Raw genomic sequence first — 56,529 nt, 5'->3', positions numbered from 1 at the left:
CCCCGCTGCTGCACTACCGGGGTCGTTACCACGAGCTGCCGATCTGAACGGACGCCTCACCACGGGCGACCGATCACCGCAGTGACCTGAGTCACTTGGCGCAGCCAGCCAACCGCTCGGCGCACTCGCCGACCGGCGTCGATCTCAGCCTTCCCTGCCGGGGAGTGCGCTCTCTACGGTGCGCGAAACTCCTCTGACGCCTGTGAAGGTGGTGATCCACAGATGTCCACGGACACACCCGCTCCGGCCGCTTCCCAGTCGGACAAGTACCTGGCCGTACAACGGTCGGACGAGTTCGCCGGGCTGCGGCGTGCGCTGCGCGGCTTCGTCTTCCCGATGACCGTCGCGTTCTTCCTGTGGTATGCGCTCTACGTCATTCTCTCCGCGTACGCCCGGGACTTCATGGGCACGAAGCTGTTCGGCAGCAACATCAACGTCGCACTGGTCTTCGGCCTGCTCCAGTTCGTCTCCACGTTCGTGATCGCCTGGCTCTACTCCCGGTACGCGGACCGGAAGATCGACCCCATCGCGGACCGGATCCGCGCCGAGATCGGGGAGGTGACCCGTGAAGACGGTTCACGCGGTTGAGTCGTTCCTCGCGGCTGAGGCGGGCAATCACACCGCCCGCAACCTGACCATCACGCTCTTCCTGGTCTTCGTGGCGGTGACCCTGGGCATCACCATCTGGGCCAGCCGGCAGACCAAGACGGCTACCGACTTCTACGCGGGCGGCCGGTCCTTCTCCGGTTTCCAGAACGGCATGGCGATCGGCGGCGACTACATGTCGGCCGCTTCGTTCCTCGGCATCGCCGGCATCATCGCGTTGTACGGCTACGACGGCTTCCTCTACTCGATCGGCTTCCTGGTCGCCTGGCTGGTGGCCCTGCTGCTGGTCGCGGAGCTGCTGCGCAACTCGGGCCGGTACACGATGGCGGACGTGCTGGCCTTCCGGATGCGTCAGCGTCCGGTGCGTACCGCGGCTGCGGTCTCCACCATCACGGTGTCGATCTTCTACCTGCTCGCGCAGATGGTGGGCGCCGGCGCGCTGGTCGCGCTGCTGCTCGGCATCCGGCCGGGGACGACCTTCCTCGGCATGGACGCGGCCACCGCCAAGGTGGCCACCATCATCATGGTCGGCACCCTGATGATCATCTACGTGACCGTGGGTGGCATGAAGGGCACCACCTACGTACAGATCGTCAAGGCGTTCCTGCTCATGGGCGGCGCGCTGTTGATGACCATCCTGGTGCTGGCGAAGTTCAACTTCAACCTGTCGGAGCTGCTCGGCCAGGCGGCCGCCGCATCCGGCAAGGGCAGCGCGTTCCTCGAACCCGGGCTCCGGTACGGCGTCGAGGTCGCCGGCAACTCGACGCAGACGTTCTACAACAAGGTCGACCTGCTGTCCCTGGGCATCGCCCTGGTGCTCGGCACCGCCGGTCTGCCGCACATCCTGATCCGCTTCTACACGGTGCCGACCGCGAAGGCGGCCCGTAAGAGCGTGCTCTGGGCGATCGGCATCATCGGCACCTTCTACCTGCTCACCCTGGCCCTCGGCTTCGGTGCGGCGGCGCTGGTCGGCAGCCAGGCGATCACGGCACAGGACAAGGCCGGCAACACCGCCGCGCCACAGTTGGCCGAAGCGCTCGGCATCGACTTCTTCGGTGGCGAACTGGGCGGGGCAGCACTGCTGGCGATCATCGCAGCGGTCGCCTTCGCCACCATCCTCGCGGTGGTCGCCGGGTTGACGCTGGCCTCGTCGTCCAGCCTGGCGCACGACTTCTACGCGAACGTGCTGAAGAAGGGTGAGGCGTCGGAGCGGCAGGAGGTGCGGGTCGCCCGGATCTCCGCCCTGGGAATCGGCGCGGTGTCGATCGCCCTGTCGATCTACGCGCAGAACCTCAACGTGGCGTTCCTGGTGGCGCTGGCCTTCGCGGTCGCCGCCTCGGGCAACCTGCCGGCGATCCTCTACAGCCTGTTCTGGCGGCGGTTCAACACCTCCGGCGCGGTGTGGTCGATCTACGGCGGGCTGATCTCGGCCGTGCTGCTGGTGTTCTTCTCGCCGGTGGTCTCCGGTGCGGCGACCTCGATGTTCCCGGACCACGACTGGCAGTGGTTCCCGCTGTCCAACCCGGGCATCCTCTCCATCCCGTTCGGTTTCCTCTGCGGGTGGATCGGCACTGTCATCTCCAAGGAGCACGACGAGGACAAGTACGCGGAGCTGGAGGTGCGCGCCCTCACCGGCGCAGGCGCCCACTGATCACGGCATCTGTCGAGGGGTTCCCTGTTGACGTCCCACGTCAACAGGGGACCCCTTCGGCGAATTCGGCGGTCGGTAGGCTGAGCCGTATGAAGGTTGCTGAGCGCTTTGGTTCCGATCACCGCGTCCTCGTCACCGGCGGAGCTGGCTTCGTCCCGTCACACCTGGTGGACGCCCTGATCGCCCGAGGCTGCACGGTGGTGGCGCTGGACAACTTCGTGACCGGCTCCAAGGAGAACGTCGCCCACCTGCTGGACCGGCCGACCTTCACCCTCGTCGAAGCGGACATCTCCGACGGTCTGCCGACCCACCACCCGGCGCTGGCCGAGCGGTTCGACGCGATCCTGCACATGGCCTCTCCGGCCAGCCCCACCGACTTCGCTCAACTGCCGGTGGAGATCCTCCGGGTCGGCTCGGTCGGCACCCTGCACCTGCTGGAGCGCGCTGTCGCCGACGGCGCCCGGTTCCTGATGGCCTCCACCTCCGAGGCGTACGGAGACCCGAAGGAGCACCCGCAGCGGGAGACCTACTGGGGCAACGTCAACCCGATCGGGGTCCGCAGCGTCTACGACGAGGCCAAGCGCTTCTCCGAGGCCGCGACGATGGCGTACCACCGCTACCGCGGGCTCGACGCGGCGATCGTCCGGATCTTCAACACGTACGGCCCGCGGATGCGCCCGGACGACGGCCGCGCCATCCCCACCTTCATCTCCCAGGCGCTGCGCGGCGAGCCGATCACCGTGCACGGCACCGGCAACCAGACCCGGTCGATCTGCTTCGTCGAGGATCTGGTGCGCGGCATCCTGCTGCTGCTCGACTCGACCGAGACGGGCCCGGTCAACTGCGGCACCGAGCACGAGCTGACCATGCGGCAACTCGCCGAGTTGATCGTGTCGCTCTCCGACAGCACCTCGAAGGTGACCTATGTCACCCGCAGCTCGGATGACCCGGAGATGCGCCGCCCGGATCTGACGCTCGCTCGCGAGCTGCTCGGATACGAGCCGTCGGTCGCGCCCGAAGATGGCCTGCGACGCACGATCGAGTACTTCCGGTCGCGGCTAGGGTAACCGGATTTCCGCGTACCGCCTGCCGCTGAGTGTCGCCTGAAGGCGGCAGTGGCTCCCGCTACGTACCCTGATTTACATGTCCGCGACCTCGTCTGCCGGCGTCCCGCATCCGTACCTGCACCGCAGCGCCGGGCGCGCATCGGTGCCCGGCCCCGATCGGGGCGCCTCCGGGCGTGCCCGTCCGACCGAGGCGCGCTTCTACCCGTCGTACGACGAGGAACAGCCCCGGTCCGGCGGCCCGGCGGGGCCCACCGGGCCTGGCGGCCCGGGTGGCACCGGCGGGTCAGGACGGCGCGGCCCACGACCGCGTTGGGGCCGGATCGCCCTGGTGGCCGGGGCCGCGGTGCTGGTGCTGGCGCTGCTCGGCAGCGTCGGCGCCTGGTTGTACGCCCGCAACCTCAACAGTGACCTGGCCCGCACCGACCCGTTCGCGGAGATCACCGGTGGTCGGCCCGCCAAGACCGTCGATGGCGCGCTGAACATCCTGCTGGTCGGCAGCGACTCACGGGACCCGGACGCACCGGTCGACAGCAAGAGTCAGTGGCGCGCCGACACGATCATCGTCATGCACATCCCGGCCGACCACCAGGAGGCCTACCTGGTCTCCATCCCCCGGGACCTGTACGTGCCGATCCCGCAGAGCGCCGGCGCGGACTGCAGCTCCGGTTCGCGCGCGAAGATCAACGCAGCGTTCGCGTTCGGTGGGCTGCCGCTGGCGGTCCGCACCGTGGAGTGCTTCACCGACGTTCGGATCGACCACGTGATGGCGATCGACTTCGGCGGCTTCAAGGAGGTCACCGACGCTCTCGGCGGGGTGGACCTGAAGGTGGAGCGCACCATCACCTCGATCCACAAGCCGTACCGGACCTTCACCAAGGGCACCAACCACATGGACGGCGCGGAGGCCCTGGACTGGATCCGGCAGCGCAAGCAGTTCCCGGACGGTGACTTCGCCCGGATGCGGCACCAGCAGGAGTTCCTCAGGGCCCTGATGGACAAGGCGGCCAGCACCGGCACGCTGGCGAACCCGAAGAAGCTGAACGATTTCCTCAAATCGGTGACCGCGGCCGTAACCGTCGACCAGACTTTCTCGGTTACAGACATGGCGCTGCAGTTCCGTAACCTGCGCGGCCAGAACCTCACCTTTGTGACCAGCCCGAACTCGGGCAGCGACACGATCAACGGCGAGTCGGTGGTGGTGTCGGACCGGGAGAAGGCGCTCGCGATGTACCAGGCCATGTCCGCCGACACGATGGCCGACTGGGTCAAGGCGAACCCGCCGAAGAGCAACGACGGCGGCTGAGCGCGGCCCGGCTGGCACCAGCCGTTCGGGTCATCGAGCGGCGACGATCGACTGAGTCTGCAAAATTCGACGTCCGGATTGACCCGGGATGAACTCGCCAAGTCGATTTGATGTACGTACAGTGGTGCCGCCCCCTCCTGATCACGAGCTGGAGCACGAATGCCGGTTCAGGCCAGTCGTCGCCCTTCTTCCTCCGGGTCCGCCGCCCCCAGCGGCCGAGTCGCTGCGGCCATACCCGCGCAGGCGCGCCCCTCGGGAGGCGGGCCGGGCTCGCGTCCGCCGGGTAGCGGCGGTGGTGGCGGTGGCGGCGACCGCCTGGGTGGCGGTGGGTCGAAGAAGCGGACCAAGCGCAAGGACCCGCTCTGGGCCAGGCTGACCGTCGTCTTCGGTGCCGTGCTGATGCTGAGCAGCGGGGTGGCCATCGTCGGCAGCAAGGCGTTGATCGGGCAGGCGACCGGCGGCATCGCGAAGGGCAACCTGCTGGGTGATGCCGGCAAGTCCGACGCCGAGGGCGGTGCGAGCCTGGACGGCCCGATCGACATGCTGCTGCTCGGCGTGGACGCGCGGGAGCGCTGGGCCGCCGACGACGTGCGTTCGGACAGCATCATCGTCCTGCACATTCCGGCCACCCACGACCAGGCGTACCTGATCTCGATCCCCCGGGACACCGAGGCGCAGATCCCGGCGTTCAAGAAGAGCGGCTACGGCGGCGGTTCCGGCAAGATCAACGCCGCGTTCCAGGCCGGTGCCGCCAACGGTGGCGGCTGGGAGGGTGGCGCCCAGCTGATGGCCCAGACGATCAAGCGGCTCACCGGGATCAGCTTCGACGGCGCGGCGATCATCAACTTCGGTGGCTTCAAGAACGTCATCGACACCCTGGGCACGGTGCGGATCTGTGTCAGCCAGGAGGTCAAGTCGCTGCACATGTCGTACGTCGACGGCAAGCCGATGTGGAACGCGGACGCCAAGAAGACCGGCAAGCAGCGGACCCCGGTGGTGCACAAGAAGGGCTGCCAGGAGATGGAGGGTTGGGCCGCGCTCGACTACTCCCGCCAGCGCAAGTCCCTCAAGAACGGCGACTACGACCGGCAGGCCAACCAGCAGCAGCTGATCAAGGCGATGGCGAAGAAGGCCACCGAGGGCGGGATGCTGTCCAACCCGGCCAAGATGAACAACCTGATCAAGGCGGCGGGCAAGGCGTTCGTGCTGGACACCGGCGGCGTGCCGATCGAGGACTTCATCTTCACGATGCGCGGGGTCACCGGCAACGAGCTGACCATGCTCAAGACCAACAACGGCACCTTCAACGCCAACAACAACAACACCGAGGGTCTGAACGAAGAGACCCTGGCGATGTTCCAGGCGGTCAAGCAGGACAAACTCGCCGAGTTCGTCTTCACCCACCCCGAGGTGATCTCCACCCGCAAGTGAGGCCGGGAGTCGCGGAAAGCCAGCGACGACCTCCTCACCGCCCGTAGCCTGACGTGAACGGGTTTCACGTATCGGCTGCGGGGAGGCGGTCACGTCCAGGTGGGGACGGAACGCAGCGGGCCGGGCCGGAGCAGCCCCGTCCGCCCGGTCGCCCCGCGCCCGTTGGCCGCGGATCCTGCTCGGCATCGGCCTGGCCCTCGTCCTGCTGGCGGGGCTCGCCGTGGCCGGGCTCAAGACGCTCAGCCACCGCTACGACCGCACGGTGACCAAGGAGCAACTGCTCGACGCCGACGCCCGCACAGGGCGCACCGACCTGGACGGGCCGCTCAACTACCTCCTGGTCGGCTCCGACCGGCGCCCGGGCGAGAGCGGCCCCGACCAGCGCTCGGACACCATCCTCATCGTGCACGTCCCCGCCGGGCAGCGGGAGGCGTACCTGGTCTCCATCCCGCGTGACCTGCTGGTCGCCATCCCGCCCGCGAACGGCTTCGGCGGCGGTCAAGACAAGATCAATGCCGCGTACGAGCACGGCGGCGGCGGGCAGGCCGGCGCCCAACTGCTCTCCGCCACCCTGCACCGGCTCACCGGCATCCGGTTCGACGGTGCCGCGCTGATCGACTTCTCCGGCTTCCGGAAGGTCATCGACCTGCTCGGCGGGGTGGAGATGTGCGTGGACACCGAGGTCCGCTCGATCCACACCAACCGGGTCTTCCCCACCGGCTGCCAGCAGATGGACGGCGCGCAGGCGCTCGACTACGTCCGACAGCGCTACGACCTGCCCCGCGGTGACTACGACCGGCAGCACCACCAGCAGCAGCTGCTCAGGGCGATGTTGGACAGCGCCGGCAGGGCGGACCTGCGGAGCAACCCCGTCAAACTGGACCAGGTGCTCCGGGCGGTCGGCGGCTCATTGACCGTCGACACCAACGGCGTACCCCTGGAGGATCTGCTCCTCGCGCTGCGCGCGCTGCCGCCCGACGGGATGCGCGGCGTTCAGGTGCCCTCCTCGCCGCAGACCATCGACGAGGTCTCGTACGTGGTGCTGGACAACGGCGGCAACGGGCTGTTCGAGGCGCTGCGTGACACCCGGGTGCCGGCCTGGGCGCAGGCCAATCCCCGCTGGGTGACCCGGTTGTGACGGTGCCGACGGCCGGGTCGGTGTCGAACCGGGCCACGAGGATCTAGTGTTGCTTCCTGTGTTTGGACCCCAGGTTCCCACAGTGCCCGTGACCGAGATCGCCGACGAGACCTACCTGCTGGATGTGCGGGAGGACGACGAGTGGGCGGCCGGCCACGCGCCCACCGCTCACCACCTGCCGATGATGCAGCTGCCGGCCCGGCTGGCCGAGGTGCCCACCGACCGGGAGGTGGCGGTCGTCTGCCGTTCCGGCGGGCGTTCCGCCCAGGTCGTCGCCTACCTGATCAACAACGGTTGGGAGCAGGTGCGCAACGCCGACGGCGGGATGCGCCAGTGGGCTGCCGTCGGCCGACCGGTGGTCGACGCGAACGGGCAGCCCGGCCAGGTCATCTGAGGCCGGCGCAATGGGCGGGCCACTGGTCTTCGCGCACCGCGGCGCCTCGTTCGACCTACCCGAGCACACACTCGCCGCGTACCTGCGCGCCCTCGACGAGGGCGCCGACGGCCTGGAGTGCGACGTCCGGCTGACCCGGGACGGGCACCTGGTCTGTGTGCACGACCGACGACTGGACCGCACCAGCAACGGTCGCGGTCTGGTCAGCGCGCGTACGCTCGCCGAACTGGACGCCCTGGACTTCGGCTCGTGGCACCCGGGCGGCGCCCCGGACGGTGATCTGCCGCCTGACGAGTCACACACCCGGCTGCTGACCCTGGCCCGGCTCCTGGACGCGGTGCTCGCCGCCGGGCGGCCGGTCCGACTGCTGGTGGAGACGAAGCACCCCTCCCGCTACGGCTCGAACGTGGAACGGCGGCTGGTCAGCCTGCTGCGCCGGTACGGGCTCGCCGACCCCGCGCCGGACGACCCGGTGCAGGTGACAGTCATGTCGTTCTCCCCGCTGGCGGTCCGTCGGGTGCGCGAGCTGGCCCCGACGCTGCCCACCGTGCTGTTGCTGGAGGTGCTGCCGCGCTGGCTGCGGTTGGGTCGGCTGCCGTTCGGCACCCGGATCGCCGGGCCGGGCATCGGCCTGGTCCGGACCCGCCCGCAGTTGCTGCCCGCGCTACGCGCCGCTGGCAACCAGGTGTACGTCTGGACGATCAACGAGCCGACCGACCTGGAGCTGGTGCTGGCCGCCGGGGTGGACGGGATCATCACCGACCGGCCCGCGTACGCCCTCGCCCGGCTGGACCGCTGACCCATCGACCGGGCGGGGGTGCCCAAAACCGGGTCGGCGGGGCAGACTCGGCACATGCCGGAGCGTATCGATTTTCCCGCTCTCCTCGCCGGCCACACCGTCGTGATCGAGATGATCAACTCTGGGGACGCGGGCCTGCCGGTCCTCACCCAACTGCTCCGGGTGGCCCAGCCGGCGCTCGGCGCGACCGGGATGGCGTTCGTCGAGTTCGGTCCCACCGGCGGTCGCGTCATCGCCGCGACCGGCGCGGCGGAATGGGCCCTGGGCCGACCACTGGCGGTCGACGACCCGGACACCGTCTGCCTGCTCACCGGACCACGGGTACGACAGGCGCGGGTGAGTGACCTCAACGGCAAGCTGGCCGCCGAACTGGCCGGCAGCGGCCTGCGCCGGATGGTGGTCTCCCGGGCCGAGATCGGCGGTCACACCGTCGGCAGCCTGCACGCGCTCTACCCGGGCGACGACGAGCCGGGCGCCGAGCAGCAGGGGGTGATCGCCTATCTCGCCTCCTGCGTCGGGCACATGTACGGCGACCAGAGTGGCCTGCCGGTGCACGGCGACGGCCCGGTGGTGGCGGCCCTCGCCGACGGGCTGGCCGTCGTCGACCGGGACGGGCACGTCCGGCTCTGGAACCCGGCCGCCGCCCAGGTCACCGGCCGGACGGTCGAGCAGTCGCTGAGCCGCCCGTTGCCGTTCCCGCTGCCACCCTCCGGGCAGGTTCGGGACCACCGAATGCCGGACGGCCGCTGGCTGCGGATCACCTCCGGCGACCTGCCCGGCCCGGGAACGTTACGGGTGGTCACCTTCCGCGACATCACCGACCAGCAGCGCCGCGACCACGACCGCGAACTGTTCGTCGCGGTGACCAGCCACGAGCTGCGCACCCCGGTCACCGTCATCAAGGGGTACGCGGACACCCTCACCGACCACTGGGAGTCGCTGACCGACGTCGACCGACGGCAGGCGGCCCGGGTGATCGGGCAACGCGCCAACGAGCTGGCCCGGCTGGTCGACCGTCTGCTCAGCTCGGCGGCCGAGGTGGGGCCGGGCGACGACCCTCCCACCCCGTTCGACCTCGGTGAGGCGCTGCGCTCCGCCGTCGTCGACCTGCCGGCTGAGCTGCGCCGCCGGCTGGTGCTCCGCCTTCCGAGCGACCTGCCCAAGGCGCTCGGTCACCGGCCCAGCCTGGCCACGGTGCTGACCGAGTTGACGACGAACGCCGGTAAGTACTCGGCACCTGATTCTCCCATCGAGATCACCGCCTCGGGCGACGGTCATCTGGTGGCGTTCCGGGTCAGCGACCAGGGCATCGGCATCAGACCCGAGCACGTGGAACGGGCGTTCGACAGGTTCTGGCAGGGCGAGTCCGGCGACCGGCGCGGCTATCCCGGAGCCGGGCTCGGGCTCTATCTCGTCCGCCGAATCGTTGAACAACAGAATGGATGGGTATCCCTACGTCCGAGGGCCGGCGGCGGTACGGTCGCAGAGGTGCGGCTACCGCGCGGTTGACCAGGGGTGGCGCGACGTGGAGGCGACGGTGGCAGCGGCAACGAGGGATCGGGCCTGGTGCGTGGTGGTTCCTCACCACCCGGGCGGGGCACGGCTGGCCCGACACCGGCTCGCCGCCGAGCTGACGGATGTCGTACCCCCGACGATCCTCGCGGACCTGATCGCTGTGCTCGCGGAGCTGGTGGGCAACGCGGTGCGGCACGCCAGACCGCTGCCCGGCGACGTGATCAGGGTTGCCTGGCAACTGCGGCCCTCGACCGAGGGCACACTGATCCAGCTTCGGGTCACCGACGGCGGCAGCGCGAGCACCGGGCCACGGCTCCGGACGGCCAGCCCGGATGCGGCGGACGGGCGCGGCCTGCACATCGTGGCCGGCCTGGCGACCCGTTGGGGCGTCGAGCAGGATGGCATGGGCCAGCGCGTCTGGGCGGAGTTCGACAGGGTGCCGACACCCCGACCCGACCTGGTGCCGGCGGGCTGAGGACGACTCGGGCGGGTCCCGGTCACGGCGAGCCGCTCGAAGCTCTAGGCTGTGACGCCGTGAGTAAGCGTCGAAAGAGCCAGCGCGCCGCCGCCGACACCACCCCTCGTCGCGACAAGGTGCGGGACGTCTTCGTGCCGCGTCCGTTCGACGGGCTGGTCGACGAGTCCGAGTGGATCGCGCTGCGCGAGTTGGTGCCCGCCGCCTCCGCCCCGCTGCGGCTGGCGCCCGCCCTGGTCGAGGAATTCGGCGACCGGACGGCGACGCTCGCCACGGTGCTGCCCATGGCCGCCCCGGCGATCACCAAGCCGGACGGACGGGTGCTGATCGGCCTCCAGCGCCACCAGCAGTCCGGTGACGTGTCGCGGGATCTGGCCGACGCGTTGCTCAGCGCGCTGCGCGCCGAGCCGGGTGGCCAGGTGGCGGTGGCGCCACTGCCCGGCCCCGGGCCCCGGCTGCAGGACATCCTCGTGGACGGTCCGCTGGACATCACCATGCACGACGGTTTCGACTTCTGGCTCGACCCCGGAGCCGCCGACGACCCGACCGTCCAGGCGTCGCTGGAGCGGGCGAACGCGGCCATCTACCCAACGGTCCGGCTGACCGCGGCGAAGGCCGCGTACTGGTGTCAGGTCCCGGAGAAGGCCCACGTGCGCTGGGTGCTGCCGGACGACGAGGACGCCGCCCTGGACGCGCTGGCCCGACTCGGCGCGGCCGGCACGTTGACGCTCGGCGAGCAGACCAAGTTCGCCGGCATGTTCCGCGCGCACGGTCGACTCGTGCCGGTCTGGGACCTGCCGGAGGAGACCCCGGCCGCCGAGTGGGAGGAGCCGGTGGCGCAGTTCGCCAAGCGGTACGCCGAGGCGCTCACCGTCGCCGACCCACTCGACGCCGCCGGCCGCCGGGCCCGTCAGGGGCTGCTCGGCCGCCAACTCACCCTGCGCTGAGCCGGGGACGACAGCGCCCCGCGCGGCGGGCGCTGTCGTCCACTCAGCCGGTGCTGGTCGTCCCGCTCTGCCAGGCGGCGGCTGCGCCCGCCGCGTGCTCAGCCGGCGACGGGTAGCGGGTCCCGGGTGATCGGGCAGGACATGCAGCGCGGTCCGCCCCGACCGGAGCCCAACTCGGAGCCGGCGATCGGGATCACCTCGATGCCGGCCCGCTCCAGTTGGGCGTTGGTCGCCGTGTTGCGCTCGTAGCCGACGCAGAGCCGGGGGGCCAGCGCGAGGGTGTTGTTGCCGTCGTCCCACTGCTCGCGTTCCGCGGTGACCGGATCCAGGCCGGTGTCGATGACCCGGAGCAGGTCGAGGTCCATCGCGTCGGCGGCGGCCCGCAGGAACGGTGCCGGCCCGTCCACCCGCGGGTCCTCGCCGTCCCCGCCGGCGATCACCGTGTACGCGGACAGCGTGCTGGCGATGTTGGGGTACATCAGGACGGCGTCCACGTCGACCATCGTGCACACGGTGTCCAGGTGCATCGTGGCGCGCTTCTGGGCGATCGGCACCACCAGGATGGTGTGGGCCAGGCCGGCGGCGAAGACCTGCCGACCGAGGCGTTCCGCGCCGGCCGGTGTCGTCCGCTCGCCCACCCCGACCGCGAGTACGCCGGGCGCGAGCAGCAGCACGTCCCCGCCCTCCAGGTGCTCGAGGGTGGGGCGGTAGACGAACTCGGTGCCGGCGAACCGGGGGTGGTGGCGGTAGATGGCGTCGGTCAGGGTGGTCTCGCGGCGGCGGGCCGGCATGGCCAGGCTGGTGACGCCGACCCGGTCGCCGATCCACAGCGACGAGTCGCGGGTGAAGAGCAGGTTGGGCAACGGGTCGATGACGAAGTCGTGTCGGTCCATCAGCGTGTAGACCAGCCCACCGGGCCGCTCCGAGCTGATCCGCAACTCCTCGTGGGCCAGCCCGGCGGTGAGCACGTCGGCCAGCGCGGCCGGGTCCAGGTAGGAGAGGTGGTCGGCGACGCGGGCGCGCAGCGTGTCGCCGAGCCGCCGGGAGCGCAACACCTGCTCGGTGAGTTCGGCCCGGGCGTCCGCGACGGCCAGCGTCTCGGCCAGCAGGGTGGCCAGGTAGAGCACCTCGACGCCGCGTTCGCGCAGGGCGGCGGCGAACGCGTCGTGCTCCTCCTGGGCGCGCTCCACCCAGGGGATCGCGTCGAACAGGAGCGAGTCGTTGTTGCGCGGGGTGAGCCGGGCCAGTTCGGGGCCGGGCCGGTGCAGCAGTACGGTGCCGAGCCGGCCGACTTCACTGTCGACGTAGTGGGTCACTCCCGCAGCGTAGGGCAGGGTTTAGCGGCATCCGAGAAAAGAACTGTGGATGAATATGGCATTCATCCACAGTCACTCCGGCGCTCCGGCTTGCAGAACACCGGTAGTGGCAACGTAGGGTAGTGAGGACATAACTTCGAGGGACCTTTTGCCGGAGGTCGCGATGACTGTCTTTCCCGCACGACGAGCCGTACCGTCCGCTCGGGCACTGCCGCCCGTCGCGGTGCCACACCCCCGCGTCGAGGCGCCGGGGGTTCTCGAACCGGTCCGTCCGACACCGCTCGAATGGGCCCGCCGCCGTCGTGCTGAGCGGGGTGCACGCCGCCTGGAGGCGGCCGGGGCACGGGCGTTGGGCCAACTCGACCACCTCGGGCCGTCCTGGCACGTGATCGAGTGGCCGCGCACCGACGTGACAGACGTCCTCGACCACGGTCAGGACGATCGAGCCGGGTTCCTCGCCATCGGGCCGAGTGGCCTCTTCGCCGTGACCATCGCCGACCACGGCCGGGCCCGGGTGCTCGTCGCCGGAGACGTGGTGCAGATCAACGGCAAGCGACCTCCGTACGTGGCCGAGTCCCGCCGGGACGCCAAGCGGGCCAGCAAGGCCCTCTCCGAGGCGGTGGGGCTTCCCGTTCCGGTGACACCGGTGCTGACCTTCGTCGGTTCGGGCGTGATCAGCGTCTACGGCCTTCCGAAGGACTGTCTGATGGCCACCCACCGGGAACTGGACCGGCTGCTCGTGGCCGGCGGCAGCCGGATCAGCCCCGCCACCGCCGAGAAGCTTTCCCGGGTCGCGCAGCACCCAGGCACCTGGCTGAACGGCACGTACCGTCCAACCGCCGACTACCGGTGGTACGACGAGGGCCGAACGGCCGCTGACAAGCCGGCCCACCGCCGGTAACGTCACCGGCGACGCCACGCGGCTCCGGTCCCCCCGTTCACCTCACCGGTTTCCGCGCCGTCACCGGTCGCTACGGTTCACGCTGCGCGCCCCGGTGACCCGGTGCGCTCGGTGATTCCGTCGGCGACCCGCTAGCGTGGACAGTCGATCGGTGCACATAGGAGGCGCGGTGGCCCACGTCGAACTTTCGCTCTCGGAAGCGTTCGTGCCGGCGGTGCGGGCCTCGACAGAGCCGGAGTCCGACAATGTCGGCCAATGGTCGTCGACAGTCTCCCGGGCCGACGAGCCGTGCCTGCTGATCGACGCCGACACCCGGGTGGTGGCGATCTCCACGGCTGGTTGCGAGCTGCTCTGCCTCGGCGAGCCGGCCGGGCTGATCGGTCGACCGTTGCTCGATGGCGGGCTGCGCCTGCTCGACTTCACCGCCAACCGGGGCGAGCTGACCGAAGCCGAGATCGACAAGATTCCGCCCCTGCTGGCGCTCTCCTCCGGCCGACTCGCCCGGGGGCTACTCAGGGTGCAGGCCGCCTCCGCGAACAGCTCCGACGCGACAGTTGACGCGATCTCCACCCCGGTGCTCACCGACGGCACCGTCACTGGCTCACTCACCTTCTTCTCCGAGGTCTGACCTGCGGCGCAGTGTGTCCTTCGCCGCACGCGGCGTTGCCGGGGCGGGTTTGCACGAAGGCCGTAGGGTGCCCTCATGCTCGATATCGCTCTGCTGCCGGGGGAATACGCTGTGTGCCGGCTGGCTCCCGGCAACACAGTGCCGTACGCGCTGTCGAGCGGGCTGCGCGGCGCGGACGTGGTGACCGTGAGCTGGACCTCCGACGGGATCTCCGTGATCTGCCCGACCGAGCGGGCGCCGGCACAGGCCGTGGTGGAGACGACCTGGCGCTGCCTACGGGTCACTGCCCCGGTGACGCTGGCCGGCACCGGCAGTCTGGCCGCGCTGGTCGACCCGCTCGCCGAGGCCCGGGTCAGTGCCGTCACGTTCTCCACGTTCGACACCGACTATCTGCTGGTGCCGACCGTCCGGCTGACCGAGGGCACGGCCGCGCTCCAGCGCGCCGGGCATCGCGTCACCGGCTGACCTTCACCCGACCGGCCGCTCACCCTACGATGGGCTCGGCCACCCCGGCCGCGACGAATTCTCCGATGTCCCGAGGATCGGCCCGTGCCGTTCACCCCGCCCCCGCCCGCGTCCCCCGCACCGCGGTCGACGATCCACCCCGCACCGGCGGCTCCTGGCCGGCCAGTCGATCGCGTTCCGGCGCGGAGCCTCGCCCGAGTCCTGCCGATGGTGCTCGCCGTCGCGGCGCTGGCCGGCTGTGGCGCCCCACCCGGGCTGGGGGAGCCGACCAGCGTTCCCACCCACACCGCAGCCCCGACACCGTCCGCCCCGAGCACCGCACCGGCCACCCCGCCGACCACCGCCCCGTCTCTCGGCACTGTCACGCCCACCCCGGACGCCGGATTGGTCGCGACGGCCTGCCGCAACGGGCCGACCGGCCAGCGGGTGCTGCAACTGTTGCGCGGCAGGGCCGGAGTGCTGCCGGCGAACGTCCGGGTCCAGGTCCGCACCGGGCCGCTCTGCGCCGGCGACTGGCAGTTCACAGTGCTGACGGTGACCGGGCACGAGGAACTCCAGGTGATCACCCGGGGCGAGCCCGGTTCCCCGGTGCTGGTCACCGCCGGCACTGACGTCTGCACCATCGAGGTACGCGCCACCGGCCCGGCCGGGATTCGCGCCCTCGCCTGCGACGCCGGCCCGGCCAACGGGCCGGGTGCGTAGGCTGATCGGCATGCCGGGAACACCGCCGACACGTTTCGTCTTCCTCGGGCCGGAAGGCACCTTCGCCGAGCAGGCCCTGCGCTCGATACCCGCCGCCGAGCGCGGCGCCCGTACGCCCGCTCGCAGCGTCGGAGAGGCGCTGGACAGCGTCCGCGCCGGCGACGCCGACGCCGCCCTGGTGCCACTGGAGAACTCGATCGGCGGGGCGGTGGGCGTCACGCTGGACGAGATGGCCGAGGGCGAGCCGCTGGTGATCACCCGGGAGGTGATCCTGTCAGTGGAGTTCGTGCTCGCCGCACGGCCCGACACCCCGCTGACCTCGATCCGCACCGTGGCGGCCCATCCACAGGCGTCCACCCAGTGCCGGGGCTGGTTGCGCAACCACCTGCCCGACGCCGTGGTGGTCGACGTGCTCTCCAACGGCGCGGCGGCCGCCGGCGCCGGCACGGGCGAGTACGACGCGGCGATCTGCGCACCGATCGGAGCCGCCCGGCACCGACTCACCACCCTCGCCGACAAGATCGCCGACCACCCCGACGCGGTGACCCGGTTCGCGCTGGTGTCCCGCCCCGGGCCGCCACCCCCGCCGACCGGTGACGACCTCACCTCGCTCGCGGTCTTCATCGCCCACGACCGGGTCGGCGCGCTGCTGTCCGTGCTGATGGAGTTGGCCGTCCGTGGGGTCAACCTGACCCGGATCGAATCCCGGCCGACCGGCGAGGCGTTGGGCCGCTACGTCTTCTTCCTGGACTGCACCGGCCACGTGGCCGACGTACGCCTGGGCGAGGCGTTGCAGGGGCTCCGCAGGGTCTGTGCCGACGTCCGCTTCCTGGGCTCCTACCCCCGGCACCGGTGGGCCGAGGCGGGCGAACGCCCGGTGCCCGCGCCGGCGGGCCTCTCCGACGTCGACTACGCCGACGCGGCGGCCTGGTTGGCCCGCCTGCGTACCGGCGAGTTGACCTGACCGGCGCGGAGCGCCCCCGAGGGAACGGGAGCGCCCGCGCCGCCGCGGTCAGCTCTACGGATCAGGTGCGCGTCGCGCGACTGTCGATCAGCTCAGCAGACCGCCGAGCAGACCGCCCTCCTGCTGCTGCTGGCCACTGCCCATGACCGGTGGCTCCTCGGACGGCTGCACCACCACGAAGCCCTGACCGGCGAAGCTCATCGTGAACGACTCACCGGTGCGGCGCCCCAGCAGAGTGCCGAGGCCGAGCTGCTCGGCCCGGTGGTAGCCGGTCTGGAGGTTGGCCGACCAGCAGACCGCAGCCTGTGGGTCGACGTACGTCGGAGCGTCCACGTTCAGCACGACCGGGGTGCCCTTGGTGGTGATGGCGATCCGCCCGTAGCCGCTGAACACACAGTTGAAGAGGCCGGACGAGGACGCCATCCCGGCGCCGCCGACCATCCTGATGTCGTACTGGAGGGTGGAGTCGAAGGCGAGCACGCTGCTGCCGTTGATGGAGAGGGCGTCGCCCGGCTCCAGGTCGATGATGTGCACGTCCTTGGCCAGCTCGGCGAGGAAGACGTCACCCTGCCCGGTGACCTTCATCAGCGGGACGCCCTCGCCGGTGAGCTTCTGCTTGAGGAACTTGCCGAGCCCACCTGAACCCAACGCCTGGAACTGCACATTCCCCTGGTAGGCGACCATCGACCCGACCCGGGCCATCGCCTCGCCGTTGAGCTCGATCTTCAACATCTTGGAGTTCTGCAACCGCATGCCGGGCTGCGCGGACTCCTTCTCCAGGTTCTCCGCGGAGAACAGCTCGCTGCGCATGAAAGGGCCTCCTGAATAGGGTCGCGTTCGCTGCACCGACGGTAGGCGACCTCGGCAAGCACCGGCCGTCGGAGGGGCGGCGCGGCGCGTTCGTGTGGCGCGGGTGGGCGGGCGTCGAGCGGCGGGGCTCAGCCCCAGCCGAGCGCGTGCAACCGCGCGTCGTCGATGCCGAAGTGGTGGGCGATCTCGTGCACCACCGTCACCGCCACCTCGTCGATGACGTCGTCGTCGTTGTCACAGATCCGCAGGATCGGACGGCGGTAGATGAAGATCCGGTCGGGCAGCACACCGGAATAGCCCCAACCGCGCTCGGTGAGCGCGTGCCCCTCGTAGAGGCCGAGCAGGTCGACCTCTCCCGGTGGTGGGTCGTCCTCGACCAGGATCACCACGTTGTTCATCAGGCCGAGTAGTTCTTCGGGCACCTCGTCGAGGGCTTCGCCGACCAACTCCTCGAAGCGCTCACGGCTCATCTCCACCGGCACCTCGCCCATTGTGCCCGACGCTGGCGCACGCGGCCCGGTCCTGCTGGACGACGATGACTGTCATCCGCACATGCACGGAAGAAGCGACCACCCGCAACCGGGCGGAGGCTCCTTCCGTGGACGTACGGTGTGGGCCGGCTGGCTCAGGCAGCCAGGCGGGCGTTGAGGGTGATCTCGGCACCCGGCGAGAGCAGGCGGGAGATCGGGCAGTTGGCCTTGGCGGCCTCGGCGAGCTTCTGGAACTCCGCCTCGTCGATCCCCGGGACCTGGCCGACCGTCTCCAGGTCGATCCGGGTCACGGTCATGCCGGCGTCGGTCTTGTCCAGGTGCACCTTGGCGGTGGTCTCGACCGAGGTGGCCGTCGAGCCCGCGTCGGCAAGCGCCTTGGAGAACGCCATCGAGAAGCAGCCGGCGTGCGCGGCGGCGATCAGCTCCTCGGGGTTGGTGCCCTCACCCTCCTCGAAGCGCGACTTGAAGGAGTAGTTGCCGGACAGGCCGCCCTTACCGGTGCGAATGGTGCCCGCGCCCTCGGTGAGATTGCCCTGCCATTGTGCTGAAGCGGTACGGATAGGCATGGGGCAAACGCTAGCGGAAAGGCGACCATCGGGCGACAGACCGGCGCGCGCGCCAGCCCTGCGATCCCTGTCACCACCAGGTTGCTGTGCCATGATGCGACCCAGGTCCGTGACCGGCGGAAGGGTGGCCGATGTCCGAGGAGCTTCCGATCCCGCGGCAGGGCGACCGCTCCGAGGCCCCTGCGGTGATCGAGTGGGGTGCCGACGAGCCGGCCCGGCGACGCCGCTTCGCCTGGTCCCTGGCCGACCTCGCGCAGGATCCCCGGCTGCCCCTGCTGCTCGCCGGTCTGGGCGCGGTGGCCGCGATCGCCTCGCTCGTCGGTGAGTGGCTGGTGATGAGCCTGCCGAACGGTGGGCCCGAGGGCAACACGACGATCGAGGTGCCCGCCGGGGTGTCCGAGGTCGGTGGCTTCGGGGTCGGCTACCTGGTCGGGCTTATCGCCCTCGTCTGCGCCGTGGCGCTGACGTTGCGCGGCACGGCGGCCGTACGGCCGAACGCCCGGCTGGCCGGCCTCACCCTGGCCGGTGCCCTGCTGGTGCTGCTGGTGGCCGCCACCGCGGGCCTCGACAACCCCGGTCAGCGAAACTTCTTCTACTCGCTCGAGGACGGTTTTCGGATCGAGTACGGCCGTGGGCTGGTGATGGCGTTTGTCGCCTGTGTGCTGTTCGCTGCCGCTCTGCGACTGACTCCCGCCGCGCCCCCCGCCGTGTTCGGCGGCCCACCGGACGATGACCGGCCCGGCGACGCGCCAGCACCGCGCCCCTGGCGCCGCCGCCGGGACCCCGACCCGATCGAGGACGGCCTTCCGTCTCCGGCCGACCTGACGGTCACCCCCGCCGCCCCCTTCGCCCGCCCCGACTCCCAGCCCTGACCGGCCCCCTTCACCCGCCCACCGCCCGGGAGTGGGTGGGAGTTGGCGTCCGATTCGCCTGGAAGTCATGGATGCGACCCGTTCCGCGAGGTACGGTTGCTGACCCGCCGTCACTCCGAGACTCGGGTTCCCTGACCCTGGCGGTGCGACGGCGGCGGGCGAAGGAGGAACCATGACCCGCCCGGGACTGCCCAAGTTGATCGCGACCGACCTCGACGGGACGCTGGTCCGCAGCGATGACACCGTCTCCGCGTACACCCATGGGGTGCTCGACCGGGTGCGCGCCGCCGGAATTCCGGTGGTCGGCGCGACCGGACGCGGCCCTCGGTTGACCGAGTTGACCCGCAACGACATCCGCGCCGCCGACTTCCTGGTGATGGCCGGCGGTGGACGGGTGGTCGACCAGAGCGACCCGAGCGGCCCGGTGGTGCTCCGCGACGAGCGGCTGCCCGCCGAGGTGCTGGCTCGGCTCCTCGCCGATCTGGAGGCGGAGGTCGGCCCGCTGACCGTGATGGTCGAGGCGTCCGACGAGCACGACGCCCCGCTGTGGGGCGACTACCACGAGAGCTGGCCGTACCAGGACCGCTTCGAGGCGCGTACTCGCGACGAGTGCCTCGCCTGCGACGTGATCAAGGCGTTTGCCCGGACCGCCGACCATCACGTGGACGAGCTGCTGGCGGTGGCCCGCCGGATCGTCCCGCCGCAGGTCGCCACACTCACCCAGGCCGGGCTCGGCTTCATCGAGATCTGCCCGCCCGGCGTGGACAAGGCGACCGGGTTGACAGTGGTGGCGCAGACCCTCGGGGTCGACCCGGCCGATGTGCTGGTCTTCGGCGACATGCCCAACGACCTGCCGATGTTCGAGTGGGCCGGCTGGTCGCGGGTGGCCGTGGCCAACGCGCACCCCGAGTTGCGTGCCGTCGCCGACGAGGTGACCTTGCGCAACGACGACGACGGGGTGGCGGTGTATCTGGACCGGCTACTGTCCCGCTAATGGGAGACACACCCCGCCTCATCGCCACCGACATCGACGGCACGCTGATCCGCGACGACCACACCGTCAGCCCACGCACCGCCGACCTGCTCGCGCGGATCTCCGCGCAGGGCACGCCGGTCGTCCTGGTCACCGGCCGTCCGGTCCGCTGGCTCAAAATGGTGTACGACCAGCTCGCCCGACCGCTGCCGGCGGTCTGCGCCAACGGCGCCGTGGTCTACGACCCGTTCTCCGACGAGGTGGTGCGGGCTGACCCGCTCGCCCCGCACCACCTGGCCGAGGTGGCCCGGAGGCTACGGGCCGAGGTGCCCGGGATCAGCTTCGCCGTGGAGATCCTGGACAGCCGGGAGATGCGGCACGAGGAGCACTACCCGCTGCGCTGGGACGCCGACGCCAGCGGCATCCGACCGGTCGAGACGCCGGAGGAGCTGCTCTCCGTCCCGGCGGTGAAGCTCCTCGCCCGAGCCGGCGAGCAGGACCCGGATGCCTTCGCCGAGCTGATCGCCACGGCGGTGGCGGGGTTGGCCGAGGCCACGCACTCGTCGTCCTCCGGGCTGGTGGAGATTTCGGCGGCCGGCGTGACCAAGGCGGCGGGGCTGGCCTGGTACTGCGACCAGGTCGGGGTGGCCGCGGCGGACGTGCTGGCCTTCGGCGACATGCCGAACGACGTGCCGATGCTGACCTGGGCCGGGCGTGGTGTGGCGGTGGCCAACGCGCACCGCGCCGTCCTGGCGGTCGCCGACGACGTGACGACGGCGAACACCGAGGACGGCGTGGCGGCGTACCTGGAGAAGATCTTCGGGGTGGACTGAGGTCAGAGGTACTGACCGGTGTTGTGGCCCTCGCCGCCGCCCGGCTGGCCGATGCCCGGCATCCCGGGGACGACCCCACCGGGGCCGCTGGGCAGCGCCTGCCGGCCGCCGCGCATCTGCTCCAGCTGCACCCGGGCGGCCATCTGCTGGGCCACCAGGGCCGCCTGGATGCCGTGGAACAGGCCCTCCAGCCAGCCGACGAGCTGGGCGTGCGCGATCCGCAGCTCGCTCTCGCTGGGGGCCTTGTCCTCAGCGAAGGGCAGCGAGATGCGCTCCAGCTCGTCGCGAAGCTCGGGGGCGAGGCCCTCCTTGAGCTCGACGATCGACCGCTCGTGGATCTCCCGCATCCGGCTGCGGCTGGCGTCGTCGAGAGGTGCGGCCTTCACCTCCTCCAGCAACTGCTTGATCATGCTGCCGATCCGCATCACCTTGGCCGGCTGTTCGACCAGGCGGGTCGGGTCCTCGCCCTGGCCCTCGTCGGTCTGCATCGTGCCGATCGGCCGGCCGTCCGGACCAACCACCACCACTGTGCCGGAGTGGCCGGAGTCGTCGGGGCCGGGCTCGTCGTTCTGTCCAGCGGAGCGCGCTTCGGTCATGGGGTCCATCTTTACCCAGCGGGCGCGACCCATGCCGCCCGGGACCGACTACCGGGGCCGAACCACCCGGGCGGGGCGCGCTACCGTCGCGCCATGCCTGTCGACCCGCGCGCCGTGTTGACCCGGCCCGCCCCCGAGCCCGACCGGACGGTGGCGTACGGGGACCACCCGGATCAGGTGGCCGATCTGCGCCTCCCGGCGGGCATCGGGCCGGCCCGGCCGCTGGTCGTCGTCCTGCACGGCGGCTTCTGGCGGGCCGAGTACGACCGACGGCACACCGGCCCGCTGGCCGCAGCCCTCGCCGCCGCCGGTTACCCGGTGGCGCAGCTGGAATACCGCCGCACCGGGCAGCCCGGAGGCGGCTGGCCGGGCACCCTCACCGACGTACTGACCGGGGTGGCCGAGCTGCCGGCGCTGGCGGCCGAGGCGCTGCCCGGCCGGGTGAGCCTGGCCGCACCGATCCTGGTCGGGCACTCCGCCGGCGGCCACCTGGCGCTGTACGTGGCGGGCACCGCACCGGCGACGGTGGGCGGAGTACTCGCGCTGGCCCCGGTGGCCGATCTGGGCGAGGCGTACCGGCGGGATCTGGACTCGGGCGCGGTCGCCGCGCTGCTCGGCGGCGGCCCGGCGCACGTCCCGGACCGGTACGCGGCAGCGGATCCACGGATGTTGGTACCGATACGAACACGCACAGTAGTCGTTCATGGCTCTGACGATCATCAGGTTCCAGTGGAGATGAGCCGGGATTTCGTCGCGGAGGCGCGTGCCACGGGTTCCGATATCTCCCTTGTTGAACTGCCCGGATGTGAGCATTTCGGGCTGATCGACCCGGAGGCCGTCGCCTGGCCTCAGGTCCTTGCCGTGTTGCGGTCCCTGCACGATGATCAATAGCCATTGACGCAGCGTCGCGGACCAGGTAGAACGCCGTTGGGGCGGTGTTCAGCCCTGCAACGCTTCCCTGGAAGGAACTCGGTGTCGCAGATGAATCGCAGGCGGGCGCTCCAACTGTTGGCCGCGCTCGGAACCACCGGGTTCGTCGCCGCGTGCGGCTCCGACGGTGACGCCGAGCCGACCGCCGACCGGGGCCCGATCAAGATCGGTTTGATCACGCCGCAGGCCGGTGGTTTCAAGAGCATCGGCGATGACATCACCAATGGCTTCCAGCTCTTCCTCGACCTGCACGACCAGCGGCTGGGCGGCCACTCGGTGGACCTGCTGACCGCCGACGAGGGCGACACCGCCAAGACGGGCAAGGCTGCCGTCGAGGGCCTGCTCAAGCAGGGCGTGCTGGCACTCACCGGCGTGGTCAACTCGGCGGTGATGGTCGGCATCCGGGACACCGTGGAACAGGCCCGGGTCCCGCTGATCGGCTCCAACGCCTCACCGAGCAGCCTGCAGAGCGTCTTCTACATCTGGCGGACCTCGTACGTGCTCGACGAGGCCGGCAAGGCGCTGGGCACCTACCTGCGCGACCAGCTGCCGGCGAACGGCCGTATTGCGATCATCATGCCGGAGAACGTCGGCAGCCCGGACGTCGTGCGCGGCTTCCGGGAGTACTTCGGCACGAACGACCCCCGGATCCGCGACGCGGTGACCTACACCAGCGCCACCTCCAACCCCGGCAAGACGACGTACGCCTCGGACATCAGCAGGGCGCTGGCCAAGAAGCCCACAGCGGTCTTCTGCTTCTTCGCCGGAGCGGCGGCGGTGGAGTTCATCAAGCAGCTGCGCGAGAAGTTCGCCGGGCCGATCTACGCACCCGGCTTCCTCACCGAGGGCGCCGTGCTGGAGAACCTGAAGGACAACGCGCTGGGCATCCAGACCGCGCTGAACTACTCGGCCGACCTGAACAACACGTCCAACCGGGTCTTCGCCTCGGCGTACCGCAAGAAGTACCAGGTCACCCCCACCACGTACGCGATGGCGTCGTACGACGCGGCGCAGGTGCTCGACCAGGCCATCCAGCTGACCGGTGGGAAGCCCACGCCGCAGCAGGTCAACCTGGCCCTGGGCAAGATCGGCCAGATCGACAGCCCGCGCGGCATCTGGCAGTTCAATCAGCCGCGTACCCCGCAGCAGAAGTGGTACCTGCGCGAGGTGCAGCGCGACGGTCAGGTCATGTCGAACGTGCTGATCAACGAGCTGGCCACGCTGGGCTGAACGCCCACCCGGAGCACGATTCGGGGCCGGTCTCCCAGTGGGAGGCCGGCCCCGGAACGTTCGAGGGTCAGTGCCGCAGCTCGGCGATGCAGCACTTCACGCTGCCGCCACCCTTCTTCAGCTCGGCCAGCTCGACCGGGACCGGGGTGTACCCGGCCGCCTTGAGCTTGCCGGCCAGGCGGGTGGCCTCGCTGTTGAGCACCACGTTCGCGCCGTCGCTGACCAGGTTGAGCCCGAAGGCCATCGCGTCCTCGTCGTCGGCGATCACCGCGTCCGGGAAGAGCTGGGTGAGCACCCGCTGACTGGCCGCGGAGAACGCACCCGGGAAGTAGACGACATTCGCGTCGTCGATGGCCGCGAGCGCCACGTCCAGGTGATAGAAGCGGGGGTCGATCAGGCGCAGCGACACCACCGGACGGCCCAGCGCCTCCTGCGCCTCCGCGTGCGCCGGGATCTCGGTACGGAAGCCGTGCCCGGCCAGGATGAGCCCGCCGTGCGCCTCCGGCACGTACGCGAAGTCGCCCTCACCCTCGTTGGTCTCGCTGGGTGCGATGAACCGCCAGCCCTGCGCGTCGTAGAAGGCGTGGTGGGCGGCGGCCTCGGCGGCCCGCTGCTCGTGCTTGAACCGGGCGCCGTAGACGCTGCCGTCCACCACGAAGCCACCATTGGCGGCGTAGACCATGTCGGGCAGGCCCTGCTCGGCGGTGAGCAGGTGCACCTCGTGGCCGAGGCCGACAAGCGTCTCGCGCAGCCGGTCCCACTGCTTGACGGCCAGGGCCCGGTCGACCGGGGTGGTCACGTCCATCCACGGGTTGATCGCGTACTCGACCGCGAAGTACTCCGGCGAGCACATGAGATATGTCCGCTTTCGCGGGAAACGCTGCTGGTTCACGGTCACCAAGAGTAGGTACCGTAGAACTTTGAAAACAGCCACAAGCGTTGCTTCCCAGAGGCGGAACGTTGCAGATAGACGCGGTAGACCAGCGGATCATTGCGTTACTCGTCGCGGACGCCCGTGCGTCCTACGCCGACATCGGTGCCCGGGTGTCACTCTCCGCCCCGGCGGTCAAGCGTCGCGTCGACCGACTGCGCGCCACCGGCGTGATCAGGGGATTCACGGCCGTCGTTGATCCGGCCGCCGTCGGCTGGACCACGGAGGCCTTCGTCGAGCTGTTCTGCGCCGGCCGGACCACCCCGGCGCAGATCGGCGTGGCCTCCCGCCGGCACCCCGAGGTGGTCGGCGCGTACACCGTCTCCGGGGAGGCGGACGCGCTCGTGCACCTGCGCGCCGCCGACATCGCCCACCTGGAGGCGGCACTGGAGCGGCTGCGTGCCGAGTCCTTCGTGACCTCCACCCGCAGCACCATCGTGCTCTCCCGGCTGGTCGAATCGCCCGGCGTCGGCCCGTCCTCCGGCACCTCTTGACCTCAACCCAGGTTGAGGAGATGGACTGGCCCCGAGTGGGCGAGGCAGCCCACCGGGGCCGAGGGGGCTGTCATGCGGGCGATCTGGTTACGTGAGTTCGGCGGGCCCGAGGTGCTGGTGCCCGGCCCCGCGCCGGACCCGGTCCCCGGTCCCGGTCAGGTGCTGATCGACGTCGCACACGCGAACATCACCTTCGTCGAGACCCAACTGCGCGCCGGTCACCCCGGCCCGTTCCGCCTCACCCCACCGCTGATCCCCGGCAACGGCGTCGGCGGGGTGATCACCGCCGTCGGGCCGGACGTCGACCCGGCGCTGACCGGGCAGCGGGTGGTCAGCGCCACCGGAGGTTCCGGCGGTTACGCCGAACGCGCCGCAGTGGACGCGTCGGCGACGATCGCGGTGCCGGCCGGGTTGGCTCTGGACGAGGCGGTGGCACTGCTGGCCGACGGGCGGACCGCCACCATGCTGATCGAGGCGGTCGGCGTCCGCCCCGGTGACCGGGTGCTGGTGGAGGCCGCTGCCGGCGGCGTCGGCAGCCTGTTGGTGCAGCTCGCGGTCCGCGCCGGGGCACTGGTGATCGGCGTGGCCGGTGGGCGACGCAAGGTGGACCTGCTACCCGGCCTGGGCGCCGAACTGGCCGTCGACTACCTGCTGCCCGAGTGGGCCGAGCAGGTACGCGCCGCGGTGGGCGGGGTCGACGTGGTGCTCGACGGGGTCGGTGGTTCGGTGGCCCGGGCCGCCTTCGACCTGCTCCCGCCGGGCGGCCGGATGGTCAGCTTCGGGCTGGCGAGCGGAGAGTGGTCCCCGGTGTCGACTGAGGCCGCCACGGCACGGCAGGTCACCATGATCCGCCCGGACGTGCCGCCCGCCCGGCTGCGGGCGTACACCGAACAGGCCCTGACGGACGCGGCGGCCGGCCACCTGCGACCGCTCATCGGCCAACGCTTCCCACTGGAACGCGCCGCCGACGCGCACGCCGCCATCGAGGCGCGCGCGACGGTCGGCAAGACTCTGCTGGACGTGGCCTGACCGAGCTCAGAGGTACATGCCGGTGCGGTGCTCCGACTCGTCGCGTCGGACCGGCTTGTCACCTTCACCGAAGAACCGCTTGCCGCCGAACTCGCCGTGCAGACGGTCGTCCAACTCGTCGGCGAGACCGGTCATCACCTGCACGGCCAGCATCAGATGGGTCGCCTGGAAGTTGCGGCCGAAGACCGGGATGGACGCCCACACCGTGTCGTCGGCGCAGTAGAGGCGGCCGATCGGCATCCGGTTCGTCAGTTCGGAGAGCTTGACGTAGAGCCGCTCGGTCGGCTCCACCTCGGTGAGCACCGGGGAGAAGACGTCCACCAGGGGCGGGTTGTCCCGCACCCGCACGAAGACCATCGCCGAACCGGCGCGGATGGTGATGTCGCCGTCCGAGTCGATCTGCAACCGGTCGGTGTCCGACTTCAACATGGTGGAGACCACGGTTCGGACCCGATCGGCCAGGTCGAGCACGTCGTCCTGCTCGACCTGCGCGGCGGCCGCCTCGGCCAACGCCTCCTCCAGGTCCGCCTCGACGTCGGCGTCCGGACCGAACTCGCTGCGAGCGGTGCCCAGCGGTTCCACGGCCAACGGCTCGCCCTCGGCGTCGTGCACCAGATAGACGAGGAAGGCCGGGTGCGGAGCACCGTAGACGTCCCGCAGCGTGCGGGAGAGCAGGGTGGCGACCTGGGTCGACTCGGCCGTCGTGGCGTTCAGTCCGAAGGAACCGCCAGAGCCGGCGACCACCCCGGGCGGGGACCAACCGAGCGCGACCATGTCCGCCACCGCGCCCCGGTCCAGTCGGTAGCCCGCCGGCAGAGCGGCGTTGCCGACCGCGCGGGCGGACAACACCCGGTCCGCGTCCACGTCGACGCTGATCGAATAGACAGCGTCCCCGGTGCCGGAGGCGGTGGGGTCCAGGGTCAGGTCGAGGTTTGCGCCGACGGGAAGTTCCCGCAGCCGTACGGCGAGCGCACGGGCGAACTCCCGCCACGCCTCGGTCACCTTCGCCCGCAGGTCGGTGGTGCTGGGCTCGTCGAGCAGGATCGATTCCGCCGGCTCAGTCGAAGCGCCGGGCAGCTCACCGTGCGGCGCCGAGGGGTGGTCAGCCGTCATGATCGCCTCCGTCCGTCACGATCACCCTACCCACGCCGCCCGTGGGTCGGATCAGCCCGGACCGGGATCGGACAGCGGCGGTCAGGGGGCCGTCGGGTCCGTCGGGTCGGCGCCCAGCTCGACCGGCCACGCGCCCGCCAGCGCGCTGAGCCGGGCCGCGGCGTCCGCCGGGTCCGCGCCCCGGCCAACCGCCAACCCGAAGAGGTACGCGGTGACCGGCGCACCCGGACGCAGCACCTGGTGGGCGACGTCCCGGGCCAGATCCAGCACCGCCGGCACCGGCACCGCGGTCGGGTCCAGATCCAACTCGGCACACACCGCCGTGACCCAGTCGTCCATCACCGTCATCGCGCCCACTCCTCCGCCCGGCGTACGTCCTCGTCAGTGTCGCAGTCGAACCACGGCGGCGGGCCCTCGCCGGACCAGGCCACCTCCGACACGACGAGCCCCGCCAGCAACGCCCGGACCGGGGCTCCGGACAAGCTGCCGCCCCGCTCGACCGCCAACCGGTCCACCGCTGCCCGCAGCGCGGCCACCCGCCAGACGCCACAGAGCGACTGCCGCCGCCCGTCCCCATCCACGAAGCACGCCCCGTCGGGTTGCTCACCGCCGCCGAGGCCGTCGCGAGCCGGCGGTGCCGGATCGGTGCGGCCGCCCGCCGAACCGGTGTCGGGGGTCTCCCGATCGAGGTGGTGCAGCAGATCGCCGATCGCGGCCCGGGTGAGCAGCGGCAGGTCGGCGGCGAGCAGCGCGACCAAGGTGACGTCGGTGTCCAGCAGCGCCAGTCCGGCCGCAGCCGCGGCGACAGGGCCCCCGCCGGGCGGGTCCTCCCGGACGACCCGGACGCCCGCCGGCACGGCGTCGGCCGCACCGACAAGCACCCGCGGCGTCGCGTCGGCGACTGCGGCCAGCACCCGGTCGCGCATCGGCCGGCCGCCGACCGGAAGCGCGGGCTTGTCGAGCCCGCCCATCCGTCGGGCGGCCCCACCCGCGAGCACCACGGCGGCGTACGTCCCCACCCGGCCACCGTAGCCGGGACCGGTCCCACCCAGATGTCGGGCGGCTACGCGAACCCAGCGCGGCGAACGAGCACCATGATCCACTCGGATTCGCCGAAATCGCGGTGTCCCGGTGCCGGGGATACCCCGACTTCAAGGAACACGAGTGGATCATGCCCTGGGGCACCGCCGGCAGACCGGATCGGAGGGGCATCGGTCGGACGGCGCCGCCGGATGCCCGGTGACCCGTCGCCCGGCCAGCCCCTCGCCCCAGTGATCATGGAGTTATCGCTCGACACGCCGACGACACGCACGGGCAACTCCATGATCAACGCGTCGGGGGCGTCGGGGGCGTCGGGGGGCACGCGTCCGGGGGCGGGCGTTGGGGTGGGGTGGGGGTATGGGGTGGGGCGGGGGGTGGAGGATGGCGGGATGGGACGGGCAACTGATCGACGGGGCGTACTCCGGATCGACCTGGACGCGGCGAGCGCCGGACGCGGGGCGATCCGCCGACCGGACACGCTCGCCGTGGAGGAGCCGCTGGAGCTCCGGGTCGGCGCGGCAGGCCCCGGCCGACGCCGGCCGCTCGCCGTCACCATGCGTACTCCCGGCGACGATCTGGACCTGGCCATCGGGTTCCTGCTGACGGAGGGGCTGATCCGGTCGACCGACGACGTGTTGACCGCGCAACTCTGTGCCGGCGCGGAGACGCCGAACACGTACAACGTGGTGGACGTGGTGCTCGCGCCCGGCGTACCGGAACCGGCCACCGACCCGTCCCGGAACTTCTACACGACCAGCTCCTGCGGTGTCTGCGGCAAGGCCAGCATCGACGCGGTACGCACCCGGTCGCTCTTCCCGGTCGCGGCGGACCCGCTCAGCGTCCCGGCCACGTTGCTCGCCGAGCTGCCCGACCGGTTGCGCGCCGCCCAGCGCGGTTTCGATCGGACCGGCGGGCTGCACGCGGCGGGGTTGTTCACCCCCGACGGTGAGCTGGTGGTGCTCCGGGAGGACGTGGGCCGGCACAACGCCGTGGACAAGGTGATCGGCTGGGCCGTGCGGGAACGCCGGCTGCCGCTCGCCGGGCACCTGCTGCTGGTCTCCGGGCGGGCCAGCTTCGAGCTGACCCAGAAGGCGTGGATGGCGGGGTTGCCGCTGCTGGCAGCGGTGTCCGCCCCGAGCACCCTCGCCGCGGAACTGGCCGACGAGGCGGGAATGACACTTGTCGGCTTCCTGCGCGGGCGGACCATGAACGTCTACGCCGGGCCGCACCGGATCACCGTGGAGCAGCCAGCCTGACCCGAGCGGCCCGTCAGCGACCGATCCGGTCGATCAGGTCGAACAGGGCCAGCCGTGCGGCGGCGTCACGGGCGATCAGGAAACCGGCGATGCCGAGGATCCAGCCCAAGGCGCTGCCCGCCTTCGTGACGATCCAGGTGTTCAGGCGGGCCAGCACCGGCTCGACCAGTCGCGGGCTGGCCACTCTGGCACCCAGCAGCAGCACCGCCGGCAGCACCATGACCAGGCAGTATCCGGCGAGCAGCACCACCACGCTCGCCGCTCCCACCTCCGAGGTGGCCAACAGACCCACCGCACCTAGGTACGGAAGCATGGTCGCCACCTCGGCTAGCGCCGCGAGCAGCGCGAGCCCGACCAACCAGCGGGCCGAGGAATCTCCGGCGGTGGCCCGGTCCCGCCAGCGCAGGACGCCACCGGTACGGGGACGCCGCTTGCCGTCGTAGCGGAAGCTGAGCGCCAGCATTCCCACGCCCAGCACGAGTTGTGCCCAGAGGACGCCCCGGTTGTCCAGGGCGCCGCCCAGCGCGTCGCCCAGGCTGCTGCCTCCCCAGACCAGAAGCAGCCCAACCGCGAGGTAGAACACCGCGATGGTGGCGAGGTAGCCCAGGATCCGCCGGACGTTGACCGGCCCGGGGGCGAGCAGCAACCAGACCGGGATGAAGAGGGTGCCGATGCTGGTGCTGTCGATCAACGCCAGCCCGGCCAGCGACAGCAGCAACTCGGGGGTCATGTCGTACCAACGCGGAGAACGGCCACGAGATCATTCTCCGGCGGCGGCGAGCCTGCCGCGTCGGCCGTGAACAGGAGCAACGCGTACATCCTTCGACGGAGGCGTCGCCGGAAGACCCGTCACGCCAGGTCGAGAATGCTCCAGTTGGTCGGGAGCACCTTCGCCGCCACCTTGGGTCGCACTGTCGCGTAGTGCGCCTCGTGGGTGAGTGCCGCGCGGGCGGCATGGCCGAACGAGATGTCGCCGTCCACGGCGCGGGCCAGCCTGCCGGTGTCCTGCACGTCCTCGACGTCGAGCGGCAGCAGACGGATCATCGGGGCAGTCATCATCAGGGCCAGTAGCGCGGCATCGATCTCGTCGGCCACGCTCGCGAAGGCGACAGCGAGGCACGTCGCTGGGACGGCGACCTGCCGACCCTCGTCGGCGACCTCCAGCATCAACTCCCCCACCGAGACGTTGCCCTCGATGTAGGCAGTCAGCGCCGACGCGTCGAACACGGCAGCGATCTGATCGCTCATCCGGGGCGGCCCAACATCCGGCGTCCCTCAGCCAGGGCGTCCGCCGGGATGGGTGTCGCCAGCCGCTTGCGCCATCGCGCCCGGCCAGCCTCGGTCACCTCGATGCCGGCTCGCCGCAGCACCTCGTCGAGGTGCGTCCCGTTCATCTGGGCCCGCACCGCCGCGGTGATGGCGGCCGAGACGTTGGGCTGCTGGTCGAGCCAGTCCGCGACGTCGTCGGGAAGGCTCACGGAGCGCTTCACTGTCACGTCCGCCAGCCTATCAATTCTGGTAGCACCTGCGGTATTACCGCGCGGGTGGTCGCGTCCTTCAGCGGCGACCACGACGGCTCCGCTTGCGGGTGCGAATGACGCCGGGCATCCCGACCGACGGCCAGCCGTCCAGCTCGGCCGGGGGAACGCCCCGTCGGAGCAGGTCGTCCAGCAGCAGCGCGAGCGAGTAGTCGGGGTGCAGGCTCAGCGTGCGTTCGAGCGCGACCGCCGCCAACGCGCCCTGCCCAGCACGCCAGGCGGCGAACGCCAGCAGCGCACCCGGCGCGGCGGCCACCTCCGGCTCGGCGCGGCGCAGCACGTCGGTCCAGAGGGCGATGTCCCGGTCCCGGCCGTCGGTGCGTTCCCACGCGTGATCGCGGACCGGCAGGTGTGTCATCAACAGGCTCAGCCAAGCCACCTCGTCGTCGTCGAGCCGTTCACCACGCCGCTGCCGACGCTGGGCCTCGCGGACCGCCGCCACCCCGGCGGCGCGCAGCGCCCGCGCCCCGAGCAGATCACTCTCGGGTGCCTGCTCGACCAGCTCGGCCAATCTCAGCTCGGCGCGGGCGGTGGCCGCGCGGGCCGCCTCCCGGGCCGGCCCGTCCACCGGTGCCACCTGCGCCACCAGGGCGGCCCGGTCGGGGAGCGCGACCTGACCGGCGAAGACCGCCGAGGCGGTCACCGGGTTGGCGGTCGGGTCGTAGCGGCGGCCCTCGGGCGGGCAGCACTCGGGCTCGGTGCAGAGATAGGACCACCAGCGGCCGTCGGTCACCCGCAGCGCGTCGAGCACGTGCAGCCCGAAGTCGTTCAACGCGTCGCGCAACGCGTCCACTGCCGGGGTGACCTGCTCGGGTTGCCCGTAACCCACGACCGTGGCGGCCTCCGCGCCCTGCCGGCGGAGCACACCAGCCAGGTGCCCGGCCAATCCGCCCAGCTCGGTCGGGTCGGGCAGGTCCGCGCGGGCGGCGAAGACGATCTGTCGGCCGACCAGCGCCACGGCGACGACGCTGTCGGTGGGGTGGAAGCCGAGCAGGTACGGCACAGCGGCGATCAGGTCGGCGGGTGAGCGGACGGCGAGCTGAGGGCGTTCGGTCGAGGTCATGTCGGAAGCCTGCGGCGGGCGTGCCGAGCCCTGCCACCCCTGTGGACGACACGCGGCTTATCCACAGTTACTGAACGTGTTTTCCCTGCTCACGTGCCACCTACGGGTGCGGAAAGAGCGCCGATGTCGTCGGGCGACACCTGGCTGTCGTAAGGAGCGGTTACCGTGCGCTGATGGACCTGGCGTACCTGCGCGCGCATCCGGCACACCTCCCGACCTTCCGGACCCATCAGCGGCTCCGGGAGACGCCGGTCGCCGGTGGAAACATCTGCGCAGCCGCCCGGCTCACCCTCGACGACGGCCACTCCGTCTTCGCCAAGTCCTGGCCGGAGGGCGCCGACCGACCGGCGCCGGAGGGCTTCTTCGCCGCCGAGGCCGCCGGCCTGCGCTGGCTGCGGGAGGCGGGCACTGTCGGCGTACCCGAGGTGATCGTGGTGTTGCCGGAGCTGCTGGCGCTCGACTGGGTGGAGCCCGGCGAACCGACGCCGGAGGCAGCCGAGCGCTTCGGCCGGGAGCTGGCCGGCCTGCACCGGGCGGGCGCAACCGCCTTCGGTGCCGCCTGGCCCGGCTTCATAGGCTCGCTCCCCCAGGACAACACCCTCACCGGCGGGCGCTGGTCGACCTGGTTCGCCGAGCGACGCCTCGCCCCCTACCTGCGACGCTCGGTCGACGCTGGCGCGCTGACCAGCGCCGATGCCGCTCTGGTCGAGCAGGTGATCGGTCGCCTCGACGGGCTCGGCGGCGACGAGCCGCCCGCGCGCATCCACGGCGACCTGTGGCCGGGCAACGTGCTGTGGGGGATCGACGACCGGGCCTGGCTCGTCGACCCGGCGGCGCACGGTGGGCACCGGGAGACGGATCTCGCCCAGCTCGCCCTCTTCGGCGGCATTCCCCACCTGGATCGGGTGCTGGCCGCCTACCAGGAGAGTTGGCCACTACCGGACGGTTGGCGTGACCGCGTGCCAGTGCATCAGCTGCATCTGCTGCTCGTGCACACAGCACTCTTCGGCGTCAGCTTCCGAGATGTGGTCGTCCAGACCGCCCGTGGCGTCCTGAGCCGGGCCGAGCGCGCTACGGTCGACAGGTGAGCGTCGCCCCGGGGATCGACGGCGTCCTCGTCGACCGGTACGACCGTGTCGCCCGGGACCTGCGCGTGTCCCTCACCGACAAGTGCAACCTGCGCTGCACCTACTGCATGCCGGCGGAAGGGCTCCCCTGGCTGGCCGGCCCCGAGTTGTTGACCGACGAGGAGATCGTCCGGCTGGTCCGGGTGGCTGTCGAACTGCTCGGCGTGACCGAGGTGCGGTTCACCGGCGGTGAACCGCTGATCCGAGCCGGGCTGGTCGACATCGTGACGGCGGTCGCCGCCCTCGAACCCCGCCCCCGGGTCTCGCTGACCACCAACGGCATCGGCCTGGACCGACTGGCCCCGGCGTTGCGGGCGGCCGGCCTGGACCGGGTGAACGTCTCACTGGACACCCTGGACCCGGACCGGTTCACCAAGCTCACCCGGCGCCCCCGCCTCGACGCGGTGCTGGCCGGGCTCGCCGGTGCGGCGACCGTCGGGCTCAGCCCCGTGAAGATCAATTCAGTGCTGATGCGTGGTGTCAACGAGGACGAGGCGCCGGCGCTGCTCCGCTTCGCCCTCGAGCACGACTACCAGCTGCGGATCATCGAGCAGATGCCGTTGGACGCCCAGCACGGTTGGGCCCGCGACACCATGGTCACGGCCGAGGAGATCCTGGCGTCACTGCGTACCGTCTTCGATCTGAGCCCCGACCCGACCGAGCGCGGCGCGGCACCGGCGGAGACCTGGCTGGTCGACGGAGGCCCCGCCCGGGTCGGCGTGATCGCCAGCGTCACCCGCCCCTTCTGCGGGGACTGCGACCGCACCCGGTTGACAGCCGACGGCCAGGTCCGCGCCTGCCTCTTCGCCACCGAAGAGTCGGATCTGCGCGCCGCGCTGCGCACCGGTGCCGACGACGACGAGTTGGCCCGGCGCTGGCGTACCGCGATGTGGGGCAAGCGTGCCGGGCACGGCATCGACGATCCCACCTTCCTCCAGCCCACCCGCCCGATGTCAGCGATCGGAGGCTGAGCGTGGAGTCGACGACGCTGACCGTCCGCTACTTCGCGGGCGCCCGCGCCGCCGCCGGCCGCGCCGAGGAGACCATCCCCTCCGGGCGGTCACTGGACGACCTCACGGCGGAGCTGACCCAGCGCCACGGCGACCGGCTCGCCGGCGTGCTGCGGGTGGCGAGTTTCCTCGTGAACGGCGTCAGCTGTCATGATCGTCAGACCCCCCTACCGGCCGGGGCCACGATCGATGTCCTGCCCCCGTTCGCGGGCGGCTGAGGGAGGCTTCACACATGATGGCGGTTCTGGGGTTCGTGGCTGTCCTGGCGCTGGTCACCGGCCTCATCCACCTCTACCTGTGGAAGCGGCTCGTTCGGGACGCCACCGCGCCGGGCCGCTGGCGACGGGTCGGCGGGATCGCCGCAGTGGTGCTGGCACTGCTCGTGCCGGTCACGATGGCCGGCACGCAGGCCGGGCTCTACTGGCTCGCCTGGCCCGGCTACCTGTGGCTCGCGCTGATGTTCTACCTGCTGATCGTCCTGGTCGTGCTGGAAGTCCCGATGCTCGTCGCCCGGCTGGTGCTGCGCCGTCGGGTGGTCGCCGCGGAGCCCACCACCGCCGCGCCCGAGCCGGTGCTCGTCGGGGCCGCCGGGCCGACCGACCCGCCGGCCGCCGACGCCGTCGCCGCACCAGACCACGACCCGTCCCGTCGGTTGGTGCTCGCCCGTGGGGCCGCCATCTTCGCCGGTCTCACCGCCACAGGCATCGTGGGGTACGGCGTTCGCACGGCACTCGGTCCACCCCAGCTCGACCGGGTACGCATCCCGCTCGCCAAACTCCCCCGCAGCATGGACGGCCTGCGCATCGCCACCGTCTCCGACATCCACCTCGGTCCGCTGCGCGGCCGGGCGCACACCGAGCGGATCGTCGCCGCGATCAACCGGCTCGACGCGGACCTGGTCGCGGTTGTCGGCGACCTGGTCGACGGGTCCGTCGCCGAACTCGGCGCGGCCGCCGAGCCCCTGCGTGACCTGCGCTCCCGGTACGGCAACTTCTTCGTCACCGGCAACCACGAGTACTACTCCGGGGTGGAGGAGTGGGTCCAGGAGGTCGACCGGCTCGGCCTACGAGTCCTCCAGAACCAGCGGCAGGAGATCCAGGCTCGGGGTGGTGTGCTCGACCTGGCCGGCGTGAACGACCTCACCGGGGCCGGCACCGGCCTCGCCGCCGGCCCGGACTTCGCCGCCGCCCTCGGCGACCGCGACCCGAGCCGTCCCGTGGTCCTGCTCGCGCACCAGCCGCTGGCGGCGAAGGAGGCCGCCCGGTACGGCGTCGACCTGCAACTGTCCGGGCACACCCACGGTGGGCAGATGGTGCCGTTCAACCTGGCCGTCAGGCTCGAACAGCCGGTGGTCAGCGGCCTCGGCGAAGTCGACGGCACGAAGGTCTACGTGACCAACGGCGCCGGTTTCTGGGGGCCACCGGTCCGGGTCGGGGCGGAGCCGCAGATCAGTCTGGTCGAGCTGCGCTCGGCATAGCGGAGGTCACGTCCGCGCGTGGCGGCGGGTGGCCGGCGCGGCGGGCGTGACAGGATGCGGCGTGCCCCCGTTCAGCGCCGTACCCCCCGGTGGCCTACCGCCATTCGTCGCGGACCTGCACATCCACTCGAAGTACTCGCGCGCGTGCAGCCGTGACCTCACAGTGCCGAACCTCGCGTGGTGGGCCCGGCGTAAGGGCATCGGCCTGCTCGGCACCGGCGACTTCACCCACCCCGCCTGGTACGACCACCTGCGGGAGACGCTGCGCCCGGCCGAACCGGGGCTCTACCGGCTCGACCCGGAGGCGGAACGGGACCTCGCCCGGCGGCTGCCACCCCGACTCGCGCCGAACGCGGAGGCGGACCCGGTCCGGTTCATGCTGAGCGTGGAAATCTCCACCATCTACAAGCGGGACGACCGGACCCGCAAGGTGCACCACCTGATCTACCTGCCGGATCTGGACGCGGTGGCCCGGTTCAACACCGCGCTGGGCCGGATCGGCAACCTCGGCTCCGACGGCCGGCCGATCCTCGGACTGGACTCCCGCGACCTGCTGGAGATCACCCTGGAGGCCAGCCCGGACGGCTACCTGGTGCCGGCACACATCTGGACTCCCTGGTTCTCCGCGCTGGGCTCGAAGTCCGGCTTCGACGCGATCGCGGACTGCTACGCCGACCTGGCCGGGCACATCTTCGCCGTGGAGACCGGGCTCTCCTCCGACCCCGCCATGAACTGGCGGGTCGGCAGCCTGGACGGCTACCAACTGGTGTCCAACTCGGACGCGCACTCGCCGCCGGCGCTCGGCCGGGAGGCGACGGTGCTGACCGCCGAACGGAACTACTTCGCCGTTCGGGAGGCGCTGCGTACCGGTGACGGCCTGGCCGGCACCATCGAGTTCTTCCCGGAGGAGGGCAAGTACCACGCGGACGGGCACCGGCTGTGCGGGGTCAACTGGACTCCGGAGCGCACCCGCGCGGCCGACGGGCGCTGCCCCGAGTGCGGCAAACCCCTCACCGTGGGTGTCCTCAGTCGGATCGAGGAGTTGGCGGACCGGCCGGACGGGTACCGGCCGGCGCACGCCCGGGACGTCACCCACCTGGTGCCGCTGGCCGAGATCCTCGGCGAGATCAACAAGGTGGGTGCCCGGTCGAAGAAGGTCGAGGGGCGGCTCAACGAGCTGCTGGCCACGCTCGGTCCCGAGCTGGAGATCCTGACCACGACGCCGCTGACCGAGATCGCGCAGGCCGGTGGTGAGCTCCTCGCGGAGGGCATCGGGCGGCTGCGGCGCGGCGACGTCCGCCGGGTGCCCGGCTACGACGGCGAGTACGGCGTGATCACGCTCTTCGACCCGACCGAGCTGGGCGCGCAGGAGACGCTGTTCGACGTACCGGTGCCGACGCAGCGACGACCCTCGGAGCCGGCTCCACGGGTCCCGGCCAAGCGCCCGACGGCGGCCAAGGCGGAGCCGAAGCGGAAGCCGGTCCCGGCGCCCGCGCCGCCGATCGCGTCGCCGCCGTCTCCGCACGAGCCGTTCGAGCCGATGCTCTCCGGCATGGAGGAGGTCGGCACCGGCCTGCTGGACCGACTGGACGCCATGCAGCGGGTGGCCGCCTCCGCACCCGGCGGTCCGCTGCTCATCGTGGCTGGTCCGGGCACCGGCAAGACCAGGACGCTCACCCACCGGATCGCGTACCTCTGCGCGGAGCTGAACGTCTTCCCCGAGCACTGCCTCGCGATCACCTTCACCCGCCGGGCAGCCGAGGAGCTGCGGCACCGCCTCGACGGTCTGCTCGGCCCGGTCGCCGAGGACGTCACGGTGGGTACCTTCCACGCGTTGGGGCTGACCATCCTGCGGGAGAACGTCGGCGCGGCGGGTCTCCCCGCCGACTTCCGGATCGCCGACGACGCCGAGCGGGCGGCGGCACGCACCGAGGCCGGCGACGACAGCGCCGCTTACGTGTCGCTGCTGCGCAAGCAGGACCTGGTCGACCTGGACGAGCTGGTGACCCTGCCGGTGGAGCTGCTGCGGGCCGACCGGAAGCTTGTCGAACGGTACCGGGACCGCTGGCGGTGGATCTTCGTCGACGAGTACCAGGACGTCGACGAGGTGCAGTACGAGCTGCTGCGGCTGCTCAGCCCCGCCGACGGCAACCTCTGCGCGATCGGCGACCCGGACCAGGCCATCTACTCGTTCCGGGGTGCCGACGTCGGCTACTTCCTGCGCTTCTCCGAGGACTTCACAGACGCCCGACTGGTCCGACTCAACCGCAACTACCGCTCGTCGGCCCCGATCCTGGCCGCCGCCGTGCAGGCCATCGCACCGTCCTCGCTGGTCCGGGGCCGGCGGCTCGACCCGGCCCGGCTCGACCCGGAAGCTCCGCTGGTCGGGCGGTACCCGGCGGCGTCGGTGAACGAGGAGGCCGACTTCGTCGTGCGTACCGTCGACGATCTGGTCGGCGGGTTGTCGCACCGCTCGCTGGACTCGGGCCGCATCGACGGCCGGTCCACCTCACTGTCGTTCTCCGACATCGCCGTGCTGTACCGCACCGACGCGCAGGCCGCCCCGATCGTGGACGCCCTGACCCGGGCCAACATCCCCGTGCAGAAGCGTTCCCACGACCGGCTGCGGGATCGGCCCGGGGTGGCGGCCATCGCCCGCGAACTACGACACGCCGACGGCCTGGCCGGCTCACTTGCCGCCCGGGTGCGGCTGGCCGGTCAGGTGGTCGCCGAGCGGTTCGCCGTGCCCACCCTGGACGGCGCCAGCAGTGCGGTCCGACCCGAGGACGTCCGCTCGGCCGTGGACCTGCTGACCCCGCTGGCCCGACGCTGCGGCGACGACCTGGAGGTCTTCCTGTCGCAGTTGGCCACCGGCGCCGAGGTGGACGCCCTCGACCCGCGCGCCGAGGCGGTCACGCTGCTCACCCTGCACGCCGCGAAGGGCCTGGAGTTCCCGGTTGTCTTCCTGGTCGGTGTCGAGGACGGGTTGTTGCCGTTGCGCTGGCCGGGCTCGACCCCCGACGAGGACGCCGTCGCCGAGGAGCGCCGGCTCTTCTTCGTCGGCCTGACCCGGGCCCAGGATCGGCTGTACGTCAGTCACGCCGCCCGCCGCACCCGGCACGGCACCGAGCGCGACTGTTCACCATCGCCGTTCCTCGGCACCATCGACCCCGGCCTCTTCGAACGCTTCGGCGAAGCCGAACCCCGCCGCCCCAAGGACCGCCAACTCCGCCTGATCTAAGCCCCGCGCCGCCACGCCGCCGAGCCGCCGCCGATCTTGCGCTTTCGGTTGCCGATGTGCGCGGGATGCACCTTGTGTCGGCGCAGAAACTGCAAGATCGACGAAGCCTGGGGCCGGGACCACGGCCACGGCCGGGGCGGGGCCGGGGCGGGGGTGTTAGGGGAGGAGGGCGGCTAGCCAGGCGCCCGCAAGCATTGCCGGGCCGACGGGTAGCAGGGTGGTCCGGCGCACCTTTCGGGTGACGAGCAGGGCGAGCACCAGACCGCCGTGCAGCACGTGCGGCAGGAGCAGCCCGGTCAGCAGGGCGTCCCACCCCAACCAGCCGAGCGGCAGGCCGAGGACGGCGGCGAGTTTCACGTCCCCGAAACCCAGCCGTGAGCCGGGCAGCAGGGCCAGCAGCACGTGGGCCGCGCCCGCGACGACCGCACCTGCCAGCGCGCCGAGCAGCCGGCCGGGAGTGCCGGACAGCAGCGCCGCTGCGGTCAGCCCTCCGAGGGCCAGCAGCCCGGCAACGAGGACCAGCGGGTCGGGCAGCCGCAGGCAGGCCAGGTCGACCCGCGCCAGCACCAGACCGACCGCCGCGACCGCGAGGAAGGCCGGCAGCGCCGCGTCGTCACCCATGGCGACGGCAAGGCCGGCGAAGACGCCGGCCGCCACCACCGGGTCGACCCAGGGCCGCCGGACCGGCTGCGGCAGTGGAAACGTCGGTGGCCGCGCGTCCGCGGTGGCGAAGCACCGCGACACCAGGGGTACGACGAGGCCGACCATCGCGCCGAGCAGCGCGATCGACACCAGCGCGGCGGCCGACATGGGCCGGACGTTACTGGCGGTCGCGCACCGGCGTGTCCCCCGATCGTGATGCCGGCTTGTCCCCCGATCGTGATCCCGTGCCCGCCCGACGCGGCCGTTCGGTGGTCACCACCACGGCGACCCCGGCGACGATGACGGCACCGCCGAGCAGCACCTGCGGGGTGATCGGCTCGGCCACCAGCAGCGCGCCGAGCGCCACCGCGACCGCCGGGTTCACGTAGGCGTACGTCGACACCAGCGAGATCGGCGCGTTGTGCAGCAGCCAGACGTACGCGGTGAAGGCCACCAGCGAGCCGGCGACCATGAGGTAGCCCAACGCCAACCAGGACCGGGTGCTCACCGCCGCCGGGTGGAAGTCGGCCAGTTCGCCCCGACCGGCGGCGAGGGCCACCAGCACCAGCGCGCCGGCCATCATCTCGTACACCGTGGCCACGAACGGGTCGGCGGGCATCCGGATCCGTCCGGACAGGAACGACCCGACCGACCAGGAGGTGGCCGCCGCCACCACTGTCAACGCCCCGACCAGGGGCACCGCTGCCGAACTACCGCTCGGCAGCACCAGCAGGACGAGGCCGGCGAAGCCCACTGTGACCCCGGCGAACGTCCAGATCGGCGGCCGGTCCCCGGTGGCCGAGCGCAACAGCACGACCAGCAGCGGCACCGTGGCCACCAGCAGCGCGGCGATCCCGGACGGCAGCGCCACTCCCGGCGGCCCTGATTCGGCGAGCACCACCAGGCCGTTGCCGGCGGTGAGCAGGAGCACCCCGACCAAGGCGGCCGAGCCGAGTTGCCGTCGGTCCACCCGCAGCGCGCCGGGGCCTCGACGCAGTCGCAGCACCACCGCCAGGACCAGGCCGGCCACGGCGAAGCGGAGCGCGGCCGACAGCAGCGGAGGCATCGTCTCCACTGTGATCCGGATGGCCAGATAGGTCGAACCCCAGAGCACGTAGACCACGATCAACGCGGTCCAGATCACTGTCGGTGTGCTGTTGGCACGACGGCCGGCGAGGGCCGTGGCGCTCGGTGGAGGTGAGCTCATCAGTGGACCACGCTACGGTGACCCCGGAGCCCGCGTCGCGCTTTGGTGGCCGGCCTCTCACCACTTGTGCAGGAGGGCGGCATGACGAACTACGGACAACCGGGGAGCGGGCACCCGGGGCCGTGGCGTGGGCAAAGACCCGACGAGACGCCCGGTCGACCGCCGCAGCAGCCCTACCCGCCCGCGGCGGAGCCCTACCCGCCGGCGGTCCCGTCGTACCCGCCCGCACCGCAGGGACGACCCGGGGAGTACGGCGGCCCACCCACCCCGCCCTACGGTGCGGCACCCGACGCGCCTTACGGCGGCGGGACAGCCACGCCCTACGGTCACGAGCCCCGCCCGCCCTACGGCGGCCCGTACCAGCCGACCCCGACGTACGGCGGGCAGCCGTACCGGCCCGACGACCCGTACGGCGAGGATCCGGCACCGAGCCGGCGCGGCCGGGGGCCACTGATCGCGGTACTGGCCGTCGTACTGCTGGTGGTGGCCGCCGCCGGGGCGTTCTGGTTGCGCAGTGGGCCGAGCGACCCGCCGCCGGCAGCCGCGCCGAGCAACTCGGCCGTTGCCGGTGAACCCAGCGCGGACGCGGTAGAGCCCGCGCCGAGCGCGGCCGCGCCGGAGTCGTCGGCCGATCCCCGGTTCGCGAAGGTCGGCCAGTGCGTCCGCAACGACGGCACCGCCGGTGGCAAGCCGAAGCTGCTGATCAGCGGCTGTACCGCGAAGTCGTACGAGGTGCTGAGCCGGATCGACGGCCCGACCAGCGGCGAGCGGGACGCCGAGGCCAAGTGCGGCAAGGTCGAGGGCTACACCAACTGGTATTTCTTCGACAGTGAGCTGGACACTCTCGACTTCGTCCTCTGCCTCAAGCAACGCTGAGACCACCCACCCCCGGGGATGACATGACGACCTACGGACCTGCGGGTTCCGACCAGCCGGACGATCCGTACCAGCGCCCGCCCAACGGGCCTGACGGCTCACCACCGGTCGATGAGACGGTGCCCCTGCGGAGCACGCCGCCGCCCGCGGATGACCCGACCCGGCAGCAGTGGGGTCCCCCGCCGGCTGGCGCGGAGCCACCGACGGCACCCATGTGGGCGCCGCCACCCACCGATCCGGAGCCGCCGACCGCGCCGATGTGGGCGCCGCCGCCCACCTCGGGCCCGGGTTACCCACCGCCCGGCCCGTACCCGCCAGCGGGTCCGACACCGCAGGCCGGGCCGTACCCACCCGCCGGCTCGACACCGCCGACCGGGCCGTACCCACCGATCGGGCCGTACCCACCGGCCGGCCCGATGCCCGGTCAGCCGGCCGGGCCGGCACCGGGGCAGCCACCCGCGCCCTGGGGTCAGCAGCCTCCCGGCGGCTACGGGATGCCGCCCGTCGCGCCCGCGAAGAAGACCGGCCGCAACGTCGCTCTGATCATCACCGTGGTGGTGCTGCTCGTGCTCTGTCCGTGCCTCGGCCTGGCCGGATGGGCGGTCTGGAAGGTGGCCGACGCTGGCAGTGACGCGCCGCGTACCCCGTCGACGAGTGCCCCGGGCGTTCCACCCGCGCTGCCCAGCGACGCTCCGAAGTCGCCCGCCCCGACTCCGGGCCCGGAGTTCGCCAGGGGTGACTGCGTGGTGAACGACGGCAGTGAGAGCGACGCGGAGCTCCGTAAGGTGCCCTGCGGCCCGAACACCTATCAGGTGCTGCTGCGGATTCCGGCGACCACCGACGGCGACCGGTGCGAGATGCTCGCGCCGCAGGCGACCGCGAACTATGTGCACGACAACTCGGTCGACCTGTTCGACTACGTGCTCTGTCTGAAGGAGCGCTAAAGCCTGTTGCCAAAACTAGGGCTGTCTAGCGTGGATGCTAGACAGCCCTAGTTTATGGTCGACGGTCTCGACACGCCGGTAGCCCCATCTATCCATGTCTAGCCTCGCAGCTAGACGGCCCGATAATCTGCGATGCGTGGATCCGGTCCGCAACCCGTACGCGCCGGGCGCCGGTCAGCGTCCGCCCGAACTTGCCGGGCGGGGGCGAGAGCTGGACGTCTTCGACATCGTGCTCGAGCGCATCGCCCGAGGCCGACCCGAGCGCAGCCTCATGCTCACCGGGCTGCGGGGCGTCGGCAAGACGGTCCTGCTCAACACGCTCCGGTCGCAGGCGATCAACCGACTCTGGGGCAGCGGCAAGATCGAGGCCCGACCGGACCAGTCGTTGCGCAGACCGGTCGCCGCCGCACTGCACATGGCCGTCCGGGAGCTGGCCCCCCGCCACCGCGCACCGGACCGCATCGACGCGTTCCTCGGCGTCCTCAAGGCGTTCGCCCAGCGGTCCAACCCGACCGGCCGGGCCGGTGCCGCCACCAAGCTGCGCGACCGGTGGCAGCCCGGCATCGACGTGCCGGCCGCCAGCGGTCGGGCCGACTCCGGCGACATCGAGATCGACCTGGTCGAACTGTTCAGTGACGCCGCCGCCGTAGCCAGCGACGTCGGCACCGGCATCGCCATCTTCATCGACGAGATGCAGGATCTCGGCCCGGAGGACGTGTCGGCGCTCTGCGCCGCCTGCCACGAGCTGTCCCAGCTCGGCGCGCCGCTGATCGTCGTCGGCGCCGGCCTTCCGCACCTGCCGGCGGTGCTCAGCGCCGCCAAGTCGTACTCCGAACGGTTGTTCCGTTATCAACGCATCGACCGGCTCGACCGGATCGCCGCCGACCGGGCGCTCTGCGCACCCGCCGAGCGCGAGGAGGTCGAGTACGAGCAGAAGGCGCTCGACCTGCTCTACGAGAAGTCCGGCGGCTATCCCTACTTCGTCCAGGCGTACGGCAAGGCCACCTGGGACCACGCGCCACGCTCGCCGATCACCGCCGCCGACGTGCGGGTGGCCGCTCCCGAGGCGGAGGCCGAGCTGGCGGTCGGGTTCTTCGGTTCCCGGTTCGAACGGGCCACTCCCGCCGAACGCGAGTACATGCGGGCGATGGCCATGATGTCCGCGGTCGAGGGCGAGCCCGGCGAGGTGGTCCGCGACGACATGGACGCCGCGGTGCCCACCGCGGAGATCGCCCGTGCCCTCGGCCGCAAGCCGGCCAGTCTGTCTCCGGCCCGGGATGCGCTGATCAAGAAGGGGCTGATCTACTCCGGTGAGCGGGGCACTGTCGCCTTCACCGTCCCGCACTTCGGCCGGTACCTGCGGACGCAGCCGGCCTGAGGCCCGGTCAGACCTTCGACCAGGGAGCCGGGAAGAGCACCTCACCGCGAGGCGGGGGGCCCTCCTCGCTGGTGGACGGCGGCAGCACCAGCGCCTGCCAGGGCTCGCCGAGGCCGGCCCAGGGGCTGGTCAGGCCCAGTTCACTCGCCGGGCCGAACCCGAACCGACGGTAGAAGACCGGGGCACCGAGGACGACGACGAGCCGCTCACCCAACTCGGTGGAGGCATCCAGGGCAGCCTGCACGACCGCCGTGCCGTGCCCGACACGCTGTCGGTGCGGCGCGACCGCCACCGGGCCGAGGGCCAGGACTGGCACGTCCGAACCCCGCTCCGGCCGCAGCCGCACCCGGGTGAGCAGCGCGTAACCGACCACCTCACCGCCGTACTCGGCGACCATGGCCAACTCCGGCAACCAGGCGGTGGTGTCGCGCAGCTCCTCGACCAGGCTGACCTCCGGCGGCGTCGCCACGTCCGGGCGGGCGAAGGCGGCGGCCAGTACGCGGCGGACCGGGCCGGCGTCGGCCGGGTCCTCGGGGCGTAGCCGCAGCGTGGTCACCCGCGCGACGTTACCCGCCAGCGCCCGTCCATCCGTGACGGTCGCTTGACTCGGCGTGGCGCACGTGTACGAACACCAATCCGATCCTGCGGTTGACGGGGTAGCAAACGTCGCGAGGGGGTATGACTGATCCATGACGCCCGTACGTTCCCTCGCCCGCGCCATGCTGAGCGGCATCTTCGTGGTCAGCGGGTATCGCAACTTACGCGACCCCGGCCGACTCGCGGTGGCCGCCAAACCGGTGACCGACAAGGTCGCGCCGATGCTGAAGAAGGCACACCCGAGCTTCCCCACCGAGACCGAGACGTTGATCCGGCTCAACGCGGCTGTGCAGGTCGGTGCCGGTCTGATGCTGGCCACCGGCCGGTTCAGCCGACCCGCGGCGCTGGTTCTGGCCGGCACGCTGGTGCCGGTGACAGTCGCCGGGCATCCCTTCTGGAACAACGACGACCCGATCGCCAGGAACAACAACCAGATTCACGCCCTGAAGAACCTCGGGCTCCTCGGCGGTCTGCTCCTCGCCGCCGCGGACACCGGCGGCAAGCCGGGTCTGCGGTGGCGGACGGGCCATCGCATCGGTCATTCTCGACGTTCCATGCAACGCGCCGTCCGAACCGCCCGCCGCGAGGCCCGGATCGCCGTCCGCTCCGCGTCCACCGCACGTCGACTCCCCGGCTGACCTGCGTCGATCCGTCTCCGTCTCACCCCCACCCCTCGCTAAGGCCGCGAATTACCTGAACCACCCGGTAGGCGTTAACGCGGTGGAAATGTCAAAAACATGTGTGGGATCGGACACGGTCGCATAACGCGGGAGGCACTGACGTGAGGCGCCGTTCTAGGCTCCGTGCAGGACCTGGACGGGTAGGACGACCTTGGTACGGGGGTGGCCACGCCATGCCGACGGATGTCGGTAGACGGGCGGACCGCCTCGCCCCAATCCAACGTGTGACACGCGGGATCGATCGCGTGGCTCGCGGGATCGATCGCAGGAACGTCGTACGGGGGGCCATCGTGGCCGCCGTCGCCTATGCCGCATGGCTTGCCATCGGTGCCTTCGGGCGGCCGTACAACTTCTTCGACATGAAGATCTACCACGGTGCCGTGGTGTGGTGGGCGAGCGGTCACGAGCTCTATGAGTTCATCGCGCCCGAAACCACTCTCGGGTTCACCTACCCGCCCTTCGCCGGGCTGGTCATGCTGCCGATGGCGCAGCTGCCGATCGGCGTGGCCGGCCTCGTCAACGCCGCCGCCAGCATCGCCGCCCTGGCGCTGGTGCTGGCCGGGCTGCTCCGACCCATCGTGGACCGACTGGGATGGCCACTGTGGTTCACGGTGGCCCTGGCGGTGCCGCTCGCGGTCGCCATCGAGCCGGGTCGGGAGACGCTCGGGTACGGCCAGGTCAACATCCTGCTGTTCGCCTTGATCATGGCTGACCTGATCGGCCTTCGCTGGCGGTCCCGCCGGGGCACCCACTACGCCGCCACCGACGGGCCGCTGCTGCGCTTCATCTACGGTGGGGCCTGGGCAGGGGCCGGTATCGGCCTCGCCACGGCGGTCAAGCTCACCCCGGCACTGTTCATCGCCTACCTGCTGATCACCCGTCAGTGGCGGGTGGCGGCCACCGCCATCGGCACGACGATCGGCGTGACGTTGGGGACCTTCGCGATCGTCGGGGACGAGTCGCGGACCTACTTCGGCAGCGTGCTGTGGCAGACCGAACGCGTCGGCGCGGCGGACATGACGCCCAACCAGTCCCTCGCCGGCCTGCTTGCCCGGCTGTACGACTCGATCGAGACGCCGGGGCTGCTGTGGCTCGCCTTCTCGGTGCTGGTCCTGGCGCTGGGCCTGTCCCGGGCGGCCAGTTCCCGCGCCGACGGTGACGAGTTGACCGCCTTCACGTTGGTGGGTCTCACCGCGAACGTGATCAGCCCGATCTCCTGGACGCACCACCTGGTCTGGGTGATCCCGGCGATCATCGTGCTGGCCGACGCCGCCGTGCGTCGCCGCGAGGCGAGCCGGGGGATGCCGCAGCGCACCGGCCAGGGGCCGGTCTTCGGCGGTCTACCCGGTGTCAACGGGCTCCGCCCACCGATCTGGTACCCGGCGCTGACCGGGCTCCGCCACGGCTTCGCCGCGATCGGGCTCTACCTGCTCTTCCTGATCTCCCCGATCTGGCCGTACGAACACCAACTGCCGGAGATGTCGCACTACCAGGACGGTCTGTTCGGGGCGCTGATGGAAAACTCGCTCGCGCTCGCGCTGATCGTCCTGGTCGCCGCGCTGCCCTGGCGCCCCGGCGCGGAGCCGGCGTTCTACGGCGACCGGCTCGCCCGGGCCGTGGTGGTCAACGGCCGCCGCTGAGCGTCAGGGGCAGTTGACCCATTCCTCGGTGCCGTCGGTGAAGACCTGCCGCTTCCAGATCGGCAGTCGCGCCTTGACCTCGTCGACCAGCCGGGCGCAGGCCGCGAAGGCCGCCGCCCGGTGCGCGGTGCTCACCGCGGCGACGAGCGCGACGTCACCGATCGCCAGGGGGCCGACCCGGTGCGAGACCGCCACCGCGTAGACGTCGGGCTCTGCGGCGATCTCGGCGGCCACCTCGCGCAGCACCTGTGCGGCGCTCGGGTGGCCCTCGTACTCCAGGCTGGTGACCTGGCGACCGTGGTCGTGGTCGCGGACCACGCCCTGGAACGACACCACGGCGCCGGCCCGGCGGTCGGCGACCGCCGCCTCGTGCGTGGCGAGATCGAGCGGCTGGTCGGTGACCTCGCCGAAGGTGATCGCTGGCGCGGTCACGACGCACGCTCCCCGGGAAACAACGGCAGTGGCACGATCGGCACCCGGTCGCCCGGCTCACCGCGGGTGCCGGGTCGGATGACCGCGAACCCGTCCGCGCCGGCCAGGCCCCGCAGCATCGCCGAGCCGACGTGACGGACCGGGAACGCGACGCCGGCGGACCGGTCCAGTCGGACCAACGCCAGGTGGGTGTGGTCACCGCGACCGGGCACCGCCTCGGCCAACGTGACCTGCGGCAGCACCGGCATCGACCGGCCCTGGAGGCCGGCGAGCAGCGGGGCGACCAACGACACCAGCGCAACGATGGCGGACTGCGGGTTGCCAGGCAGCCCGGCCACGAACCGGGCTCGCCCGTCGGGCCCGGTCAGCCGGGCCAGCAGCATCGGGAAGCCCGGGCGAACCGCCACCGTGTTGACGACGTAGTCGGCGCCGAGCGCCTCCAGGGTCGGGTGCAGGTGGTCGACCGGACCGTTCATCGTGCCGCCGGTGGTGCAGACCAGATCGGCGTGGCCCAGCGCCGAGCGTAGGGCCGCCACGTGCGCGGGCAGCGTGTCGGCCACCGGGCCGACCACGTCGGACGGGCGGACCTGGCAGCCGTAGCGCCGCAGCCAGGCCGGCACCGCGGGGCCCAACGCGTCGCGGATGCGACCGGCCGCGGGCGGACCCGCCGTCAGCAGCTCGTCGCCGAAGACCAGCAGCGCGGCGCGCGGCAAGCGCCGGACCCGCAGCGTGTCGTGCCCGCAGGCGGCGGCCAGGCCGATCACCGCCGGGTCGACCGGCGTGCCGACCGGCAACAACTCCTCATCGGCGTACGCCTCCTCGCCGGGCTTCCGCCACTCGGGCGTCTCCCGGGGAACGCCGCTGATCAGGCCGGTGGTGGATGCGGCGGACTCCTCGACGCGGAGCACGGCGGTGGCGCCCTCGGGCACCATCGCGCCGGTCGCGATCTCGACAGTGGTGTCGTCCTCGGTGAGCGGCGCGGGGGTGCTGCCGGCCAGGACCCGGCCGACGACGCGCCACGGCCCACTGCCGCGCACCGCCCAGCCGTCCACGCTGGAGGTCGGGAACGCCGGCAGGTCGGTGCGGGTGGTCAACGGCTCGGCCAGTGTCGACCCGTCGGTGTCGGCAAGTGGTCGGGCGGCGGCGGGCAGCGCGGCGGCCAGACCGACCGCGTAGACCCGCGAACGGGCTTCTTCCCACCCGGCTGGCGGGGGTGCGGTGACCCGATCCGCGGTGGGTGCGGTTTCCGTGCTCACCGACCGAGCCTATCGGCCCGGACCGACACCCGCCCGGGCCTGGCGCGCACCGGTCAGCGCTCGCCGCGGAGCGGTCAGTGGTCCCGTCGTGCGGAGCGGTCAGTGGTCTCCGCCGCGGAGCTGGTCGACGGTGTGGCCGAGGATCGGCCCGAGAACGGCCAGGCCATCGCGGGCACCGCCGGTCGAGCCGGGCAGATTGACCACCAGCATCCGACCGGTGACCCCGGCCAGGCCCCGGGACAGCACCGACGTCGGCACGCGGTCACGACTGTGCGCCCGGATCGCCTCGGCGACGCCAGGGATCTCGTAATCCAGGAGGCCCCGCGTCACGTCCGGGGTCCGATCCGTCGGGGTCACTCCGGTGCCGCCGCTGGTCAGCACCACGTCGACACCGTCGGCGCGGGCGGCCCGCAGAGCGTCGCCGACCGGCTCGCCGTCGGGCACCACCACCGGGTCGTCGACCTGGCAGCCCAGCTCACGCAACCCGGCGACGAGAAGCGGCCCGCTGGTGTCGGCGTAGACACCGGCCGCAGCCCGGTTGGAAGCGACGATCACCCGAGCCCGGATCACTGCCGGTCCTCCGGCCGAACCCACTCGCCGGTCTTGCCGCCCTCCTTGCGCAGCACCCGGACCGCCTCCACCGAGGCCGCCGGGTCGACCGCCTTGACCATGTCGACCAGGGCGAGACCGGCGACAGCAACCGCCGTCAGTGCCTCCATCTCCACCCCCGTCCGGTCCGCCGTGCGGGCAGTGGCCGTGATCTCCACGGTGTCGGCGGTCAGCCGCAGGTCGACGGTGACACCGTGCAGCGCGATCGGGTGGCAGAGCGGAATCAGGTCAGGAGTGCGCTTGGCCCCCATGATCCCGGCCAGCCGTCCGACGGCCAACGCGTCACCCTTGGGCAGCCCGTCGCGATGCAACAGGTCGATGACCTCTGGCGTGGTCCGCAGACGGCCGGCCGCGACGGCCAACCGACCCGTCACCGCCTTGGCGGAGACGTCGACCATGCGGGCCGCGCCGGCGCGATCGACGTGGCTGAGCTGCGCGGGTTCGGTCACGGTCGTGAGCCTATCGGTGCGGTACGACGGCGGTCGGAAGGAGCGGCGTCACGCTGGCGACCGCACCGGGTGCTGCCGGCGCAACGGCCCCGACGCCGCTCCTTCCTCACCAGCCCGCCGCCGAGGTCGCTGGGGGGACCCGGCAGCGGGCGTGTGCCGACGACCCGGTTCTGCCCAGGGGCAGAACCTCCCCCGTTCGTCGATACGGCCGGTAAGTTACCGGGCCTGCCGATAAGAAATCGATAAGCGCCGTTCAGGCTGGTCAGCGCTCCGCGGCCACTGCCGCCCCGGTCAACTCGGCGAGGCGACGTTCGGCTTCGAAGCGCTCCGGCACTCCCATCCGCCGGAAGATCGCCAACGCCCGCTCCCAGTGCCGCCGCGCCTCGGCCGGGTCGGTGCGGGCAAAGTGTTCGGCGAGCCCGGCGAGTGCCCGACCCTGCTCATGCGGGTGCGCGATCCGGGTGGCCAGCCGCAACGCCTCCTGGTGCACCTCGAACGCCTCGCCCCCCCGCCCCTGCGCCAGCAGGGTGCGGCCGAGTTCGTTGAGCGCAGCCGCCTCGACGTGCCGCTCCCCCGAGCCGATCGACAGCTTCCGAGCCAACTCGTGCTCCTGCTGGGCCTCCACCAGACGACCCAGAGCGCGGTAGGCGATGCCGAGGTCGTTGCGCACCTCGGCTTCCGCGTACCGGTGGCCGGTGCGATTACGGAGGGCCAATGAGGCCTGGAGTATTCGGATCGCCTGCGACAGATCGCCCATCCGGACCCGCACGGCGCCGATGTGGCTGAGGGCGTTGAGTGTGTGGAAGACGTCGGAGTTCGTCCGGGCCCACGCCAGGTGCAGGCGGTGCATCCGCAGTGCCTCCTCGTAACGGCCCAGGGCTGAGAGCGCCAGACCGAGATTCGGCAGCAGGATGGACCCGCCGACATTCCCGTACACCTTGTGATCGCGCAGACACGCGAAGCCGAGCTCCACCGACTCGGACAGGTGACCGCTCCACCAGTAGACGGCAGCGAGGTTCGCGCGGTACCGGGCCGGGTTCAGCGGGTCCCGCGAGTTGCGGGAGAGCTCGACCGAGCGGGTCAGATGGTCGAGCGCGCCCTGCTTGTTCCCGGTTCGGACGTAGGCGGATGCGAGGTAGTTGTTCATCAGCGCGAGCGCGTCGATGTCCCCGGTGACCTCCGCCGCCTCCAGCCCGTGACGATGCGTCAGGATGATGTCCTCGAAGTAACCGCGGATGTAGCAGAAACGCCAGAGAGCGCGGGCCAGTTGCCAGCACTGCTGGTGGAACCCCGACTCGCGTGCCGACAACACCATCGTCACCAGGTCCGTCCGCTCGGCCTCCAACCAGTCAGCCGTCGGCTCCCCGATGGCCCTGACGAGTTCGCATCGTCCGGTCGGGCTGTGCGTCACCTGGGATCTGATGACGCCCGGCTCCAGCAGGTCGGCGACCTTCAGGACGACCTCCAGCATGAAGTCGAACAGTCGAGCCAGTCCATTTTGGCGGTCGTTGGGGGAGTCGGTACCCGAGCACAGATCGATTGAGTACTGCCGCATGAGGTCGTGCAGTCGGTATCGCGTCGAGTCCAGGTCCTCGACCAGGTTCCGGTCGACGAGGTCGTCGAGCGCCGCGCGAGCTTCCGCGATCGTCAAACCGGTCAGTGCGGCGACCGCCGGCACGCCGAAGCGGCTGCCGGGGTACAGGCCGAGGAATCGGAACACCCGCTTGGTCGGAGGTGCAAGCGGTTCATAGGAGGCAGCGAAGGCCCCGGTGACAGTGCTCTCCTCCTGAGCGAGATGGTGCAGCACCGGAGCATCGCCAGCCATCTGCTCGACCAGGTCCGCCAACCGCCAGCCGCGCCGATGCGCCAGTCTCGCCCCGGCCAACCGAATCGCCAGTGGGAGATACCCGCACCGGCGTACCACCTCGGCGGCGGCATCCGGCTCGGCATCGACCCGGTCCCGACCGACGCTCAGGCGGAGCAGATCCACGCTCTCCTGCGGGCTCATCACCGGTAGCGTCCGCGACGGGCCGGCATCCGGGTGGGACAGCCGTCGTCGCGAGGTGACCAACACAACGGTGGTCGGCTCTGCCGGCAGCAGGGGCATGATCTGCTCGCTGCTCGCGGCGTTGTCGAGGATCACCACTGCCCGGCGACGGGCCAACTCCTGTCGCCACAACTCCACCCTGTCGTCGAACTCCACCGGAACCCGGTCGGCCGGCACCCCGAGCTGTCGAAGCAGGGTGAACAGAGCACCCGCCGGCTCGATCCGGTTCTTGTCACCGTGCCCGCCCAGGTCGATGAACAAGGCGGCGTCCGGGTACCAGGCGGACAGCCGACGGGCGAGATGCACGGCGAGGGCCGTCTTCCCGCTGCCCGCCATGCCGTCGATGATGTGTACGGCCGGCACCCGCTCCTCGACCCGCCGGGTCTCCGTGAGAATCCGCACCACCACGTCCGCTCGCCCGACGAAGTCGGTGACAGCTCGGGGAAGGTGATCCACCGGGTTGATCTGAGATGCCGGCTCCGCTGCCGCGCTGACCGCCACGCCCGCTGGCGGGCGCGCCCGGTCAGGTCCGCCAACCCGTACGGCGGCACGCGCCGAACCAGGGCGCGACATGGCCGTGACGATGGAACGGCGCAACTCCTCGAGATTGCCCCCGGGGCCGACACCCAACTCCGTGGTCAGCGTTGTTCGAATCTCGTCGTACACCGCCAGCGCTCCCGCGTTGTCCCCGCGCTCGTACAGCGCTCGCATGAGCAGGACGTAGGCCGGCTCGCGCAGAGGGTGGCGGGCCACCACCTCCCGCAACAGGGCAACTGCCAGGTCGTCCCGACCCGATCTCAGTTGGACGTCGGCGAGAAGTTCCACTGTCAACAGCCGCTCCTCCTCGGCTGCGACAGTTCGGGAGGTGAGGACGGGCCCGAGCGGTACGCCGGCGAGCATCGGTCCCCGCCAACGAGCCAGGGCGCGCCCCAGCAGTTCACGGGCATGGTCGAGGTGGCCTCCGGTCAGCGCTTCCCGACCCGCGTTCCGCTCCAGCTCGAAGCGGAAGACGTCGACTCGTTCCGGGTCGACCACGAGCCGATAGCCGCTGCGCTGGCGCTCGATGGCACCGCGGCCGGCCGGGAAAGCCTCGAAAGCCCGGCGCAGATTGGCGGCGTAGGTGCGCACATTAGCTACTGCTGATCGCGGTGGGCGATCGGCCCATAGCTCATCGACGAGGTCGTCCACCGTCACAAGGCGTTCGGGCGCAACGGTGAGCATCGCGAGGATTGTCTGCTGTTTGGGTGTGCCAAGGCGCAGCGTGTGGGTAGAGAGTTGCACCGAAAGGCCGCCCAGAACCCGAATCTCCACCCGCCCCCGCCAGCCCTATCAGGTATTCAGCCGATCACGCAACGGAGTGTACGACCCCGTGGCGTGGCGTTCCGCTCACGGGGCGATACGAGCGACCGTTGGGTGTCCAGGAGTGATGCGCGGAGCTGTGCGAATGCCGGTCCACGACGGGCACGGTGCCGGCCGCAAGTTGCATCTCGGCCTGCTGAAACGCGGTTATCCACCTGTCGTCGCCAACGACCCCGGCGAAGGCTGTCACCATTACCTGCACTCGCCGGGCGCCTACGACCACGCCAACTCTGCCCATGCCGCCCTTACGCCTGACCAAACTCCGGATGAGACAACTCCCGAAGAGCCCTCAGACTCAAGGAATAAGGCGTCCAATAACCTGGTCAGATACCGTCCGCAGTTGCAAGGTGCCACTTGAATCCCGCGTTGGCAAGCTCGACCGCACTCCGTTCAGCAACGATGGACAGAACGTAATAAACGGGCTTCAACTTGGCTAATGTTGCGCATACCGACATATATTTCTTCTAGCCTGCCCTTCCGGCTCTTAAGCTGCCTTTCGGAGGAAGACCTCCCCATCCGGGGACAGGTACTCCAATTGACGCAGCGGGAGAAGGGGGCAACGCGATGCGTGGCACCGACTGGAACTGACAAGTTCGACACAGGACTTCTGAGGGCCCGAGCAGTAGGCTGCGAGAACGCGCAGGCAGTCCTCCGGGAGCGGCATGACCCTTCCTCAGCGACGAGAGATTGAGACCGATCGGCGGCTGTTGCTGCTCGTCGGTCTCGTCGTCGTTGTTGCCGCCGTCATCGTCGCCACGTCACTCCCGGCCGCATTGCGTTCGGCAAGGCCGGAGACGGGGAATGACGTTGCGGTCCTGGTCATGCTTACGCTCATGATCGCGTTGGGCACGCTGGTCAAGGCCCGCGTAAGGATCCGGTCGACGACCCAGTCGATCAGCTGGAACGAGACAGCGATCATCGTCGGTGCAGCCATCGCGCCAACGTCGGTAGTCGTGCTCTGCACCGCCGTCGGGATCACCCTCGCCTCGATTCGCCTCACACCGATAAAGCTGGCTTTCGGTATCGGCAAGAACGTCATCGTGGCCTGGGGCGCCGGCACGGCACTCGCGATGACGACCTGGACCTGGCCGCCCACGGAAACGGGCCCCCTGATGCTGCTGGGGCCGTTGGCCCTCGCCTACCTGGTCGCGGCGCTCCTGGACGACCTGCTCGCCATCCCAGTCATCGCGCTCGCCTCCCAGACCAGGATCGCGAAGCACTTCCGCAGCAACCTCGACCTTCGGCTCGCTGGCTTCGCCGTGCGGTTCGCCGTCGCGGCCTGCACGCTGCTGATCATCCGGATGGACCCACGGCTCCTTCTCGCCGTGCCACCCCTGGTCCTGAGCCTGCACCTGGCCTACTCCGCGCGCATCCGAGGCCGCACCGAGCAACAGGCGTGGCAGCGGCTCGCCCGCGCCACCGACGCGCTCAACGTGGTCGACCTCGACGACGTCCTCACCACCGCCGTCACGCAGGCCGCCGAGCTGTTCTCCGCCGACGAGGTCGAGATCGAGCTGAGCGACGGCAGCCGCACCGTACGCGGCGGCACCGGCGGCATCACCTTCGACGGCCCGAGCGGCACGCCCACCAGCGTCGACGGCACCATCGTCCCCGCACCGCTGGAAGGCCACGACCGGACGGTCGACGTCGGCACGCTCCGGCTGCGGTTCCGCGGTCCGGTGCAACTCTCCGAGCGGGAGCAGTACACCCTGCGGACCTTCGCCTCCGCGCTCTGCACCGCCGTCCGCAACGCCCGGGCGTACGCCGAACTGGCCCGGGTCGCCGACGAGCACGCGTACGCGGCCTCGCACGACGCGCTGACCGGCCTGGCCAACCGCCGGCACCTCCTCGACGAGGGCACCGAACAGTTGAGCACCCGCCACGCCGAAGGGGTGACCGCGCTGGTCCTGATCGACCTCAACCATTTCAAGGAGGTCAACGACACCCTCGGGCACGCCGCCGGCGATCAGGTGCTGGTGCAGGTGGCCGACCGGTTGCGGGGTGCGGCCCAGCCGAGCGACCTGGTGGCCCGCCTCGGCGGCGACGAGTTCGCCGTACTCATGCGCGGTCTGCCGGCCCCGGCGGTCGCCGCGCACCGGGCCGAGACGCTGCTCGCCGCCCTGCACGAGCCGTTCGAGTTGGACGGCATGCGCATCAGCGTCGAAGCCAGCGGCGGCATCTCCGCCGCCCCGTCCAACGGCGGCATGGCCGAGTTGCTGCGCCGCGCCGACGTGGCCATGTACCAGGCGAAGCGAGCCGGGCAGCGGATCTCCACGTACGCCCCGACCCGCGACACCGCCGACCTCGGGCGTCTCACCCTCGGCGGTGACCTGCCGCGCGCGGTCGCCGACCACGAGTTCGTCGTCAACTTCCAACCGATCGTCGACCTGGGCACCGGTGAGGTGACCAGCGCCGAGGCCCTGGCCCGCTGGCACCACCCCACCCACGGCCTGATCGACCCACTGCGGTTCCTGGAGGCGGTGGAACGATCCGGCCTGCTACCGGCCTTCGCCGAAGCGATCCTCGACCAGGCGCTGATCGCGGCGGTGAGTTGGCGCGACGCCGGCTTCGACGTACCGGTCGCGGTCAACGTGTCCCCGCGCAGCCTTCTCGACGCGCGGTTCCCCGGCTCGGTGCTGGCCCGCCTCCGCGCCCACGACCTACCACCGGACCGGCTGGTCCTGGAGTTGACCGAGACGCTGACCCTCAGCCAACTCGACGTGGTCGACCGGGTGCTCAGCCGACTACGCGACGAGGGCGTCCGGTTGGCGTTGGACGACTTCGGCACCGGTTACTCCTCACTCTCGCTGCTCTCCCGAATCCCGGTTCACGAGCTGAAGATCGACCGGACCTTCGTGACGACGATGGAGAGTTCGGCGGAGGCCGCCGCCGTCATCCGCTCCACCCTCGACCTGGGTCGCAGCCTCGACCTGGACGTGGTGGCCGAGGGGGTGGAGAGCGAGCCGCAGCGGCGGGCCCTCTGGGAGTTGGGCTGCGTCGCCGGCCAGGGGCATCTGTTCGCCCGGCCGATGCCGTCCGGCACCCTGCTCGCGGCGATGCAGCGCGGCTCGGGCGGCCGGCCGGGCACCCTCGCCGCGCCGCTGCACGACACCGGGGCGGTGATCCGGTTGAGCCAGAACCGCCGCCAGGCCGGCCGCTCCAGGCCCGACCGCCTGCCACACCTGCCCGCCTGAGCAGGCATCGGCCCGCTGCGCGGGCAGCCTGGTCTGCCAGACTGTCGCGCGTGATCGTCGACGACCCGACCGCCCACCGCAGTCGCTGGCACTGGCGCACTGTCGACAACGCCGCTGGCGGGCTCGCCCTCGACCTGGGGCTCTACGCCGTGTCGGCCGCCTTCGCGGCGATCACAGCTGTCACGTCCACCCTGCTGCCGCACCGCGCCTGGGGCGCGGTCGCCGCCGTCGGCTACCTACTCGCGACGCTGACGGTGACCGCCCAACTTCTGCTGCGTCGACGCTCTGCAACCTCC

57 protein-coding genes and 1 pseudogene (2 of these 58 running past the window's edge) are annotated in these 56,529 nt (G+C 71.3%); 37 read left to right on the top strand and 21 right to left on the bottom strand.

The annotated features are described in order from the left end of the window. The 12 genes from ACFYPG_RS11985 to ACFYPG_RS11930 form a co-directional block, all read left to right on the top strand. A protein-coding gene (locus ACFYPG_RS11985) for a flavin reductase family protein (RefSeq protein WP_355005155.1) crosses the window boundary here: on the top strand, positions 1–47 show its 3' end. Its footprint begins 706 nt before the window's first position; 47 of the gene's 753 nt are visible here — the last part of the coding sequence; its start codon lies beyond the left edge, outside the window; it ends in the stop codon at positions 45–47. 175 nt (positions 48–222) lie between these two features. After that, positions 223–588, top strand: coding sequence for a DUF485 domain-containing protein (locus ACFYPG_RS11980; RefSeq protein ID WP_355004471.1), 366 nt, complete (start codon positions 223–225; stop codon positions 586–588). Further along, positions 566–2,257 (top strand): cation acetate symporter, encoded by a 1,692-nt coding sequence (locus ACFYPG_RS11975; protein ID WP_355004472.1) that lies wholly within the window; start codon positions 566–568, stop codon positions 2,255–2,257. The genes ACFYPG_RS11980 and ACFYPG_RS11975 overlap by 23 nt, the downstream gene beginning before the upstream one ends. Positions 2,258–2,346: 89 nt before the next feature. Further along, positions 2,347–3,324, top strand: coding sequence for an NAD-dependent epimerase/dehydratase family protein (locus tag ACFYPG_RS11970; protein ID WP_091396807.1), 978 nt, complete (start codon positions 2,347–2,349; stop codon positions 3,322–3,324). Positions 3,325–3,400: 76 nt separating this feature from the next. Next, positions 3,401–4,627, top strand: coding sequence for an LCP family protein (locus tag ACFYPG_RS11965; RefSeq protein WP_387351726.1), 1,227 nt, complete (start codon positions 3,401–3,403; stop codon positions 4,625–4,627). Positions 4,628–4,786: 159 nt separating this feature from the next. Further along, positions 4,787–6,058, top strand: a complete 1,272-nt coding sequence (locus ACFYPG_RS11960; protein ID WP_387351724.1) for an LCP family protein — start codon at positions 4,787–4,789, stop codon at positions 6,056–6,058. A 220-nt stretch (positions 6,059–6,278) separates the two neighbouring features. Continuing rightward, on the top strand, positions 6,279–7,196 hold the full coding sequence (locus ACFYPG_RS11955; protein ID WP_387351723.1) for an LCP family protein: 918 nt from the start codon (positions 6,279–6,281) through the stop codon (positions 7,194–7,196). A 58-nt stretch (positions 7,197–7,254) separates the two neighbouring features. Further along, complete coding sequence (locus tag ACFYPG_RS11950) at positions 7,255–7,590, top strand: rhodanese-like domain-containing protein (protein ID WP_030331693.1); 336 nt, start codon at positions 7,255–7,257, stop codon at positions 7,588–7,590. Positions 7,591–7,600: 10 nt separating this feature from the next. Then, positions 7,601–8,389: a glycerophosphodiester phosphodiesterase gene (locus ACFYPG_RS11945; RefSeq protein ID WP_387351721.1), complete on the top strand. Its 789-nt coding sequence runs from the start codon at positions 7,601–7,603 to the stop codon at positions 8,387–8,389. A gap of 54 nt (positions 8,390–8,443) precedes the next feature. After that, positions 8,444–9,898, top strand: coding sequence for a PAS domain-containing sensor histidine kinase (locus tag ACFYPG_RS11940; protein ID WP_355004477.1), 1,455 nt, complete (start codon positions 8,444–8,446; stop codon positions 9,896–9,898). A 61-nt stretch (positions 9,899–9,959) separates the two neighbouring features. Next, positions 9,960–10,379, top strand: coding sequence for an ATP-binding protein (locus tag ACFYPG_RS11935; RefSeq protein ID WP_387351719.1), 420 nt, complete (start codon positions 9,960–9,962; stop codon positions 10,377–10,379). Positions 10,380–10,438: 59 nt separating this feature from the next. Beyond that, a complete protein-coding gene (locus ACFYPG_RS11930; RefSeq protein ID WP_387351717.1) occupies positions 10,439–11,326 on the top strand; it encodes a DUF5926 family protein in 888 nt (295 codons plus the stop codon). 98 nt (positions 11,327–11,424) lie between these two features. Here ACFYPG_RS11930 and ACFYPG_RS11925 read toward each other — a convergent pair whose 3' ends face one another. Continuing rightward, positions 11,425–12,642 carry an arginine deiminase gene (locus ACFYPG_RS11925; protein ID WP_387351715.1) on the bottom strand — a complete coding sequence of 406 codons (1,218 nt, stop codon included), beginning with the start codon at positions 12,640–12,642 and terminating at the stop codon, positions 11,425–11,427. A 163-nt stretch (positions 12,643–12,805) separates the two neighbouring features. Between ACFYPG_RS11925 and ACFYPG_RS11920 the strand changes: the two genes are divergently transcribed. The 5 genes from ACFYPG_RS11920 to pheA all read left to right on the top strand — a co-directional run bounded on the left by ACFYPG_RS11920 (position 12,806) and on the right by pheA (position 16,302). Then, on the top strand, positions 12,806–13,543 hold the full coding sequence (locus ACFYPG_RS11920; RefSeq protein ID WP_355004480.1) for a hypothetical protein: 738 nt from the start codon (positions 12,806–12,808) through the stop codon (positions 13,541–13,543). Positions 13,544–13,712: 169 nt separating this feature from the next. Then, complete coding sequence (locus ACFYPG_RS11915) at positions 13,713–14,171, top strand: hypothetical protein (protein ID WP_355004481.1); 459 nt, start codon at positions 13,713–13,715, stop codon at positions 14,169–14,171. A 75-nt stretch (positions 14,172–14,246) separates the two neighbouring features. After that, positions 14,247–14,636: an ACT domain-containing protein gene (locus tag ACFYPG_RS11910; RefSeq protein WP_355004482.1), complete on the top strand. Its 390-nt coding sequence runs from the start codon at positions 14,247–14,249 to the stop codon at positions 14,634–14,636. A gap of 207 nt (positions 14,637–14,843) precedes the next feature. Continuing rightward, positions 14,844–15,338, top strand: coding sequence for a hypothetical protein (locus tag ACFYPG_RS11905; RefSeq protein ID WP_387351712.1), 495 nt, complete (start codon positions 14,844–14,846; stop codon positions 15,336–15,338). Positions 15,339–15,348: 10 nt separating this feature from the next. Beyond that, positions 15,349–16,302: a prephenate dehydratase gene (pheA, locus tag ACFYPG_RS11900; RefSeq protein ID WP_355004484.1), complete on the top strand. Its 954-nt coding sequence runs from the start codon at positions 15,349–15,351 to the stop codon at positions 16,300–16,302. Positions 16,303–16,389: 87 nt separating this feature from the next. Here pheA and ACFYPG_RS11895 read toward each other — a convergent pair whose 3' ends face one another. The 3 genes from ACFYPG_RS11895 to ACFYPG_RS11885 form a co-directional block, all read right to left on the bottom strand. Continuing rightward, positions 16,390–17,112, bottom strand: coding sequence for an AIM24 family protein (locus ACFYPG_RS11895; RefSeq protein ID WP_354969821.1), 723 nt, complete (start codon positions 17,110–17,112; stop codon positions 16,390–16,392). 128 nt (positions 17,113–17,240) lie between these two features. Then, the gene (locus ACFYPG_RS11890; protein ID WP_355005157.1) at positions 17,241–17,588 is read right to left on the bottom strand and encodes a metallopeptidase family protein; all 348 of its coding nucleotides are present in this window, start codon (positions 17,586–17,588) and stop codon (positions 17,241–17,243) included. 149 nt (positions 17,589–17,737) lie between these two features. Beyond that, entirely contained in the window at positions 17,738–18,169 is a 432-nt protein-coding gene (locus ACFYPG_RS11885; RefSeq protein ID WP_355004485.1) for an OsmC family protein, read from the bottom strand. A 131-nt stretch (positions 18,170–18,300) separates the two neighbouring features. Between ACFYPG_RS11885 and ACFYPG_RS11880 the strand changes: the two genes are divergently transcribed. The 3 genes from ACFYPG_RS11880 to ACFYPG_RS11870 all read left to right on the top strand — a co-directional run bounded on the left by ACFYPG_RS11880 (position 18,301) and on the right by ACFYPG_RS11870 (position 20,847). After that, positions 18,301–19,041, top strand: a complete 741-nt coding sequence (locus ACFYPG_RS11880) for a hypothetical protein (RefSeq protein ID WP_355004486.1) — start codon at positions 18,301–18,303, stop codon at positions 19,039–19,041. 172 nt (positions 19,042–19,213) lie between these two features. Continuing rightward, a complete protein-coding gene (locus ACFYPG_RS11875) occupies positions 19,214–20,035 on the top strand; it encodes an HAD hydrolase family protein (RefSeq protein ID WP_355004487.1) in 822 nt (273 codons plus the stop codon). Continuing rightward, complete coding sequence (locus tag ACFYPG_RS11870; RefSeq protein ID WP_387351708.1) at positions 20,035–20,847, top strand: HAD family hydrolase; 813 nt, start codon at positions 20,035–20,037, stop codon at positions 20,845–20,847. Before ACFYPG_RS11875 ends, ACFYPG_RS11870 begins: the two co-directional genes overlap by 1 nt. A gap of 2 nt (positions 20,848–20,849) precedes the next feature. On the opposite strand, the gene ACFYPG_RS11865 is transcribed toward ACFYPG_RS11870, so the two are convergent. Beyond that, positions 20,850–21,452 carry a bacterial proteasome activator family protein gene (locus tag ACFYPG_RS11865; protein WP_355004489.1) on the bottom strand — a complete coding sequence of 201 codons (603 nt, stop codon included), beginning with the start codon at positions 21,450–21,452 and terminating at the stop codon, positions 20,850–20,852. A gap of 84 nt (positions 21,453–21,536) precedes the next feature. Between ACFYPG_RS11865 and ACFYPG_RS11860 the strand changes: the two genes are divergently transcribed. Further along, the gene (locus tag ACFYPG_RS11860; RefSeq protein WP_387351707.1) at positions 21,537–22,334 is read left to right on the top strand and encodes an alpha/beta hydrolase family protein; all 798 of its coding nucleotides are present in this window, start codon (positions 21,537–21,539) and stop codon (positions 22,332–22,334) included. An 81-nt stretch (positions 22,335–22,415) separates the two neighbouring features. After that, positions 22,416–23,603: an ABC transporter substrate-binding protein gene (locus ACFYPG_RS11855; protein WP_387351705.1), complete on the top strand. Its 1,188-nt coding sequence runs from the start codon at positions 22,416–22,418 to the stop codon at positions 23,601–23,603. Positions 23,604–23,670: 67 nt separating this feature from the next. Here ACFYPG_RS11855 and ddaH read toward each other — a convergent pair whose 3' ends face one another. Next, positions 23,671–24,504 carry a dimethylargininase gene (gene ddaH, locus ACFYPG_RS11850; RefSeq protein WP_355004492.1) on the bottom strand — a complete coding sequence of 278 codons (834 nt, stop codon included), beginning with the start codon at positions 24,502–24,504 and terminating at the stop codon, positions 23,671–23,673. 59 nt (positions 24,505–24,563) lie between these two features. Here ddaH and ACFYPG_RS11845 point away from each other — a divergent pair, with 59 nt between their 5' ends. After that, on the top strand, positions 24,564–25,028 hold the full coding sequence (locus tag ACFYPG_RS11845; RefSeq protein WP_387351704.1) for an Lrp/AsnC family transcriptional regulator: 465 nt from the start codon (positions 24,564–24,566) through the stop codon (positions 25,026–25,028). Positions 25,029–25,100: 72 nt separating this feature from the next. Further along, positions 25,101–26,057, top strand: coding sequence for a zinc-binding dehydrogenase (locus ACFYPG_RS11840; RefSeq protein ID WP_387351702.1), 957 nt, complete (start codon positions 25,101–25,103; stop codon positions 26,055–26,057). A gap of 6 nt (positions 26,058–26,063) precedes the next feature. Here the strand turns inward: ACFYPG_RS11840 and ACFYPG_RS11835 are convergent, their stop codons facing one another. From ACFYPG_RS11835 to ACFYPG_RS11825, 3 genes are all read right to left on the bottom strand, one after another. Next, positions 26,064–27,170 carry a hypothetical protein gene (locus ACFYPG_RS11835; RefSeq protein ID WP_355004495.1) on the bottom strand — a complete coding sequence of 369 codons (1,107 nt, stop codon included), beginning with the start codon at positions 27,168–27,170 and terminating at the stop codon, positions 26,064–26,066. A gap of 81 nt (positions 27,171–27,251) precedes the next feature. After that, a complete protein-coding gene (locus tag ACFYPG_RS11830) occupies positions 27,252–27,518 on the bottom strand; it encodes a DUF6457 domain-containing protein (protein WP_355004496.1) in 267 nt (88 codons plus the stop codon). Beyond that, positions 27,515–28,189 (bottom strand): molybdenum cofactor guanylyltransferase, encoded by a 675-nt coding sequence (locus ACFYPG_RS11825; protein ID WP_387351701.1) that lies wholly within the window; start codon positions 28,187–28,189, stop codon positions 27,515–27,517. Before ACFYPG_RS11825 ends, ACFYPG_RS11830 begins: the two co-directional genes overlap by 4 nt. 411 nt (positions 28,190–28,600) lie before the next feature. Between ACFYPG_RS11825 and fdhD the strand changes: the two genes are divergently transcribed. Continuing rightward, positions 28,601–29,467, top strand: coding sequence for a formate dehydrogenase accessory sulfurtransferase FdhD (gene fdhD, locus ACFYPG_RS11820; protein ID WP_387351699.1), 867 nt, complete (start codon positions 28,601–28,603; stop codon positions 29,465–29,467). 13 nt (positions 29,468–29,480) lie between these two features. Here fdhD and ACFYPG_RS11815 read toward each other — a convergent pair whose 3' ends face one another. From ACFYPG_RS11815 to ACFYPG_RS11800, 4 genes are all read right to left on the bottom strand, one after another. After that, a complete protein-coding gene (locus ACFYPG_RS11815) occupies positions 29,481–30,197 on the bottom strand; it encodes a GAP family protein (protein WP_387351697.1) in 717 nt (238 codons plus the stop codon). A 119-nt stretch (positions 30,198–30,316) separates the two neighbouring features. After that, on the bottom strand, positions 30,317–30,715 hold the full coding sequence (locus tag ACFYPG_RS11810) for a hypothetical protein (RefSeq protein ID WP_355004500.1): 399 nt from the start codon (positions 30,713–30,715) through the stop codon (positions 30,317–30,319). After that, entirely contained in the window at positions 30,712–30,963 is a 252-nt protein-coding gene (locus ACFYPG_RS11805) for a hypothetical protein (RefSeq protein WP_355004501.1), read from the bottom strand. Before ACFYPG_RS11805 ends, ACFYPG_RS11810 begins: the two co-directional genes overlap by 4 nt. 61 nt (positions 30,964–31,024) lie before the next feature. Further along, the gene (locus tag ACFYPG_RS11800) at positions 31,025–32,068 is read right to left on the bottom strand and encodes a DUF4192 domain-containing protein (protein ID WP_355004502.1); all 1,044 of its coding nucleotides are present in this window, start codon (positions 32,066–32,068) and stop codon (positions 31,025–31,027) included. A 173-nt stretch (positions 32,069–32,241) separates the two neighbouring features. Between ACFYPG_RS11800 and ACFYPG_RS11795 the strand changes: the two genes are divergently transcribed. The 5 genes from ACFYPG_RS11795 (at position 32,242) to ACFYPG_RS11775 (ending at position 38,923) form a co-directional block, all read left to right on the top strand. Next, positions 32,242–33,156 (top strand): fructosamine kinase family protein, encoded by a 915-nt coding sequence (locus ACFYPG_RS11795; RefSeq protein ID WP_355004503.1) that lies wholly within the window; start codon positions 32,242–32,244, stop codon positions 33,154–33,156. Beyond that, a complete protein-coding gene (gene moaA, locus ACFYPG_RS11790; protein WP_355004504.1) occupies positions 33,153–34,166 on the top strand; it encodes a GTP 3',8-cyclase MoaA in 1,014 nt (337 codons plus the stop codon). Before ACFYPG_RS11795 ends, moaA begins: the two co-directional genes overlap by 4 nt. 2 nt (positions 34,167–34,168) lie before the next feature. After that, the gene (locus tag ACFYPG_RS11785) at positions 34,169–34,423 is read left to right on the top strand and encodes a MoaD/ThiS family protein (protein ID WP_387351694.1); all 255 of its coding nucleotides are present in this window, start codon (positions 34,169–34,171) and stop codon (positions 34,421–34,423) included. A 14-nt stretch (positions 34,424–34,437) separates the two neighbouring features. Then, the gene (locus ACFYPG_RS11780; protein ID WP_355004506.1) at positions 34,438–35,682 is read left to right on the top strand and encodes a metallophosphoesterase; all 1,245 of its coding nucleotides are present in this window, start codon (positions 34,438–34,440) and stop codon (positions 35,680–35,682) included. Between the two features lie 61 nt (positions 35,683–35,743). Further along, the gene (locus ACFYPG_RS11775) at positions 35,744–38,923 is read left to right on the top strand and encodes a UvrD-helicase domain-containing protein (RefSeq protein ID WP_387351692.1); all 3,180 of its coding nucleotides are present in this window, start codon (positions 35,744–35,746) and stop codon (positions 38,921–38,923) included. Between the two features lie 156 nt (positions 38,924–39,079). On the opposite strand, the gene ACFYPG_RS11770 is transcribed toward ACFYPG_RS11775, so the two are convergent. Continuing rightward, the gene (locus ACFYPG_RS11770; protein ID WP_387351690.1) at positions 39,080–39,733 is read right to left on the bottom strand and encodes a prepilin peptidase; all 654 of its coding nucleotides are present in this window, start codon (positions 39,731–39,733) and stop codon (positions 39,080–39,082) included. Positions 39,734–39,743: 10 nt separating this feature from the next. Next, on the bottom strand, positions 39,744–40,772 hold the full coding sequence (locus tag ACFYPG_RS11765; protein WP_355004509.1) for an EamA family transporter: 1,029 nt from the start codon (positions 40,770–40,772) through the stop codon (positions 39,744–39,746). 585 nt (positions 40,773–41,357) lie between these two features. Between ACFYPG_RS11765 and ACFYPG_RS11760 the strand changes: the two are divergent. The 3 genes and pseudogenes from ACFYPG_RS11760 to ACFYPG_RS11750 all read left to right on the top strand — a co-directional run. Further along, a pseudogene (locus ACFYPG_RS11760) lies at positions 41,358–41,648 on the top strand (hypothetical protein); the annotation flags it as partial. Between the two features lie 539 nt (positions 41,649–42,187). After that, positions 42,188–42,592, top strand: coding sequence for a hypothetical protein (locus tag ACFYPG_RS11755; protein WP_387351869.1), 405 nt, complete (start codon positions 42,188–42,190; stop codon positions 42,590–42,592). A 136-nt stretch (positions 42,593–42,728) separates the two neighbouring features. Continuing rightward, a complete protein-coding gene (locus ACFYPG_RS11750; protein ID WP_355583794.1) occupies positions 42,729–43,970 on the top strand; it encodes an ATP-binding protein in 1,242 nt (413 codons plus the stop codon). A 7-nt stretch (positions 43,971–43,977) separates the two neighbouring features. Here the strand turns inward: ACFYPG_RS11750 and ACFYPG_RS11745 are convergent, their stop codons facing one another. Continuing rightward, complete coding sequence (locus ACFYPG_RS11745; RefSeq protein WP_355004511.1) at positions 43,978–44,526, bottom strand: N-acetyltransferase; 549 nt, start codon at positions 44,524–44,526, stop codon at positions 43,978–43,980. A 133-nt stretch (positions 44,527–44,659) separates the two neighbouring features. On the opposite strand from ACFYPG_RS11745, the gene ACFYPG_RS11740 reads away from it, so the two are divergent. Together ACFYPG_RS11740 and ACFYPG_RS11735 are read left to right on the top strand one after the other, a co-directional pair. Next, positions 44,660–45,205, top strand: coding sequence for a DoxX family protein (locus tag ACFYPG_RS11740; RefSeq protein WP_387351687.1), 546 nt, complete (start codon positions 44,660–44,662; stop codon positions 45,203–45,205). Positions 45,206–45,420: 215 nt separating this feature from the next. After that, entirely contained in the window at positions 45,421–46,887 is a 1,467-nt protein-coding gene (locus ACFYPG_RS11735; RefSeq protein ID WP_355004513.1) for a glycosyltransferase 87 family protein, read from the top strand. 3 nt (positions 46,888–46,890) lie between these two features. Here ACFYPG_RS11735 and ACFYPG_RS11730 read toward each other — a convergent pair whose 3' ends face one another. The 5 genes from ACFYPG_RS11730 to ACFYPG_RS11710 form a co-directional block, all read right to left on the bottom strand. Next, a complete protein-coding gene (locus ACFYPG_RS11730; protein ID WP_130405760.1) occupies positions 46,891–47,319 on the bottom strand; it encodes a molybdenum cofactor biosynthesis protein MoaE in 429 nt (142 codons plus the stop codon). Beyond that, positions 47,316–48,575 carry a molybdopterin molybdotransferase MoeA gene (locus ACFYPG_RS11725; RefSeq protein ID WP_387351685.1) on the bottom strand — a complete coding sequence of 420 codons (1,260 nt, stop codon included), beginning with the start codon at positions 48,573–48,575 and terminating at the stop codon, positions 47,316–47,318. Before ACFYPG_RS11725 ends, ACFYPG_RS11730 begins: the two co-directional genes overlap by 4 nt. 99 nt (positions 48,576–48,674) lie before the next feature. Further along, positions 48,675–49,145: a MogA/MoaB family molybdenum cofactor biosynthesis protein gene (locus ACFYPG_RS11720; protein WP_355004515.1), complete on the bottom strand. Its 471-nt coding sequence runs from the start codon at positions 49,143–49,145 to the stop codon at positions 48,675–48,677. Continuing rightward, on the bottom strand, positions 49,142–49,633 hold the full coding sequence (moaC, locus tag ACFYPG_RS11715; protein ID WP_210782042.1) for a cyclic pyranopterin monophosphate synthase MoaC: 492 nt from the start codon (positions 49,631–49,633) through the stop codon (positions 49,142–49,144). Before moaC ends, ACFYPG_RS11720 begins: the two co-directional genes overlap by 4 nt. Before the next feature lie 262 nt (positions 49,634–49,895). Continuing rightward, positions 49,896–52,991 carry a BTAD domain-containing putative transcriptional regulator gene (locus ACFYPG_RS11710; protein WP_387351683.1) on the bottom strand — a complete coding sequence of 1,032 codons (3,096 nt, stop codon included), beginning with the start codon at positions 52,989–52,991 and terminating at the stop codon, positions 49,896–49,898. 710 nt (positions 52,992–53,701) lie between these two features. On the opposite strand from ACFYPG_RS11710, the gene ACFYPG_RS11705 reads away from it, so the two are divergent. Further along, positions 53,702–56,233 carry a putative bifunctional diguanylate cyclase/phosphodiesterase gene (locus ACFYPG_RS11705; protein WP_387351681.1) on the top strand — a complete coding sequence of 844 codons (2,532 nt, stop codon included), beginning with the start codon at positions 53,702–53,704 and terminating at the stop codon, positions 56,231–56,233. Between the two features lie 50 nt (positions 56,234–56,283). Next, positions 56,284–56,529, top strand: the start of a protein-coding gene (locus tag ACFYPG_RS11700; RefSeq protein WP_387351679.1) for a glycosyltransferase 87 family protein. The gene runs 1,119 nt beyond the window's last position; 246 of the gene's 1,365 nt are visible here — the first part of the coding sequence; its start codon is at positions 56,284–56,286; the stop codon falls past the right edge of the window.

This window comes from Micromonospora sp. NPDC005553 (assembly GCF_042871765.1).
Classification (GTDB): Bacteria; Actinomycetota; Actinomycetes; order Mycobacteriales; family Micromonosporaceae; genus Micromonospora.
This window is presented reverse-complemented; position numbering and strand designations above follow the sequence as displayed.

Excerpts from the sequence above, each read along its gene's own strand:
- ACFYPG_RS11980 (WP_355004471.1), top strand. The coding sequence starts at position 223 with ATGTCCACGGACACACCCGCTCCGGCCGCTTCCCAGTCGGACAAGTAC.
- ACFYPG_RS11970 (WP_091396807.1), top strand. The coding sequence starts at position 2,347 with ATGAAGGTTGCTGAGCGCTTTGGTTCCGATCACCGCGTCCTCGTCACC.
- ACFYPG_RS11965 (WP_387351726.1), top strand. The coding sequence starts at position 3,401 with ATGTCCGCGACCTCGTCTGCCGGCGTCCCGCATCCGTACCTGCACCGC.
- ACFYPG_RS11960 (WP_387351724.1), top strand. The coding sequence starts at position 4,787 with ATGCCGGTTCAGGCCAGTCGTCGCCCTTCTTCCTCCGGGTCCGCCGCC.
- ACFYPG_RS11945 (WP_387351721.1), top strand. The coding sequence starts at position 7,601 with ATGGGCGGGCCACTGGTCTTCGCGCACCGCGGCGCCTCGTTCGACCTA.
- ACFYPG_RS11940 (WP_355004477.1), top strand. The coding sequence starts at position 8,444 with ATGCCGGAGCGTATCGATTTTCCCGCTCTCCTCGCCGGCCACACCGTC.
- ACFYPG_RS11920 (WP_355004480.1), top strand. The coding sequence starts at position 12,806 with ATGACTGTCTTTCCCGCACGACGAGCCGTACCGTCCGCTCGGGCACTG.
- ACFYPG_RS11910 (WP_355004482.1), top strand. The coding sequence starts at position 14,247 with ATGCTCGATATCGCTCTGCTGCCGGGGGAATACGCTGTGTGCCGGCTG.
- ACFYPG_RS11905 (WP_387351712.1), top strand. The coding sequence starts at position 14,844 with ATGGTGCTCGCCGTCGCGGCGCTGGCCGGCTGTGGCGCCCCACCCGGG.
- pheA (WP_355004484.1), top strand. The coding sequence starts at position 15,349 with ATGCCGGGAACACCGCCGACACGTTTCGTCTTCCTCGGGCCGGAAGGC.
- ACFYPG_RS11895 (WP_354969821.1), bottom strand. The coding sequence starts at position 17,112 with ATGCGCAGCGAGCTGTTCTCCGCGGAGAACCTGGAGAAGGAGTCCGCG.
- ACFYPG_RS11885 (WP_355004485.1), bottom strand. The coding sequence starts at position 18,169 with ATGCCTATCCGTACCGCTTCAGCACAATGGCAGGGCAATCTCACCGAG.
- ACFYPG_RS11880 (WP_355004486.1), top strand. The coding sequence starts at position 18,301 with ATGTCCGAGGAGCTTCCGATCCCGCGGCAGGGCGACCGCTCCGAGGCC.
- ACFYPG_RS11875 (WP_355004487.1), top strand. The coding sequence starts at position 19,214 with ATGACCCGCCCGGGACTGCCCAAGTTGATCGCGACCGACCTCGACGGG.
- ACFYPG_RS11870 (WP_387351708.1), top strand. The coding sequence starts at position 20,035 with ATGGGAGACACACCCCGCCTCATCGCCACCGACATCGACGGCACGCTG.
- ACFYPG_RS11865 (WP_355004489.1), bottom strand. The coding sequence starts at position 21,452 with ATGGACCCCATGACCGAAGCGCGCTCCGCTGGACAGAACGACGAGCCC.
- ACFYPG_RS11860 (WP_387351707.1), top strand. The coding sequence starts at position 21,537 with ATGCCTGTCGACCCGCGCGCCGTGTTGACCCGGCCCGCCCCCGAGCCC.
- ACFYPG_RS11840 (WP_387351702.1), top strand. The coding sequence starts at position 25,101 with ATGCGGGCGATCTGGTTACGTGAGTTCGGCGGGCCCGAGGTGCTGGTG.
- ACFYPG_RS11835 (WP_355004495.1), bottom strand. The coding sequence starts at position 27,170 with ATGACGGCTGACCACCCCTCGGCGCCGCACGGTGAGCTGCCCGGCGCT.
- ACFYPG_RS11830 (WP_355004496.1), bottom strand. The coding sequence starts at position 27,518 with ATGACGGTGATGGACGACTGGGTCACGGCGGTGTGTGCCGAGTTGGAT.
- fdhD (WP_387351699.1), top strand. The coding sequence starts at position 28,601 with ATGGGACGGGCAACTGATCGACGGGGCGTACTCCGGATCGACCTGGAC.
- ACFYPG_RS11815 (WP_387351697.1), bottom strand. The coding sequence starts at position 30,197 with ATGACCCCCGAGTTGCTGCTGTCGCTGGCCGGGCTGGCGTTGATCGAC.
- ACFYPG_RS11810 (WP_355004500.1), bottom strand. The coding sequence starts at position 30,715 with ATGAGCGATCAGATCGCTGCCGTGTTCGACGCGTCGGCGCTGACTGCC.
- ACFYPG_RS11800 (WP_355004502.1), bottom strand. The coding sequence starts at position 32,068 with ATGACCTCGACCGAACGCCCTCAGCTCGCCGTCCGCTCACCCGCCGAC.
- ACFYPG_RS11795 (WP_355004503.1), top strand. The coding sequence starts at position 32,242 with ATGGACCTGGCGTACCTGCGCGCGCATCCGGCACACCTCCCGACCTTC.
- ACFYPG_RS11780 (WP_355004506.1), top strand. The coding sequence starts at position 34,438 with ATGATGGCGGTTCTGGGGTTCGTGGCTGTCCTGGCGCTGGTCACCGGC.
- ACFYPG_RS11770 (WP_387351690.1), bottom strand. The coding sequence starts at position 39,733 with ATGTCGGCCGCCGCGCTGGTGTCGATCGCGCTGCTCGGCGCGATGGTC.
- ACFYPG_RS11765 (WP_355004509.1), bottom strand. The coding sequence starts at position 40,772 with ATGAGCTCACCTCCACCGAGCGCCACGGCCCTCGCCGGCCGTCGTGCC.
- ACFYPG_RS11740 (WP_387351687.1), top strand. The coding sequence starts at position 44,660 with ATGACGCCCGTACGTTCCCTCGCCCGCGCCATGCTGAGCGGCATCTTC.
- ACFYPG_RS11735 (WP_355004513.1), top strand. The coding sequence starts at position 45,421 with ATGCCGACGGATGTCGGTAGACGGGCGGACCGCCTCGCCCCAATCCAA.
- ACFYPG_RS11705 (WP_387351681.1), top strand. The coding sequence starts at position 53,702 with ATGACCCTTCCTCAGCGACGAGAGATTGAGACCGATCGGCGGCTGTTG.